Source organism: Brevibacterium daeguense, from assembly GCF_021729135.1.
Classification (GTDB): domain Bacteria; phylum Actinomycetota; class Actinomycetes; order Actinomycetales; family Brevibacteriaceae; genus Brevibacterium; species Brevibacterium daeguense.
This window is the reverse complement of record NZ_JAJTWW010000020.1, coordinates 1-57017: the sequence shown is the minus strand read 5'-3', so window position 1 is coordinate 57017 and position 57017 is coordinate 1. Positions and strand designations below refer to the sequence as shown.

Sequence of the window (57017 nt, the reverse complement as noted above, 5' to 3'; positions counted from 1 at the left end):
CGTGATGCCGGTGGGATTCTGGAACGTCGGGATCAGATAGACGGCCTTCGGGTGCCATTTCTCGATCGCGGACTCGAGCGCCTCGGGAATCACCCCCGCCTCATCGGTGTCCACCGGCTTGAACTCCGCCCCCTGCAGTCCGAACGCCTGGAGCGCGGACACGAAGGACGGGTTCTCCGCGAGCACGACGTCGCCGGGGTTGATGAGCGTCTGGCTCAGCAGGCCCAGACCCTGCTGGGAACCCGAGGTGATGATGAGCTGATCCGGGGAGGTGGGCACGCCCATCTCCGTGGTCCGCTTGGCCGCCGCCTCGCGCATCTCCGGTTCGCCGTCGGTCGAGGAGTACTGCATCGCACGCCCCCCTTCGGTCGCCATGACGGCCGAGAACGCCGCCGCGAGCCCGTCGACGTCGAAGAGCTCAGGCGCAGGATTCCCTCCGGCGAAGCTGATGAGGGCCGGATCGAGCGAGATCTCGAACAGGTCGCGCACCGGCGACCGCCCGAGCGCTGTCACATACTCATTGAGGTGAGAGCGAACAGAATCCATGTGCTCATGCTATCCGCCATCGAACCGAATGCCATCGTGCCGAAGGCCCGGCTGAACCCCCATCCGCGCCGCCTACGCTGGTCTCATGCGTCTGCTCACCTTCATCCAGCTGGGCGCCGGAGTGATGTTCCTCGTCTCCGGCGCCATCAACCTCGTCAATCGCTCCCCGGGGGTGGGGTGGCTCTTCACCGTTCTCGGACTGATCATGCTCGCAGTGGGAGCGGTGGGACTCGGACCCAAGCCGCACACGCCGTACTCCGATGAGCTGCTCACAGCCGGCAGGGGAGTCGTGTTCTGGAAGGAGGGCTGCACCGCCAGCCGGACGCTGATCCGACGCTTCCGGCGCGACCCTCGGATCTCCTGGGTGGATGTCCGGCGTGACCCGGCAGGGGAGGCGAAGCTCCGCGATCTCACCGGCGGCGCCCTGGCCACGCCCCTCCTCCTCACCGAGGATCGAGTGGTCCCGAATCCGAACTCCGAGCAGGTGGCTGCCGTGCTCTCCTGAGTGCACAGGGTCTCTCCTGAGTACACAAGGTTCCTTGAGACGAGAGTCGTAGAATCGGAATCGAGCATCATTCACGATCACGAGATGAGGAGTCCATGACTGAGTCTGCTTCCACACCACCCGAATCCACGCCGGTGCCTCCGCGCCCCGGCTTCGCCCCGCGCGAGGCGATCGCGCACTTCCAGGACTACGCCGCCGCGGAGGCGGCTGTCGACCTGCTGTCCGACAAGGGCTTCGACGTCAGCAGCGTGCGCATCGTCGGCCACAACCTGCGTTCGGTCGAGAACGTCACCGGACGCATGAACTACGGAAAGGCCGCGCTCTACGGCGCCGGCTCGGGTGCCTGGATCGGCCTGCTGCTCGGTCTGATCCTGGCCATCTTCGTTCCGCTGGTCGGCATGCTGTCAACGGTGCTCTGGACAGTCGTGCTCGGTGCGGTCTGGGGTCTGATCTTCGGCCTCATCGGCTTCGCCATCAGCGGCGGTCGTCGCAGCTTCCGGTCGGTCGGAGGACTGAAGGCGGAGAGCTACACCGTCGAGGTCGACCAGCCGCACGCAGCAGAGGCGATGCGCGTCCTGGCGCAGGGTCGCTGAGCAGCTGACACCGCGTCGGCAGGTGCCGGCGCGGGACCTGGCGCTGCCCGCGGTCCGTCCGGTGACAGCAGCACGGACCCGCCGGGCGACAGCGCGCGGACCCGCCGGGCCGGAATAGAACCGACCGGCCCACGGGTTGTCCTTGTCGAAGGAGCATTTCCGAAAACGTAAGGACATCGCGTTCATGCCTGTGCCGCTGAGCATTCTCGACCTCGCCTCCATCTCCGAAGGATCGTCCGCCCGGCAGGCGATCGCCGACTCGATGGCGGCCGCCCGGCTGGCCGACCGCCTCGGCTACCGGCGACTGTGGTTCGCCGAGCACCACAACACCATCAACCTCGCCGCCAGTGCCACATCCCTCCTCATCGGTCAGGCCGCCTCGGTCACCGAGCGGATCCGGGTCGGCTCCGGCGGCGTCATGCTGCCCAATCACGCGCCGCTGATGGTCGCCGAGCAGTACGGAACGCTGGCCAACATGCACCCCGACCGGATCGACCTGGGACTCGGCCGGGCGCCGGGCACCGACATGATGACTGCCCGGGCGCTCAGCCGCTCCTCCGCCGAGCCGCAGGAGTTCGCGCAGCACATCTACGATCTGCAGGGCTGGTTCGGCGCCGAGGGCACCGCCCGGAGCATCCCGATCCAGTCCGCGGTGTCCGCCGGGACCGAGGTGCCCATCTGGGTGCTCGGCTCGACCGTCAACGGCGCCTCGATCGCCGGGCAGCTCGGACTGCCGTTCTCCTTGGCCTCCCACTTCGCTCCCGAGCAGATCGATGACGCGCTGCAGGTGTACAGGGACACATTCAATCCCACCGCGATCACCGCTCAGATCAGCGAGCCCTACGCGATGGTCGGCATCAACGTCCTGGTCGCGGACACCGACGAGGAGGCGGAGCGCGAGTTCACGACCATCGAGCAGATGTTCCTCGACATCCGCACCGGCCAGCGGCGCCTGATCCAGCCGCCCGTCGACCCGGAGCAGCTGGCCGACCAGCGCGGCGGAGCGCTGTCGGCGCTGCGCGTCAAGGCCGTCGGCTCCCCGCAGACGGCGACGGCGCAGCTGCGGGAGTTCGCCGACCGCACCGGCGCCGACGAACTCATCACCGTCACCTACGCCTTCGATCCCGCGGTCCGCAAGCGGTCCCTGGAGCTGCTGGCCGAGAACTGGCTCTGAGCTTCCTCGCCGGCGGTCAGTCGAGGATTCCCGCACCCACTGCCGGCGTCCCGCAGGGTTTACCGCATCGGCCTGCCCGATGATGCTGTGCCTGCCTAGTGTCCTTGTCCATGAGGAAGTTCCCTTCGGCGGCGGTGCCCGCGGAAGCCACCGGCCCCACGGAGGCCACGGGGCCGGTGGATGCCGTCGTCGCCTCCCTGAGCGCTGGACCCCACTGTGGTGTGCTGGTGTCCGGGCCCTTCGCGACCGGCAGGACCACGGTGGTCTCGCAGGCCGCCGACCGCCTGGGCCGGAGCGCGCGGACGGTTCGCGTCCAGGGAGGGTGCTTCCCCCGGAACGTCGCCTACGGTGACCTCGCCGGCCTGCTCACCGAGCTGAACCCCTCGGATGTGCGAGTCCGCGCGCGAGTGTTCGAGGCTCTGACCGAGCGACTGAGCGACCTCGCGGGCGCGCTGGATCCGATCGTCTTCATCGACAACGGCGACGAGCTCGACGAGCTCTCCGCCTCCATGCTGGCCGAGGTCGCCGCCAGCCGTGCCGCGCGACTGGCGATCACCTGCGAGAGGCCCGCAGTCCTCCCGCCCGGTCTCGCAGAGCTCTGGGAGGACGGTTGGCTCGTGCATGTTCCGCTCAGACCGCTGACGACGCCCGAGAGCCGACTCCTGGCCGAGCATGTCCTCGGGGCTCGGATCTCCGCGGCGACGGCGCGGCGGCTGCACTCGATGAGCGGCGGGGTCCCCCGTTACCTGGAAGCGCTGGTCCGCGACCAGCGCGCCGGCGGCACCCTCGTCGAGGTCGACGGGGTGCTGCGGCTGGTGCGCGAGGAGGTCATCGGCCCGCACAGCATCGAGCTCGCGCACAAGCGGCTCCGGCGCCTGCCGCAGGACCAGCGCGAGGTGCTCGAGCTGCTCTCGCTGTCCCAGACGCTTCCCCTCGACCTGGTGCGGCGCTTCATCGGCGAGACCGCGGTTGACGACCTCACCGCGCTCGGCCTGCTCCACGTCGAGCACGGCACGGTGACCACCGTGAGCATCGGGGAGCCGTTCATCGCGAAGACGATCGGCGTCTCGCTTCCGAGTGCGCGCGCCTGCCACCACCGCACCCGCCTGCTCGAGAGCACCGTTCCGGACGGGGTGCTCTCGCACCGGACAGGACGCCCGTGAACCCCCCAGATCCGAGAACACAGCATTCGGTCATTCGGTCACAAGGAGACTCCGCTATGGCACAGACGATGGCTCCGCCGACATTTGTCGGACGGCGGGATTTGATCGAACGGCTCGTCAGAGATTTCTCGGATTCGCGGCCCAGCCGGAATCTGATCGTCGGAGGGCCGGGATACGGCAAGACCGCGTTGGCGGCCGCGCTCGTGGCAGTGCTGGGCGAGAGCATCCCGCGGGTGACGGTCCACGCCTCCGAGGCGCTGCGGGGAGTGCCGTTCGGCGCACTCGAGCGACTGGCGCCGCCGGGCACGGCCGCGGACGCGCGCAACGCGCCCACGGTGCTGCGCGCGCTCCAGCTGCGGCTGCGCGCCGAGGCTGCTGCCGGCGGCGCCACCCCGCTGGTGATCGTCGAGGACGCGAACGCCCTGGATGAGCACAGCGCGGCGGTGCTGGCGCAGGCGGCGATCACCGCGCCGTCGCATCTGCTGCTGCTGGCGCGGCCGACCCCGGACGTGCCGAGGCCGATCCTGACGCTGTGGAGCGACGGACTGCTCGAGCGCCATCAGCTTCCGCTGCTCACGCACGAGGAGGTGCATGAGCTATGTGTGAAGACGCTCGGCGGCGAGATCGTGAGCAGCGCCGCCCGCATCCTCGCCCGTGAATCCGGCGGTCATCCCTTCGCGCTGCTGGCCCTCCTCGACAGCGAGCGCCGGCTCGGTCGGCTGGCTCGCCGTCACGGCGTGTGGATCATGACCGCCGAGCCGACCGCTCCCGACCCCGTGCTCGTCAAGGTGGTGAGGTCGAAGATCGCCGCGGACAGCGTCGAGCGCCCGGCGCTGGAAGCGCTGTCCCTGGCGGGATCGCTCCCGCTTCCGGTGCTCATGGAGTTCGCGGACGCGCGGACGCTCGACGACTTGGAGGCCGGCGGCATCATCTCCGTCGAGCCGAACGACCGCCGGGAGGCGCACCTGGCGCACCCGCTGTACAGCAGAGTCATCCGGTGCTCGATCCCGGACAGCCGCCGGAAGAAGATCCGGACTCGGATCATCGAGCTGACCCGTCCCGCGCCCATCGCCCAGCGCGACCTCGCCTCGTGGGTGGTGTGCGCCCTGGACAGCTGTGCGGTCGTTCCCGACCGGTGGCTGCTGCGGGCGGCCGTGATCGCCAACAGCACCGCGGACCCGCACACTGCCGCCCGTGCGGCGGCAGCTGTCCGCGACGCCGACCTCATCCGTCCGGCCGCGGTGCAGTCGGCGCGCGCACACTGCGCCCTCGGCAGGCCGGACAGTGCGGAGTGGCTGCTGAGAACTGCCGAGAGCGGACCGACCGACCTGGCGATGCAGGCGGAGGCGGTGGTGCTCCGCGCGCAGATCCGGCTCCAGTCCGGCGCCGATGCAGACGAGATCCAGGCGATGGCGGACGCGTGGTCGGCAGATGTGGACAGGGTCGTCGCCGCCGCGAACGGATCCGGGGACCACGCCGTGCGCGGAGCGGAGCTGGCCCGGGTGGGAGCCGAGCTGCTGCGGCTGCACGCCCGCGCCCTGCAGGGTGATCTCGACGGAGGTGAGGACGCTCTCCGCGGGATCATCGCCAGCCCCGCAGCCAGCCAGGAGGCGCGGATGGTCGCGCTCGCCATGCTCGGGGACACGCTGACCGCCACCGGCCGCCCCGATTCGGCGGTGCCCCTGACCGCCGAGGCGATGCAGATTCTCCAGCGCCGCGGCCGCCGGTTCCTGCCGTACTCGGAGTTCGTGCTGTCCCGGCACCTGATCGCCGTGGCGAGCAGCAGCCGGTGGAGCGAGACCGACCAGCTGATCGCGGATTATCTGGAGAGCGCCCCGCCGGGACTGCTGCAGGCGGGCGGAATCATCCACCTGGCGGCCGGCTGGGTGCTCATCCGGCAGGATTCGATGCGGCAGGCGCACGCCGAGCTGCGGCTGGCGATCGAGGCGCTGCGTGACTCGGATGCGGACCAGCTGCTGCCGCTCGCGCTGGGGCTCGGCGCCTATGCCGCCGCGATGTCGGGGCAGGCCGAGGCGGCGACTGCCTACGCCGACGGCCTCCTGGAAGTGCCCTACCGCGCCGGTGCCGCTCGTCACCTCATCGGGGCCGCACATGCGGCCGCGGCGCGCGGGGCGATCAGCGGCACCCCCGTTCACGGCGCAGCCCTGCACCTGCTCGCGGTGGAGGCCGAGTCGAAGGGCCTGGTCGCCGCGCAGCAGATGATCCACGAGCTCATCTTCCGCCTCGGGACCATCCGGTGCGCGATCCGAGAGACGACAGCTGAACCTGCAGGGGCAGTGAACCTGCAGGGCAGTGAACCTGCAGGGACGACAAGCCTGCGACCATGAACCGGACGCCGTGATTCGCCTACACTCGACGAGGAAGTGAACGGGCGGCAGCGCAGTCATCGCTGAGTGCACTGCCCGGCCCGCAGCTGCGACGAGGATCGAGGGGTGGGCATGGCCGACAGTGATGAGCCGACTGAGCTCGTGTGGTTCGCGACGGGTTCGAGCAGCGGGCTCGGGCGGGAGATCGTCCGGCGGGCTGCTGAGGCGGGGGACCGGGTGGTCGCCACGGCGAGGCGACCGGAGGCCCTCGCAGACCTGGTCGCCGCCCACCCGGCGCTGGTGACGAGCGCGGCGCTCGACGTCACCGACCCCGAGCAGATCAGGGAGGCGGTCGACTCGGCTCTCCGGCAGTTCGGCCGCATCGACGTGCTCGTGAACAACGCCGGCTACGGCCTGCGCGGGGCTGTCGAGGCCTGGGAGATGGAGCAGCTGCGCCGACTCTTCGAGACGAACTTCTTCGGAGCGGTCGAGGTCACCCGCGCGGTGCTTCCGAGCATGCGCGCGGCCGGCCGCGGCTGGATCGTCCAGATGTCCTCCGTGGCCGGATTCCGGTCCGGACTCGGATCATCGGCGTACTCGGCGTCGAAGTTCGCGCTCGAGGGACTGTCCGAAGGACTGGGCCGTGAGGTCCACCCGTTCGGCATCGACGTGACGCTGGTCGAGCCGGGCCCGTTCCGGACCGACTTCTCCGGTCGGTCGCACGACTGGGCGGAGCACCCTGCCTACGTCGAGGTGTTCGCAGAGGAGTTCGAGGCGTACCAGGCCCGGTCGGGCAGGCAGCCCAACGATCCTGCGCGAGCGGCCGACATTCTTGTCAGCCTGGCGCACGGGAACCGTCAGCAGCGTCCGTGGCGGCTGCCGCTGGGTCCGGAGGCCTTCGACATCGCCCGCCGCACCTTCGACCGGCGGCGCCGCGAACTCGACGAGGTCGAGGCGCTCGGACGGGACACCGCGTTCGACGACGACTCGCCGGTCTGAGGATCGTCCCGGACGAGCCGAGCACCGTCAGAACGAGTGCTCGTCGGCCGGGAACTCGCCGGACTCCACCGCCGCGGCGTAGTCGCGGGCGGCCGTCCGCAGCGCCTCGCCGACCTCCGCGAAGCGGCGCACGAACCTGGGCTGCCGGCCCGGTGTCATGCCGACCATGTCCTGCCAGACGAGCACCTGGGCATCGCATTCGACGCCTGCCCCGATGCCGACCGTCGGGATCTGCAGCGTCTTCGTGAGCTCGGCGGCAAGCCCGGCAGGAACCATCTCGAGCACGACCGCGAAGGCTCCGGCCGCCTGGACGGCCGATGCGTCCGACTGCAGCTTCGCGGCGGCCCCCTCGTCCCGGCCCTGCACCCGGAAGCCCCCGAGTGCGTTGACGCTCTGCGGAGTGAATCCCAGGTGCGCCATGACGGGAATCCCCGCGTCGACGATCGCGCGGATCGCCTTCGCCCGTTCCGCGCCGCCTTCGAGCTTCACCGCGTGAGCTCCGGTCTCCTTCATGATCCGGATCGAGGTCAGCAGCGCCTGCTCCGGCGAGACCTCGTAGGAGCCGAACGGGAGGTCGACGACGATCAGCGAGTGCGGAGCGCCGCGCACCACGCCGCGGGCCAGCGGGACGAGCTCGTCGACGGTCACCGGCAGCGTCGTCGACTCCCCATGGACGACATTGCCGGCGGAGTCGCCCACCAGCAGCACCGGGATCTCGGCGTCGTCGAATGCCACGGCCGTGGAGTAGTCGTACGCGGTCAGCATCGGCCAGCGCCGCCCCTGCGCCTTCCACTCCGCCAGGTGGCGGATGCGGATCGGCGCCCGTGTGCGGGATGAGGCCGACTGCTCGCTCGGGTGGTAGCTCACAGCCGCCCCTCCTGCCCCGCCACCGGCTGTGCATCGGCGTCCAGCACGGGTGCTGTCCTGCCGACCACGTCGGTGTTCGCCTCGAGCACGAGCCCCACGGTGAGGATCGTCGATTCGGCGAAGGGCCGCCCGATGATCTGCACGCCGGTCGGCAGGCCGTCGGCGGTGAAGCTGTTGGGCACCTGGAGGACCGGCAGCCCCGTGAGATTGCCGGGGGCGCTGAGCCGGACGTAGGCGGGCGTGCCCTCCTCGGTCGATCCGTCTGCCCAGGTCACTCGCGGGTTGGACCGCTCGAACGCCGTCGCCGCCACGGTGGGCGCGACCAGCACGTCGATCGACTCGAACATCTCCCGCCAGGCATCCTGCATCAGCGTGCGCATCCGCTGCGCCGTGATGTAGTCGACCGCCGGGATCAGCTCGCCGGCCTCGTTGAAGGTGCGCACCTCCTCCGTGAACAGCTCGGGGCGCTCCCGCATGGTCTGCAGGTGATAGGCGCTGGCCTCGGCGATGAGGATCGCCCACTCGGTCGGGATGATCGCATCCGCGTAGGGGATCTCGACCTCGACGAGCTCGGCGCCCAGGCCGGCGAGGAGTTCGAGCGTGGCCTGATGCGCCTGCAGGACCTCCGGCTGCACGTTCTCCGTGAAGAAGTTGCGCGGCACGCCCACGCGGAGGCCGGCCACCGAGGCGCCGGCTCCTGCTCCCGAGGCGCCCGCCGCCTCGGCGAGGGACCCGGCCTCATGTCCGGCCCGGGCGAGATCGACCGACGCCGGGTCCCGGCGGTCGTAGCCGGTCATCGCGTCGAGCACGAGGGCGGAGTCGATGACGTTCCGGGTCAGCGGGCCGGCATGGTCGAGGGCCCAGGACAGCGGGGCGATCCCGAAGCGCGAGGTCCGACCGTAGGTGGGCTTGAGCCCGACGGTTCCGCACACCGCCGCGGGAATGCGGATCGACCCGCCGGTGTCGGTGCCGAGTGCCACGTGGACCGCACCCGCGGCCACCGCCGCTCCGGAGCCGCCGGAGGACCCTCCCGGAGTGCGGCTCGGATCCCAGGGATTTCCCGCCTGCGGGGTCAGCGCCCCGTAGGCGAACTCGTGGGTCTCGGTCTTGCCGACGAGGATCATCCCGGCCTCGCGCAGCTGAGAAACCGCGGCGGCGTCGGTGGCGGGGATGTGGTCGGCGCGCACCTGCGAGGAGCTGGTCGTGCGGATCCCTGCCGTGTCGTACAGGTCCTTCGCGGCGTAGGGGATGCCGTGCAGCGGTCCCCGGTAGCGGCCCGCGGCGATCTCGTCGGCTGCCTGTGCGGCCTGCTGCCGAGCGAGATCCGCTGTCACGGTGACGAAGGCGGTGACGTGCGGGTCGACTTCCGCGATCCGCGCGAGCGAGGCCTCGGTGACGTCGACCGGGGAGATCTCGCGGGCCTTGATCTGCGCTGCGAGCTCGGAGAGGGAGAGATCGAGAATCGACATCGGTCAGCTCCAGGAGGCTCGGAAGGGAGTGGCGGGGACGGTGTCGCCGTAGTCGTGGTCGCGGACCGCGGCGATGAGCGCCAGCAGCCCGGAGAAGGTCTCCGCGTTCTGCTCGATGCGCTCCTCGCTGATGGGCAGCTCGGTGGCGGTGAACAGCGTGCGCAGGCGGTCGGGATCAGTCATGGCAACTCCTCGTCGAGCGAATGATCCCCACCCTAGCCAGGGCCGGGACGCGTGACAATGGACCCGCACCGGTGCGGGACCTGCACGCCGCTGCGGGCAGATGATCCCCGTCCGCGCGACGCCTGGATCGCCGCCGCCCGAGGTGAGACGCTGGAGACATGGCGAACAGACTGGCAGACAGCACCAGCCCCTATCTCCGACAGCACGCCGACAACCCCGTCGACTGGTGGCAATGGGGTCCGGAGGCATTCGCATCCGCGCGCGAGCGCGACGTCCCGGTTCTGATCTCGATCGGCTACTCCACGTGCCACTGGTGCCATGTGATGGCGGCGGAGTCGTTCTCCGACGAGACCACAGCGGCGCAGCTGAACGGCGAGTTCGTCTGCATCAAGGTCGACCGGGAGGAGCTGCCCACGGTCGACAGCCACTACATGAACGCCCTGCAGGCCATGCGCGGCGCCGGCGGCTGGCCGATGACGATCTTCACCGACGCGGACGGCCGACCGTTCTTCACCGGCACCTACTTCCCGCCCACGCCCAGGCAGGGCATGCCGTCCTTCCGCCAGGTGCTCACCGCCATCACGAACACCTGGGACAACGAGCGCGACAGGGTCGCGGAGATCGCCGGCCACCTCACGGGTCAGCTGGCCGGGCTCGCCGATGCGATCACCGCCTCGCTGCCTGCCGGCGCCGCCGACACCCCGCTCACCGACGAGGAGCTCACCGCCGCGGTCGAACAGCTCGCCGGCAGCTTCGACAGCACCTGGGGCGGCTTCGGGACCGCTCCGAAGTTCCCGCCCCTGATGAACCTCATGCAGCTCATCCAGCATGCCGCCCGCGCCGGTGATCACGGAGCCCTCGACATGGTGCGCACGACCTTCGCCCGGATCGCCAGCGGCGGGATGCGCGATCAGGTGGAGGGCGGGATCGCCCGCTACAGCGTCGACGCCCGCTGGCATGTGCCCCACTTCGAGAAGATGCTCTACGACAACGCGCTCTACCTGCGGGCGGCCGCCGAATGGCACACCCTGGAGAGCGCGATCGTGTCCCGCACCGCGGCACGGGTGCCGGTGAAGCACCAGGCGCTCGCCGCCCGCGAGGCGCAGGAGACCGCCGAGTTCCTCCTTGACTCGCTGCGCACGCCGGAGGGGGCATTCGCCTCGGGGCTGGATGCCGACTCCGTCGACGAGCAGGGCGAGCACAGCGAAGGTGCCTACTACACGCTGCCGCTGACCCGCGGGTCCGAGCTCGTCCACTTCGCGCCGGCCGGGAACGTCGAGGACTCCGGTCGCGGCGTGCTCACCCGGCCCGACATCCACTCCTGGCTCACCGACGGCAGCGCCGACGTCGACATCCGGCCGTGGCAGGTCAGTGAGGCTCTGGAGGAGAAGAGAGTGCTGCTGGCCGAGCGCGGGACCCGCGCCCGGCCGCACCTCGACGACAAGGTGGTCACCGAGTGGAACGGACTGGCGATCACCGCGCTCGCCCGGGCCTCGGCAGTGTTCGACGAGCCCCGCTGGGCCGAGGCGGCCGGCGAGGCGATGACCGCGCTGCTGCGCACGTGCGACCTGCGGGCCATGACTCTGCCGCGCAGCTCTCGAGGCGCCCGCCCGGGTCCCGGCGCCGCCGGGCTCGTCGACTGGGCCGGACTGGCCCGGGCGGGCCTCGCGCTGCGGGAGGCCGGGTTCGCACCGCCCGCGGAGCTGAGCGAGCAGCTGGAGCCTGCGGCGCCGACAGCAGCGGGCGAGCAGGCCGACGTGAGTGGTGTCGGTGACGAGGACCCGTGGCTGGACCTGGCACTGCGGATCGGCAGACACCTGCTCGGCACCTTCATCGACGCGTCGGCAGACCCGGTGACCTGCTACGACGGTGAGGACGAGGTGATCGGGGCGCGCACCTCGGACCCCACCGACAACACCGCACCGGCCGGACGCTCCGCCGCCGCCGAGCTGTTCCTCCTGCTCGGTGAGCTCACCGCCGAGACCGCCGGTGAACACTCCTGGGCCGACCTCGGGCACCGGCTGCTCGGCGGCTACCGGGCGCTGGCGGCGCAGGCTCCGCGCGGCTGCGGCTGGGCGCTCTACCTCAGCGAGCACTGCGCCACCGGCCCGCTGCGCGTGGCGACCGCGGATCCCGAACTGGTGCGGGCAGCGCTGCGGCACCCGGCTGTCTTCGTCGTTGACTCCCGGGGACCGGAGCTGAAGGACCCGGACTCCGGGCAGGTGCGCGATGGCATCGCGGTCGTCTGCCGCGGCACCCTGTGCTCGCTGCCGCTGACCGGCGAGAACGCGCTCATCGCGGAGCTGGAGGCGACGACCTGACGCGCTGCGGCCCACCTCGGCTGTGACATATCGGACATGACACCTTGCCGGGCTGCCGATAGCCTTGAGCCAGGCTGACTCAGCCGCTCGGGCACCGTCTCCGGTGTCCGTCCCGTCTGGAAGGAGCGCAATGAAAGCCTGGCAATTCACAGGAACCGACAAGCCGCTGGAACTCAACGAGGTCCCGGAGCCGAAGGCCGGACCCGGACAGGTCGTCGTCGAAGTCAAGGCAGCGGGCATCTGCCACTCTGATGTCTCCGCCCTCGACGATCCGGGCTGGATGGCGCTGTTCCCGGTGCTGCCGCGCACCATGGGTCACGAGAACGCCGGCGTCATCACCGAGGTCGGGGACGGCCTCGAGGACAAGTGGAAGGTGGGCGACCGCGTCGGGCTGTCACCGGTCATGCCGGACGGCGACGCGCTGGGCTACGGCCAGTGGGACGGCGGATTCGGCCCGAAGCTCGTCGCCACGGACGCGAATCTCGTCGCGCTGCCCGACGAGGTGCCGTTCGACCTCGGCGCCATGGCCACCGACGCCGGCCTGACCGCGTATCACGCCATGATGTCGGCCGGCGGCGCGAAGGAGGGCATGAAGGTCGGCGTGATCGGGCTCGGCGGGCTCGGGTACATCGGCGCCCGCAGCGCGGCGATCGTCGGCGCTGAGGTCTACGGCGCGGAGATCAACCCCGAAACCCAGAAGCTCGCCGAGGAGATCGGGCTCACGGACGTCGCCGACTCGATCGACGCGTTCAAGGACAAGGAGCTCGACCTCATCGTCGACTACGCGGGCTTCGGCACCACGACCTCGGCCGCTGTGGAGACCCTGGCCGAATTCGGCACTCTCGTGCAGGTCGGCATGGGCCGCTTGGAATCCACGATCAACACCTATCCGCTCATCACCAAGCAGCTGACCATCAAGGGTTCGAAGTCCGGCACCCAGGAGGACCTGGCCGGGATCTACGAGCTGATGAAGTCCGGCCAGCTCAACCCGCCGATGAACCACATCCGGCACGAGGACATCCCCGAGGCGATCGACCGGCTGCGTGCCGGCGGCGTCATCGGGCGCTACATCGCGATGTACGAGTGATCCTCACCAACTGATCGTTCCGGGTCCTCACGCCCGCTTCCCTGCGAAGCTCACCTCCCTGCGAAGAAGGCGTGGGCGACCCGGAACAGATCCGCGACGTCGGAGGCCGCGCACATCTCGCGGGCCGAATGCATGCTCCACAGCGCGATCCCGACGTCGACCGTCGTCATGCCCAGCCGGGTCGCGGTGAGCGGGCCGATCGTCGAGCCGCAGGGCATCGCATTGTTGGAGACGAACTCCTGGTAGCGCACCCCCGCCGTCGCGCACGCCCGCGCCCATGCCGCCGTCCCCACCGCGTCGGTGGAGTAGCGCTGCTGGGCATTGATCTTCAGGAGCGGCCCGCCTCCCAGCCGCGGCCGGTTGACGGGATCGTGGCGTTCCGGATAATTCGGGTGCACGCCGTGACCGGCGTCGGAGGAGAAGCAGATCGACTTCGCCATCGACTGCAGGAAGGCCTCCCGGCTGCCCGCCGCGGGACGCGTCGAGGGACCGGCCGAGCGACCGGCCGAGGAGTCGGTGCCCAGGCTGCCGACGATCCGCTCCGTGACGTCTGCCAGGAACGGCCCGGCGGCACCCGAGCGGCTCTCGGAGCCGACCTCCTCGTGGTCGAAGGCGGCCAGCAGCGGGATCTCCCGGAGGCCGACCGGATCGATCAGCGCCAGCGCGGCCACTCCCGCATGCACCGAGGACAGATTGTCCAGCCGGGCCGAGGCGAGGAACTCGTCGTGGATGCCGAACAGATCGGGCGCCTGCGCCGCGATCGTCACGACATCGAAGCCGACGACGTCGGCGGCGTCGACCCCTGCCGAGGCGGCGAGCACCTCGAGCACAGCGGACGGGCCGGCGATGTTCTCCAGCCCGATCACCGGCTGCATGTGCCGCTGCCGATCGAGCGCGAGCTTCTCATTGACCTGCCGGTCCAGGTGGATGGCCAGCTGCGGGATCCGTCCGATCGCCGGCGTCTGCGCCAGGACCGTCCGGCCCTCGGACGTCACCAGCCGACCGGCGAAGCGCAGCTCCCGGTCGAGCCAGGAATTCAGCAGCGGACCGCCGTAGATCTCCACACCCACCTGGAGGCTGCCCTCAGCGGTGAATCCCGGATTGGGCTTGAGCTTGAACGCCGGCGAATCGGTGTGCGCACCGAGCACGCGGAAGCCGGGCGCGGCGGTCGGCTGCTCCGGCATCACCCACGCGAGGATCGCGCCGTCACGGATCACGAGGTATCTCCCGCCCGCCGCAAGCTCCCACGACTGACGCTCATCGAGCTCGCTGAAGCCGGCGGCCAGCAGCCGGGACCGGGCGGTGGCCGCGGCGTGGTACGAGGACGGCGATTCATGGACGAAGGCCGCCAGGTCGGCTGCGATGGCACCGGATCCGGATTCAGTCGTGATGCTCATAACGATGTAGCCTAGTCAATCGTGTTCGCCAACCTCAGCCGCGTGTTCGGGTGGGGCTTCCTCCCCATCGCACTCATCGCGAAACTGCCCTTCGCGATGTCGGTCGTCGCGGTCATGACCGCGGTCTCCTCGACCCGCGACAGCTTCACCCTCGCCGGGGCGACGGCGGCGCTGGTCGGGGTCGGCACCGCGCTCCTCGGGCCGCTCCTGGGCGCTGCCGCCGACCGCTGGGGACAGCAGCCGGTCCTCCTCACGACCGCTGTCGCCAACACCGCTGCCCTGTTCGGCCTCGCCTTCGCCCTGCGCGCCGAGGCGCCCGCCGCTGCCGTGCTCATCGCCGGATTCCTCATCGGGGCCAGTGCCCCACAGGCCTCCTCGATGGTCAGGACGCGGTGGCTGCACGCGATCCGGGCGGAGTTCTCCGCCGAGCGCGCCCGCCGCGCGACTACCACAGTGCTCTCCTACGAGTCGATGACCGATGAGCTCGTGTTCGTGTTCGGCCCCGTCCTCGTCGGATTCATCGCGGTCCTCCTCGGCGTGGTCGTGCCCCTCGACTTCGCGGCAGTCCTCACCGTCCTCGGCGTCATCACCTTCGCCCTCCATCCCTCGGTGCGGTACGTGCGCGGGCACGCGCGAACCGTCCTCGGCGCGGACGCTTCGGCACCCGGGAGCGGCTCGGCGGCCGGCGCGGTCTCGGAAGGCGCGGACGCCTCGGGAGCTGACAGGGCTGCGACCGGGGAGCAGCGTGAGGACGTCGCACCGGTCTCGCTGATCTTCCGGCCCGTGGTCCTCGTGCCAGTGGCGGGAATGACGGCCATCGGGCTCTTCTTCGGCTCATCGCTGACGGCGCTGACGAACTTCATGGGCCAGTTCGGGCAGGAGGACGCCACGGGCATCTTCTACGGCATCATGGGCGTGGGCTCGGCGCTGTGTGCGCTCGGAGTCGTCCTGCTGCCGGAGCGGTTCACGTTCGTCGCCCGCTGGCTCGTGTTCTCCGGCCTGGCAGTGGCAGGCTCGCTGCTGCTGATCCCGGCCGAGGGCCTGGGCCTGGTGGTTCCGTCCCTGCTCATCATGGGATGCGGGATCGGCCCCTGCCTGGTCACCCTGTACTCGATCGCCTCGGAGGTGGCGCCGCCCGGGCGGACCACTACGGTGATGGCGATGATGTCGACCGGTGTGGTCGTGGGCCAGTCGGCATCCTCGGCGGCGACCGGAGCGATCGTCGATCTCGCCGGCTACCGCGAGGGCTTCTTCGTGGCGATCGCCGCGCTGTCCCTGCTGCTGGTGCTGGCCCTGGTGCAGGTGATGGTCGACCGCGCCGCGGCAGGAGGCCGGCGAGGCGCCGCACGGGCGAACCCGGTGGGGTCGGAACCGCATCCTCCCGGCGCCTGAACCCGCGGTGCGCCTCCGTGTCCAGCGCCTGCTGCGATGTCCAGCGCCTGCTGCGGTGTACATGGCGCGCTCATCACCTACGATGAAACACGGACTCACCTTCGAGACGAGGACAACCGTGGACCAGTACACCGCAGAATGGCAGGCATGGCATGATGCGCGCGTCGCAGAGCTTGCCACTCCCTTCGGCTGGCTGAGCGTCACCGGACTGATCTGGCTGACGGACGGGGAGCCGGCGACCTGGGAGAACGGACCGGGCACCTTCGTCCGCAACGGCGACTGGGTGCACTTCACCGTGGCCGACGGCATCATGGCAGGACCCGGGAAGGACGCGCTGGAGACGATGAGCCGTCCCAGCGCCGTCGCGGAGGTGCGGATCGACTCGCCCACGCAGATGTCGGCGCGCGTGGCGCACGGGGCCTCCGTCGACTGGATCGTGGTCGAGAGCGTGATGTACGAGCTGTTCAACCGCGGCGGCTGGATCGGCGTGCGGCGGCACGACTCGAAGTCGCCTCTGCTGTCCCGGTTCATCGACATCCCGACCTTCACCCCGGACCTTCGGTGGGTGGTGCCGGCCACCTACATCGAATTCCCGGATCCGATGATCCGCACGGTCCCGACAGCGGCTCCCGGTCTGGAGTTCGATCGGAGCGTCACCGGCGAGGTCCGATTCGAGTTCGAAGGGCATGTGCACCGGCTCAAGACCGAGGGGTCCCGGCAGACCGGCCTGAGCATCCGCTTCCACGACTACACCAACGGCTTCACCACCGCGACGTGGCGCCGGCTCACCACCGGACTGCCCGATGCCGCGGGCACGGTGATCCTCGACTTCAACCGGACCGTCAACGACGGCTTCGCGTTCACCCCCTACGCCACGACCCCCGCACCGGTGCCGGAGAACATCCTGCCGCTGTCGGTCGAAGCCGGCGAGCGCAGGCCCACCCAGACGATGAGCGAGGCGGGCATCAACACCCCGGTCCTGCTCATCGAGACGAGCAGCAGCACCGAGCTCGGCTCGATCGCCGACGACCTCGACTCCCTCGTCGAGCACTTCGAGGACAACGGGCTCGACGTCACCCGGGTGCGGCCGACCGCAGGCGAGGAGCTGCCTCCGCTGGCCGGGTACGAGGCGGTCGTCCTGTTCGGGCTCGATCGCGGGGACCAGTTGACGGCAGAGCAGCGCGCCGAGATCACCGAGGTCCTCACCGACGTCATGGCCGTCCGGCTTCCGGTGGTGGCCGCCGGAGCGTCCGCCGAGCTGCTCGCGCAGGCGGCCAGCCACGAGAGCCTCACCGCCGGCCGGATGACCTTCGCGGGAATGCCCGCCGACCTCGGACGCGTGCCGTTGGCGGTCAGCGCCGAGGTCGCCGATGACTCGCTGTTCCGGAAGAACATCTCCAAGCTCGGCTCCGACGGGATCGGCTACATCGAGATCTCCAAGCTGGCGGGGGAGGCCGAGGCGGGCTCCCGGGCCGAGGCGTACACCGTCACCTGGCGGGACATGGTGGAGCGGTTCGCCCGCCTCGTGCACACGAAGCACTGACGCGGGCGCGCCGGATACCGCACAGCCGGTGAGCGAGGAGGATCCGCCCGGGGACGTCAGCCGAGCAGCTTGTCCGGGGTGATCGGCAGATCGCGCACGCGGATCCCCGTGGCATTGCAGGCGGCGTTGGCGATCGCAGCGGCCGTCCCGACGATCCCGATCTCCCCGATGCCCCGAGCGCCCAGCGGCCCGACATGCTCATCGAACTCGTCGAGCCACACCGCCTCCATGTCCCGCACGTCGGCGTTGGTCGGCACGTGGTATTCGGCGAGGTCGTGGTTGACGACGATGCCGAAGCGCGGATCCATCACGCTCTGCTCGTGCAGCGCCATGCCCAGCCCCATCGTCATCCCGCCCAGGAACTGGGAGCGAGCCGTGCGCGGGTTGATGATCCGCCCCGCCGAGAACACCCCGAGCAGCCGGTCGACCCGGATCTCCCCGGTGTCGGCGTCGACGGACACCTCGGCGAAGTGCGCGCCGAACGAATGCATGGACAGGCCCTCGGTCTCCAGCTGCCTGGGTGACCTGACTCGGACCTCGGCCCCCGCCTCGGGCGCGGTGCCGTGCTCCTCGCGGAACCTGCCCGCCGCGGCCAGGATCGCGCTGCCCCAGCTGGCGGTGCCCGATGACCCGCCGGCCACGGTCGCCATCGGCAGGCTTGAGTCGCCGATCTGCAGCCGGATCTGCTCGACGCCGACGTCGAGACATTCGGCCGCGATCTGGGTCAGGGTGGTCCAGGTGCCGGTGCCGAGGTCCGCTGCTCCGATGTGGACGGCGTACACCCCCTCGCCCTCGTAGCGGATGCGCGCCGAGCTGGCCCGCTGCCGCATGTACGGGTACGTCGCGGACGCCACTCCGATGCCGAGGCGCCGGCGCCCCTCCCAGCGGCTCCCGGGCCGGGAGTTCCGCCGGTCCCACCCGAACCGCTCCGCGCCCAGCCGGAAGCAGTCGAGCAGCCTGCGGTTGGCGAACGGCTTGCCGGTCTCCGGGTCGATCTCCGGCTCATTGCGCTCGCGCAGCTCGATCGGGTCGAGCCCCAGTTCCTCGGCGAGCTCGTCCATCGCGACCTCGAGGCCGAACATCCCGGGGCACTCGCCGGGCGCGCGCATCCATGACGGGATCGGGACATCGAGCGCGGCCACCCGGTGGGAGGTGCGCCGGTGCTCGGCGGCGTACATCATCCGCGCCGGCGAGGCCGCCTGCTCGACGAACTCCTTGATCCGGGAGGTCTGCACGACCACGTCGACGGCGAGTGCCGCCAGCCGACCGCTCGGGTCGGCGCCGAGCTGCACGCGCTGGATGGTCGGCGAACGGTACCCGGCCACGGAGAACATCTGCTGCCGGGTGAGCGCGAACTTCACTGCCCGGCCGCGCAGCCGCTGGGCGGCGAGTGCGGTGAGCACGAGGTTGGCGTGGGGGAGGCCTTTGGACCCGAAGCCGCCGCCGACGTGCGGGGCGATGACGTGGACGTCGTCCGGGGGCAGCCCGAACACCGGCGCGATCGCCATTCGGACGGGATGGACTCCCTGGGTCGACTCGTAGAGCGTCAGTCCCTCGTCGTTCCACAGCGCGATCGTGGTGTGGGGCTCCATCGGATTGTTGTTCTCCCACGGGGTCGAATACATCCGATCGAGCTTCACCGCCGCCTGTTCCAGCACCGCGTCCGCGTCACCGGTGGCGGTGTCGGTGGCCTTGCCCGCGTTGACCTGCTCCGGGGCGTAGAGCTCCGGATGGTCCCACCGCAGCTCCGCGTCGTGCTCCGAGACCTCGTAGTCGACGGTGACCAGGCCGGCCGCGTGCCGGGCGATCTCCGGCGTGTCAGCGACCACGGCCGCGAGGAACTGCCCGCGGAACCCGATCTCGGGACCCTGCAGGATCGCGTACTCGGCGTCGGAGGCGTCGGCCAGCCGGGGCGCGTTCTCGTGCGTCATGACATCGACGACGCCGGAGAGGGAGGAGGCGCGGGAGGTGTCGATGGAGCGCACGGACCCGCGCGCGATCGTCGCCTGCACGGGGTGGAGGTAGAGGGGGCTCTCGACGGGCTGCTCGAAGGCGTAGGCGGCGGTGCCGGTGACCTTCGCTGGGCCGTCGATCCGGGTCAGTCCCGCGTTCGTCGCTGACGGGGAGACGGTGATGCTCATCGCGCCGGCTCCTGATCGTGAGGTCCCGCGGTGAGCTCGCGGAGCACCGCCACGAGAGTGCTGCGGGCCATCGGGATCTTGAAGGCGTTGTCCCGCAGCGGCCGGGCGGCGGCGAGCTCCGCCTCGGCGGCCCGGCGGAACGCGTCCTCGGCGGCGGGTGCGCCGCGGAGGACGTCTTCGGCGCGCTCCGCCCGCCACGGGCGGTGGGCGACTCCGCCGAGCACGATGCGGCAGTCGGCGATGCGCGGTGCGGCGTCGGCTGCCCCGCTGTCCTCGGCCGCCAGCTCGACGACCGCCGCCACCGACACCAGCGCGAAGGCGTAGGAGGCGCGGTCGCGGACCTTGCGGTAGGTGGACCGGAGGCGTTCCTGGCCGGCCCCGATGTCTGCGGACCACCGCGCCGGCAGCTCGACGGCGGTGATGAGCTCGCCATGCTCGAGCACCGTGTCACGCGACGGCTCATCGCCCGGCAGGCGATGGAATTCGGCCAGCGGGATCCGGCGCTCACCGTTCCGACCGGTCGTCACCACGACGGCGTCATAGGCGAGCATCGCCACCGCCATGTCGGAGGGGTGCACGGCGACGCAGTGCTCCGAGGCGCCGAGGATCGCGTGGTAGCGGGTGTAGCCGTCGAGCGCGGAGCACCCGCTGCCCGGCTCGCGCTTGCTGCACGGGGTGGTGACGTCCTGGAAGTACACGCACCGGGTGCGCTGCAGCAGGTTGCCGCCGGTCGTGGCGAGGTTGCGCAGCTGACCCGAGGCACCCGACAGCAGCGCCTGGGACAGGGCGGGGAAGCGCTCCCGGATCAGCGGGTGGGCGGCCAGCTCGCTGTTGGTCACGGTGGCCCCGACGCGCACCCCGCCGTCGGGCAGCTCGGTGACCTCATCGAGCGGCAGCCGGCGGATGTCGATCAGCGCCTCCGGACTGGCGACGCCGAGCTTGAGGTGGTCGACGAGGTTGGTGCCGCCGGCGAGGAAGGCGGCGCCGGGGCGTGCAGCGACGGCGGTGACGGCGCCGTCGATGTCAGTGGCACGTGCGTAGTCGAAGGGATTCACGAGGCGCCCTCCTCGGCCGGCCGCGAGTGCGGGTGGGGTACGGCGCTCCGATCGGCGCCGGCTGCGTGGGCCGCGGCCTGGCTGATCGCGGCGCGGATGTTGACGTAGGCCCCGCAGCGGCAGATGTTGCCGCTCATCCGCTCGCGGATCTCGTCATCGGTGAGGAGGACCTCGCCGTCCTCGCCGTCCTCGCCGTCCTCGCCGTCCGACTCGAACGCGGACGCGGAAGCGGTGACGTGGCTGGGGTGGCCGGCGGCCGCCTCGGCGAGCATGCCGACGGCCGAGCAGATCTGGCCCGGCGTGCAGTAGCCGCACTGGAAACCGTCGTGCTCGATGAACGCCTGCTGCATCGGGTGCAGCGCGGCCCCGGCTCCCAGGCCGGCTGCGGTGGTGATCGCGCAGCCGTCGGCGGCCACGGCCAGCAGCAGGCAGGAGTTCACCCGGCTGCCGTCGAGGAGGACGGTGCATGCGCCGCACTGGCCGTGATCGCAGCCCTTCTTCGGGGAGGTGACTCCCAGCCGCTCGCGCAGGGCGTCCAGGACAGTGGTGCGGGTGTCGACCGAGAGCTCGCGCGGCTCACCGTCGACCTCCAGGGTGATCGGGATCTTCACGTGCGCTCCCTCGCTTCGTTGCGTCGGTGGGATCGGGGCGCCGGACCGGCGGAATCTGCTCCGGACGCAAGGCGCCCTGGCGCCAACCTAACGGAACCGCGGTGAGGGTCACAAGGCCTCGGGAGCGACTGGAACGTCTCCGGCGATGAGCTGCCCGGGACTGCAGCCGGCCAGCTGGGCGACCTCGCGGCAGAGATGGGCCTGGTCGGCGTAGCCGCAGGCGAGGGCCACTTCGGTCGGCGTCATCCCGGATCCGCGGCAGGCCGCGCGCAGCAGGCCGACCGCGCGCTCGAAGCGCACAAGAGATCCCACAGCTCGGCGGCCGGCAGGCGCAGCAGGGCCGCCGAACCCAGCGGGGACAGGCTGATCGCCACGCCTTCCTGGCTGCCGCTGTGGGCGATGAGCGCCGAGGAGGCCTGGAGTCCGCTGATCACCGTCCGGTAGCGCTCGGGCGGTTGGGCCGCGTTCGTCTGCCGGACCACGTCGATCGGGGTGCCGATGCTGATGATGAACGTCATGTGCCGGGACGGCAGGCCCCGGTGCACGGCCGGCGGCTGACCGAGCAGCCGGTATCCCACGTAGTCGTCGATCAGTCCTCGAAGCGCCGGAGCAGGCTCCCGCCGGACCCACTCCTCGACCGAGTCCATGTGTTCACGGTAGACCTGCGGCGAAGGGGCCGACAAGAGCCGAGGAGCCCGCCGGCGGAGCGAAGCTGTCGCGAATCTTCAAGGCAGCGGCGGACGGGCGATCGTAGTGTCGAAGCATGAATGCAGACACAACACCCCAGCGAGGGGTCACCGGAGAGCACACCACCAGGGGGATTCCGCACGGATCCACGAGCCTGACCCCGTTCCTGGCCGTCCCGAATGCCCGCGACGCGATCGAGTTCTACCGGTCGGTGTTCGGCGCCCGGATCGTGGACGTCTCCGAGCTGGGCGGCGTCGTGGTCCACGCGGAGCTCGACTTCGGCAGCGGCAGGCTGCAGCTCGGCGAGCCCAATCCGAGCTTCGGCCTCGTGCCGATGCCCGAGGGCGACGAGGACTGCCTTTCGATGGGTCTCTACTGCGAGGATGTCGATGACACCGTCGCGCGCGCCGAACAGGCAGGGGCGACGATCCGCGAACCCGTGGGCACCTTCGTGTCCGGGGACCGGTTCGCCTCCATCCGCGACCCGTTCGGCGTGCGGTGGTCGATCATGTCCCGCGTCGAGGACCTGTCCGAGGCGGAGAGCTCCCGTCGCGTGGCCGAATGGCTCGCGGCCCAGGAGGCCGCTGGCCAGCAGGAGGCTGCCGCCGGGCAGGAGGCTGCCGGCAGCTGATCGGGAGGGTCAGCTCCAGATGCTGACCCGCTCCTCCGGCTCCAGGTACATCGGATCGCCCGGCCGCACATCGAACACCTTGACGAAGGCGTCCATGTTCTTGACGATCTGGTTGCACCGGAACTCCTCGGGGGAGTGCGGGTCGACGCTCAGGCGCCGGAGGCGTTCCTCCTTGCGGAATTTCGAGCGCCAGGCGCCGGCCCATGCGTAGAAGAACTCGCGTCCTTCTGCCTCGGTGACCTCGCGGCCCTGCTCCTCGGCGAGGATGTGGAGTGCCTTCCAGGCGATCGACAGCCCGCCGAGGTCGCCGATGTTCTCGCCGACCGTCAGGGCTCCGTTGACGTGGTGCGCGTCGTCGATCCCCGCGGGGACGAGGGCGTCGAACTGATCGATGAGGTTCTCGGTGCGCTCCATGAACCGCTCCCGGTCCGCGGGGGTCCACCAGTCCACGAGGTTGCCGTCGCCGTCGTAGCGCGATCCCTGGTCGTCGAACCCGTGTCCGATCTCGTGCCCGATGACCGCGCCGATCGCGCCGTAGTTCGCGGCGTCGGACCCATGGGGATCGAAGAAGGGCGGCTGCAGGATCGCGGCCGGGAAGACGATCTCGTTCATCACCGGGTGGTAGTAGGCGTTGACGGTCTGCGGGGTCATGAGCCATTCGGTGCGATCGATCTGATTGCCGATCCGCTCGATGTGCCGCTGGTGCTCCGCCGCCCTGGCCCGCTTGACGTTGCCGATGAGGTCGTCGGCGATCATCTCTGCCGGATACTCGCGCCACTTGTCCGGGTAGCCGACCTTGGGGGTGAACTTCGCCAGCTTCTCCAGCGCCCGCCGCTTGGTGTCCTCGCCCATCCAGGCAAGGTTCGTGATCGAGACCTCGTAGGCACGGATGAGCTTGTCGACGAGGTCCCGAATGGCTGACTTCGACTCCGGCGGGAACTCCTGCTGCACATAGAGCTTGCCGACCGCCTCGCCCAGCATGCCCTCGACCAGCCCCACTCCGCGCTTCCAGCGCTCCCGCTGGGTCGGGGTGCCCGACAGGGTGCGGCCGTAGAAGTCGAAGCTCTCCTCGACGAACTCCTCCGGCAGCAGGCCTGCGAAGGACTCGATGACGCCGAACTGGAGCCACGCCTTGAGATCCGCCAGCGGAGTCGCGGACCATTCCAGCGCCATGCCGGTCATGAAGGACGGCTGGGAGACGACGAGCTGGCTGACATCGGTGGTCTCGGAGCCGCCGAACCACGCCTCGAAGTCGAAGCCCTCGGCGAGCTCGTCGAGTTCGAACCGGGCGAACTTGTTGTAGGTCGCCTCGGCATCGCGATTGGCCACCCGATCCCAGTGGTGCTTCGCCAGCCGGGTCTCGAAGTCCATCACGAGCTCGGCGAGCTCCTCGTGCGAGCGTCCGGAATGCTCCGGGAGGTCGGCCAGCTCGGAGACCTTCGCGACGTGGCGCTTGAACGCCTCGCGGATCTCCGCGTACTTGTCCTCCTTGTAGTACGTCTCGTCCGGCAGGTGCAGACCGGCCTGGGAGACATACAGGGCGTAGACGTCCGACTCCTTGGCATCCGGCGACACGAAGGCACCGACGAGGCCGGGGCCGCCGGTGCGCTCGAAGTTGCCGAGCAGGCTGGCCAGCTCCGAGTGGCTGGAGGCGTCGACGATGTTCTGCAGCTCGACGCGGATCGGATCGAGACCGCGCGCGGTGACGGTGTCGGTGTCCATGAAGGAGGTGTACAGGGCGGCGATCTTCTGCGCCTCGGATCCGGGTTCGTGCTCACCGTCGGCCAGCCCGGTGATGAGGTCGCGGACCTTGATCTCGGCCGCGTCGTAGAGGGTGCGCATGGTGCCGTCACCGGCGCGGTCCTCCGGGATCTCGAAGCTGTCGAGCCAGGCGCCGTTGACATGGCGGAACAGATCTGTCCGAGCGTCGACCGCCGGGTCACCGTAGGGCAGGGAATTTTCTCTCATACAGTCCAACCTATCCCGCACCGGCAGATCGTGACATCCCGGGCGCGCCGCGGGGCCGCATCGCCAAGGCGGCCGTCCATGGTCGATAATGGAGGCAATCCGCTTATCGATTGGAGTACTCCGTGACCGTTCGCAGCACACGATTCCCCCTCCTCGCCCTGGCTGCCTCATTCTTCGTCGCCCTCGGGCTGATGTTCGCCCCGGCGGCGCTTGCCCACGATCAGCTGATCGCCAGCAATCCTGAGGACGGCTCTGAGCTCGAGCAGCAGCCCGACTGGCTGGAGCTCGAGTTCAGCGGTGAGATCCAGGAGATGGGCGCTGAGATCCAGGTGATGGAGAACGGCGAGCGGGACGTGTCGGCCGGGGAGATCGCCGTCGAGGGCGCGACACTCACCTCCGCCCTGCCGGACGATCTGGCGCCGGCCGAATACTCCGTGATCTGGCGGGTCGTCTCCTCCGACGGCCATCCGATCAGCGGGGAGTTCACCTTCACCCTCAAGGACGACAGCGGCGCCGGCGGCGAGGTCGAGAGCAGTGACCCGGCCAAGAGCAGTGACCCGTCCGAGACCGGTCTCGGCCTGGGAGCGGGTGCGGTCGACGAGGAGCCGCAGCAGGGCAGCGAGGATCGCGGCGAGCTCGAATCGGGCGATGCGCAGAACACTGCCGGCGGCGTGTCCACGCCGATGATCGTGCTGCTGGGCGTGGGTGCCCTGGCGATCGTCGTCATGGTCGTCCTGCTGCTGGTCCGCAAGAACCGCGGACTCCCGGGCACCGAGGACGACGCCAAGTAGGACCTCAGCCGCTCAGCGACCCCACCAGCTCTCGAGCGACCGCCTCGAGGACCGGACCGGGGTCGCTGAGGCAGGTTGCGAGGTCCGCGTGATCGGTCATGGGGTGCAGCCCGGCCAGTCCGCGGACCTCCGCGCTGGCGGCCGTGAACTCGCTCGAGCCGCACACGACGCGGACCGGCACTGCCGCCTCGGCGGCGGCGGAGATGACGGCGCCGGGGCCCTTGCCGGACAGCGTCTGCGCGTCGAAGCGGCCCTCCCCGGTCACCACGAGCTCAGCCTGGCCCAGCGCCTGGTCGAAGCCGATCAGATCCATCACGTACTCGGCGCCGGGCACCGGTTCCGCGCCCAGCACCGCGAAGGCGGCGAAGCCCACCCCGCCGGCCGCACCGGCGCCCGGACGCACTGCGTGGGACTCATCGTCGGCCAGCAGTCCGGCGAATCCGGCGAGCGCCGCATCCAGCCGCGCCACGTCCTCCGGAACGGCGCCCTTCTGGGGGCCGTAGACCGCGGCGGCCCCCGCGTCGCCGAGGAGCGGGTTCTCCACGTCCGAGGCGAGGATCACCCGAGCGGTTCCGTCCCGCAGCCGCGGGTCGAGTCCCCTGAGATCGACGCGGGCGAGTCGCGTCAGGCCTGCGCCGCCGGGCGACACCGGAATCCCCCTGCGGTCGAGGAACTCCACCCCGAGCGCGCGGAGCATGCCGGCGCCGCCGTCGGTGGTCGCCGAACCGCCCACTGCCAGCACGATCCGGGTGCAGCCGGCGTCGAGCGCCGCGCGGATGAGCTCGCCGGTGCCGATCGACGTCGAGTGCAGGGCGGTTCCGCGAGTGGGCTGAATGAGCGCGAGGCCCGAGGCCTGCGCCATCTCGATGACTGCGGTGTCCCGGCGCCGTGCCCACACCGCGGTGACGCGCTCGCCCAGCGGACCGGTGACCTCCGCCTGCTGCTCGGAGAAGCCCGAGGAGACGGCGGCGGCGACGGTGCCGTCCCCGCCGTCGGCGATCGGTAGGGAGCGGACGTGGTGTCCGGCCTCGGCGAGGGGTGGTGTCAGGTGGGCGTGCACCTCGGCGGCGGTGAGCGTGCCCTTGAATTTGTCGCAGGCCAGGAGGATGTGCATAGCCATACCCTAGTGGGGTCTGCGGGGGAGGAGGCCGGGCGGCGGGTGTCGAAAGCCGTGACGGCCCGACACTTTCTCAGCCGGACCGCCACGGCTCGTCAAGTGTAACCGGTCAGTAACTCAGTGCGCTCTGTGATCCACAGCACTGCTCGGCCGCAGTTCTGCCGGTGCCGGCCGGTGGGCCGGGTCCTTCCCGGGTCACTGGTCCGAGGTGTCGATGACGGTGCGCCCGGCTCGGGCGGTGTGGCTGCTGACCTGCGGATCCATCGCGCGGATGAAGATCACCGCCACCAGGGCCGAGGCGGTCGAGGCGGCGACCATGACGATGACGGCCGCGCGGGCGCCCGCGGCATCGATGACGATGCCGGACAGTGCCGAGCCGATCGCGACTCCGAAGCCGAGCGAGGTGCTGATCCACGCGAGCGCCTCGGTGAGACGCTGCGGCGGGGCGAGCTCCTTGATCACCGAGGAGGCTGCGATGAGGGTGGGTGCGATCGTCAGGCCGACGAGGAACATCACGATCGCGAAGCTCACCATGTCGCGGCCGAGGAAGAGCAGCCAGGTGGAGGCCGCGAGCAGCACCAGGAGCACCGTGAAGCGATGGTGGACCCGCGACTTCCAGGTGCGCGCGCCGTAGATCGCCCCGGCGAGCAGCGAACCGGCTGCGAAGGCGCTCAGCAGCAGGCCGGCCAGCGCCTTCCGTCCCTGTTCCTCCGCGAAGGCGACGGCGATGACGTCGAGGGCGCCGAAGTTGATGCCGAGCAGCACCTGGGCGACGACGACGATGAAGATCCCGAGGTTGGTGAGGACCTTCCCGCGGTCGGAGCCCGTGCTCCGGTGCGGGACGGGCTCGGTCGACCTCTGCGAGTAGAACAGGACCGAGCCGATGGTCGTCGTCGCCATCGAGAAGAGGATGCCGGCCGGCGGGAACACCGCGGTCGCCAGTGCGGTGACGAGCACCGGTCCGGACACGAAGAGGATCTCGTCGGCCACCGCCTCCCAGCTGAACGCGGTGTCGAGCTGGCGCGTCGTGGTGGTCACTGCGTTCCACCGGGCCCGCACGAGCGAGCCCAGCGAGCCGACGGTCGCGCCGGCCAGGGCGGCGAAGGCGAACACCAGGCCGAACCACCAGTCGGCGTAGACGGTGACGAGCAGTCCCGTCAGCGCCAGGAGGTGGACGATGACCACCGGGATCATGACTCGGGCCTGGCCGAACCGATCGACGAGGCGGGCGATGAAGGGATTGGTGACCGCCTGCGCGACCATGAAGGTGGCGGTGACGATGCCGGCGATGCCGTAGGAGCCGGAGACGCCCTGGATGAAGAGCACGATGCCCAGGCCGAGGACGGCGATCGGGAAGCGCGCGATCAGCCCGGCGAGGGAGAATCTCAGCGCCCCGGGCAGCGCGAAGATCTCCTGGTAGTTGCGCAGCACCAGTGAAGTCTAGCCCTGTGCCCGGACCGCCGGAGCCGAGGGCATCGCGGCGTCAGCTGATCACGGAGTCGACGACGGCCTTGGCCTCCTGCTGCACCTGCGCGAGGTGGTCCGGACCTCTGAATGACTCGGCGTAGATCTTGTAGACGTCCTCGGTGCCGGACGGGCGGGCGGCGAACCAGGCGCTGTCCGTGGTCACCTTGAGGCCGCCGATCGCCGCCGAGTTGCCCGGCGCCTCGGTGAGCTTGGCGGTGATCGGCTCGCCGGCCAGGGTATCGGCGGTGACCTGCTCGGGGCTGAGCTTCTTGAGGGCGGACTTCTGCTCCCGGGTGGCGGGTGCATCGACGCGGGCGTAGGCGCTGGAGCCGAACTCCCGCTCGAGGCCGGCGAACCGCTGAGAGGGGGTGTCGCCGGTGACGGCGGTGATCTCCGCGGCGAGCAGCGCGAGCAGGATGCCGTCCTTGTCGGTGGTCCACACCTTGCCATCGAAGGTGAGGAACGAAGCCCCCGCCGACTCCTCGCCGCCGAAGCCGACCGAGCCGTCCAGCAGCCCCTGGACGAACCACTTGAATCCGACCGGCACCTCGTAGAGCCTCCGGCCCCGGGCGGCGGCGACCTTGTCGATGAGCGAGGAGGACACGAGCGTCTTGCCGACAGCCGCCTGAGCGGACCACCGGGGGCGATGGCTGAACAGGTAGTCGATCGCGACCGCGAGGTAGTGATTGGGATTCATCAGGCCGGCGTCGGGGGTGACGATGCCGTGGCGATCGGCGTCGGCATCATTGCCGGTGGCGATGTCGTAGTCGTCGCGGCCGGCGATCAGGGAGGCCATTGCGCTGGGGGAGGAGCAGTCCATCCGGATCTTCTCGTCCCAGTCGAGCGTCATGAACGACCAGGTCGGATCCACATCCGGGTTGACCACTTCGAGGTTGAGGTCGAGCGCCTCCGCGATGGCGGCCCAGTAGTCGACACTGGCCCCGCCCATCGGGTCGGCGCCGATGTGCAGCCCGGACTGCCGGATGGCCGGGATGTCGATGGCGAGCCCGAGGTCCTCGACGTAGCTCGAGGTGTAGTCGAAGTTCGTGGTGTTGTCGAGGTGGAAGGCGCGTTGGAAGGGAGTTCGGGGAACGGACCGCCACCCGGTCTCCAGCAGCTCATTGGCGCGGTTCTCGATCCACCCGGTGGCGTCGGAGTCGGCGGGTCCGCCGTGCGGCGGGTTGTACTTGAACCCGCCGTCCGACGGCGGGTTGTGGCTCGGCGTGATGACGATGCCGTCGGCCTGGCCCTGCGCGGCGCCCCGGGCGGCATTGTGCTTGAGGATCGCCCGGGAGAGGACCGGGGTCGGGGTGTAGCCGTCGCGGTCGTCGATCATCGTGGGCACCTCGGCGGCGGCGAGGACCTCCAGTGCGGTCAGCAGCGCCGGTTCGCTCAGTGCATGGGTGTCGCGGCCGATGTACAGCGGGCCGGTGTAGCCCTGGCGAGAGCGGTACTCGACGATGGCGGCGGTGATGGCCGCGATATGGGCCTCGTTGAACGATCCCCTGAGGCTCGAACCCCGGTGACCCGAGGTGCCGAACGCCACCCGCTGGCCCGGGTCCGAAGGGTCCGGGACGATGTCGTGATACGCGTCGAGCAGGTGGGGGATGTCGACGAGATCGGATTCTTCAGCGGGGAGGCCGGCACGTGAGGTCATGAGCTCCACTGTGCCAAACCGGGGTGGGCGAGAGTAGCCGGGACGCGAAATGTCTCGCCATGTGGTCCGCTGCCGGGATCGCCGGCCGGGGCGGCTGAATCCTGCGGGAAGTGCCCCAGGCTACTTCACCCAGGGCTCCGCGCCGGTCTCTGAGACGATCGGCTTGCCGTGATCGAGGTTCCAGGCGCCCATTCCGCCCTTGACGTCGATCGCGTCGAAGCCGTTCTGGTTCAGCCAGGAGACCGCCATCCGGGACCGGCCGCCGGTGCGGCAGATGACGTAGACGTCCTCGTCCATCGGCACCTCGCCGTAGCGGGCCGGCAGATCACCGAGCGGGATGTGCTGCGCGCCTTCGATGTGTCCGGCCGCGTACTCGTCGTCCTCGCGGACGTCGAGGATGTTCGCATCCTCCGGAATGTCTGTCACCTTGGCGCTGGGTTCACTCATGATTCCAGTGTAGACCGCGCGGAGTCGGTCGGTTCAACCTTCTGAAGGCGGGTGAGCTGGGTGACGTGGGAGGGTGCGAGCTCCTCGATCGAGGACACCTGGAGCAGCTTCATGGTGCGCTCGACCTGGTCGGCGAGGATCTCGATGACCCGGTCGACGCCTTCCCGGCCGCCGGCCATCAGGCCGTAGAGGTAGGCCCGGCCGATGAGGGTGAACCTCGCGCCCAGGGCGATCGAGGCGACTATGTCGGCCCCGGACATGATGCCGGTGTCGACCATCACCTCGGTGTCGCGGCCGACCTCGCGGGCCACTCCGGGCAGCAGGCGGAACGGGACCGGAGCGCGGTCGAGCTGGCGGCCGCCGTGGTTGGACAGCACGATCCCGTCGACGCCGAGGTCAGCGAGCTTCTTGGCGTCCTCGAGGGTCTGGACGCCCTTGACCACGAACCTGCCCGGCCACATGCTGCGGATCTCGGCCAGGTCCTCGTAGTCGATGGTCGGATCCATTGCGGAGTCGATGAGCTCGCCGACGGTGCCGCCGGTCTCCTTGAGGGAGGCGAATTCGAGCTTGGCGGTGGTGAGGAAGTCCCACCACCACCAGGGGCGCGGAATCGCGTTGAGCACGGTGTTGATGCTCAGCTGCGGCGGGATCGAGAAGCCGTTGCGGGTGTCGCGCAGGCGGGCGCCGGCGACGGGGGTGTCCACGGTGAAGAAGAGGGTGTCGAATCCGGCAGCCGCGGCGCGCTCGACCAGCCCGAAGGAGATCTCGCGGTCGCGCATGACGTAGAGCTGGAACCAGTTGCGGCCGAGCGGATTGGCGGCGGCGACGTCCTCGATCGAGGTGGTGCCCAGTGTGGACAGGGTGAAGGGAATGCCGGCTGCTCCGGCTGCGCCGGCGCCTGCGGTCTCGCCCTCGGTCTGCATGAGTCGGGTGAATCCGGTGGGGGCGATGCCGAAGGGCAGGGCGGAGCTGCCGCCGAGGATCTGGGTGGAGGTGTCGACGCGGGAGACGTCGGTGAGGATGCCGGGATGGAATTCGACGTCCTCGAACGCCTGCCGCGCGCGGGTCAGGGAGAGCTCCTCCTCTGCGGCGCCGTCGGTGTAGTCGAACGCGGCCGCAGGCGTGCGGCGCTGGGCGATCCGGCGCAGATCTGCCACTGTCAGCGCCGAGGCCAGGCGGCGCTTCTTGGGGTTGGGCTCGAACTTCCGGAACTGCATGAGCTCGAGGATCTCGGCCGGACGGGGCAGCTGTCTCTTCACCATGGATGGGGTCTCCGTTGACGACTGGCGGTGGGCACTGCCCACTACTGTAATCCAGGCCTCCACGCCGCCGCGTGGCCGCGGGCGGGTGACGGAACCCTTCGGGAGGTGAGCGCGGGAAGAGGGCCGTTCCGATGCGTTGTCCGTGTCAGCGGGCTGTTGTGTGTCAGCGGGCTGTTGTAATGTCGGCCTCCACGCGGGAGGTCTTATGACGCACTTCATCGTTCCACCCCATCTGCTCAGGCGGATCGCCGCACTCGACGAGGAGTCGGCCGGCCCCGCCCCGACGGCCGCGCGGCGGGCACTGCGGGAGATCGACGATCTCCACCGCTTCCGCGTCGCGGCTGCGAAGGAGCCCACCGTCCGTCCCAGATCCGCCGTCGCCGCGCGCTCGCCCGGCCTGCTCGCGCCCTCCAGGCGGATCTCCGATGCGCAGTGCACCGAGTCGCTGCCGGGTGTGCTCGTCCGCGCGGAGGGTCAGGACCCGACAGGCGACCCCGCTGTCGACGAGGCCTACGAACACCTCGGCGACACCTATCGCTACTTCGCCGAGGTGCACGGCCGCGATTCCATGGACGGGCTGGGAATGCCGCTGCCGGCCACCGTCCACTACGGGGTGCGCTACGAGAACGCGTTCTGGGACGGCACCCGGATGGTGTTCGGGGACGGGGACGGGGTGATCTTCAACCGCTTCACCGCCTCGCTGTCCGTCGTCGCTCACGAACTGGTGCACGGGATGACCCAGTTCGTCACCCAGCTGTCCTATCACGGCCAGGCCGGAGCGATCCACGAGTCCGTGTCCGACGTGTTCGGGGCGCTGGTCGAGCAGTACAGCCGCAGCCAGACCGCGGGGCAGGCGCATTGGCTGATCGGTGCGGAGCTGTTCACCCCTCGGGTCAGCGGCGCGGCGATCCGTTCGATGGCCGCGCCCGGCACCGCTTACGACGACGAGCGGCTGGGCCGGGATCCGCAGCCGGCGACGATGGACGGCTATCTCGACACCGAGGAGGACAGCGGCGGAGTCCACCTGAACTCCGGGATTCCCAACCACGCCTTCTATCGGGCCGCGGTTGCGCTGGGCGGCTACGTGTGGGAGCACGTCGGACGCGTCTGGTACGACACCGTGACGGTCGCGGACCTGCCGTCCGACTGCAGCTTCTCCCTGTTCGCGGAGGCGACCCGCACCGCGGCCGAACGGCGCTTCGGTTCGGGCTCTGCCGTCACCAGCGCCGTTGAGCAGGCCTGGGACGAGGTGGGTGTCCGGCTGCCCGGCCGGAGTCAGGTGCTGTCATGAGGATCGAGGTGACGCGCAGCGGCGGCTTCGCGGGAATGCGGCGGAGTTGGAGCGTGCAGCCGAAAGGGCCCGACGAGCACCGCTGGTGCCGGCTGCTCGACGCCTGTCCGTGGGATGAGGCTGAGGAGAGCCGGCCAGGTGCCGTCGGCTCGCCGGGGGCGGATCGCTTCGTCTACGCGATCGAGACTCCCGAGCACAGCATCACGCTGCCGGAGTCCTCGCTGGTGGGCCCCTGGCGCGAGCTGGTCGAGTGGGTGCAGGCATCGGACGGGGGATAGCGGGGATCGTGCAGATCGACGCCGGACAGTCGCGGCAGGACAGCGACGACGGCCTCTGATACCGGGTCATCTCTGCGCTCCGTGCCGGGTCAGTCCTGGTCGGAGCCCCAGTCGTGCTGGTGACTGCCCGGCGGTTCGTCCGCGGCCTGCTTCTTCGTGACGATGCTGAAGCTGCCGTTGGGCTCGATGTAGGCCCGCTGCACCTCGGACGGATCCTCCAGGCCCTGGAGCCGCAGCTGGGACATGACCTCCTCGTAGGTGATGAATTCCCGACGCATCGTCCTGCGGACCAGCTTTCCGTCGACGATGAGCGGCTGCGGGCCGGACTTCAGCAGCCGTGCGAACCGCGGGAACCGATAGCCGAGCGCATCGATGACGATGCTCCAGAACAGGATGACGACGACGAGGATGAAGCCGTCAGCGATCGTCTGGCTGTCACCGGTCATGCCGGTGCTCGCCGCGTCCGCGATGAGCACGACGACGAGGAGGTCGGTGACTCCGACGCCCCCGGATTCCCGACGACCGACGATCCGGATGAGGATGTACAGCAGCAGAAAGGTGATCGTTCCGCGAGCGACGAGTTCGAGCACCGACATGCTCGGCGTCAGCCAATCCGACCAGTTCATGTTCCATGCTCCCAGCTCGGGCTGCGCAGCAGCAGACTGCCCACTGCCGGCTGCAGCGGGTACACCTGTCATTATCGTGCGAGAGCGCGTGAACCGGGGCGGCGAAGCACGTCATGGTGGAGTGGAAGAACCGCCGGCGCGAGAATGCCGGCCGGGAAAGCTCAGAGAGGGCTGGGGATGGGCCCGTCCCAGTCCGGCGGTGCCAGCGGGATCTCTCCTGCGCGATGCTTGTCCTCCACCCGCCGGGCCAGTGCCAGGACCTGGGCGTTGCGCGTGTGCTGCCGGTGGTTCGAGGCCACCTTGCTCCCGAAGGCTAGGGCAGTCGCCGCCCCGACGAGCAGGAACCAGAACAGGCCGGCGGCCAGGCGCCCGGGCTTGAAGATCTCCTCGACCAGAGCCAGCATCACGATCCAGCCGAAGAAGGCGATCACGCCGCGGATCCCGAGAGCGGGAATGTAGGAGGGGGTGGTGATCTGGGCGGTGCGGTACAGGCGGTGGGCGCCGCGGCGGAACTCGGCCACGGACGTCTGCGGCAGGGCATCCACCTCGGGGTAGAACGGCTCCTCCGCCGGCCGATCACGGGTGCTGCGGATCAGCTCGACGACGGCCGCAGTCAGCGATCCGAGGCCGATCAGGCCGCCGATCGCCAGTACCGCGGGCAGCAGGCCGGTGCCATACAGGACGAAGCCGGCGACCACGGACAGGGCGCAGACGGCGTGCAGGGCGAGCCGACCCGCCTCGATCTCCCGCACCATGGACTGCGCGCTCATGCTGCCACCTCCGACTGTGCCCGCTGCTCAGAGCAGACTGCGCAGCTCGGTCTTGAGAATCTTGCCGGCCGCCGAGGTCGGCAGTGCGCCCACCAGGTGCACCTCGCGGAGCTTCTGGTACGGCAGCACCCGCTGCGCTACCCAGTCCATGAGCGACTCCGGCGTCACCGAGCTGTCCGGACGAGCGACGACGAACGCCACGGGGATCTCCCCGGCCTCTCCCGCCGGCCTGCCGATGACGGCGACCTGCGCCACCTCGGGATGGCCCGCGGCAATGTCCTCCAGCTCGCGCGGATAGACGTTGTAGCCCTTGTAGATCAGCATGTCCTTGGCGCGGTCGTGGATCCGGACGAACCCCTCCTCGTCCCGTGACGCGATGTCACCCGTGCGCAGCCAGCCGTCGACGTACTGCGCTGCGGTCTGCTCAGGCGCGTTGCTGTAGCCGTCGGTGACCTGCGGTCCGCGCACCCAGAGCTCGCCCTCCTCGCCGTCGGGCAGGACACGGGTGCCCGTGGTGTCCCGGATCTCGATCTCGGTGTCGCACACCGGGATGCCCACCGACCCGACCTTCTGCACGGTGCCCGGCTGGACCGGCGTGGAGGTCACCATGCAGGTCGCCTCGGTCAGGCCGTAGCCTTCGCCGACCACGGCGTTGGGCATCGCCACCCCGATCCGGGCGATCGACGTCGAGTCGAGCGGTGCCGCCCCGGAGATCGCGAGCTTCATGCTCGGCATGGTCTGGCCCGTCTTGGCGCAGTGGGCTGACACTGCCAGGTACATGGGCGGGTTGCCGGAGGCGTAGGCCGCCTCCCAGGTGTTCGTCAGCTCGACGAAGGTCTGCGGGTCGAACCGGCCGGCCAGCACGATGGTGACGCCGCCGAGCATGAACATTCCGCCGCTCGTCAGGCCCTGCGCGTGGAACAGCGGCGGCACCTGGATGGTGGCCGACTGCCCGGGCACCACGTACGGGGTGCCGAGATCGGGGATCGGTGCCAGGCGGAGCAGGCCGTCCGCGGCGCGCTCCACGGTCGAGTGCAGGCGCCACGCGGCCATCTGGGTGATGTTGGCGATGACATTGCGATGAAGGACGCGCACACCCTTCGACTTGCCCGTGGTCCCGCCGGTGTAGGCGTAGTGGGCGACGTCATCGGGGCCGGCGATCACCGGTTCGAAGTCGGGGGCCGAGGCAGCGATCACCTCGGCGAGAGACCGGTAGGGGCCGGAGCCCATGACCTCGGCGGCCCGCTGCAGCTGGGCGTCGTCGGCCCCGGCCGCCCAGGAGGACGGGGAGATAAGCACGCGAGACAGACGGAGCTCCTGCTCCGCCTCCAGCAGAGGAGCGAGGTGGGCAGGGTGGGTGACGACCGCCTCGGCGCCGGCGTCGGCCAGCTGACGCGCCAGCGCGGCAGCCGGCTGCAGCGGATTGACCAGGGTGACGGCTGCGCCGGTCAGCAGTGCGCCGTAGTAGGCGGTGAAGTAGTGCAGGACATTGGGCAGGTGCAGGCCGACGACGCTGCCGGGGCCGATCCCCGCGTCGTGCAGCTCAGCGGCGACGGACAGCGCATGGGCATGGAGCTGCGCATAGCTGAGCTGCTCGGGACCATCGACGACGGCGGCGCGCTCACCGTAGCTGCCGGCAGCGGCGATCAGGACCTCGGGTACCGCGGCGGGCTGGTAGGAGAGGTGCTCCGGCATCCCCGGCGGGAAGTAGTGCGTCAATGTATGCCCTTCCTTGCGCATGCTGTGCAGTCCGGATCAATCCTAACTTAACGATTGTTCAGGACCGGCTCGGGTGCGGTTGACGGGTACTTATCGAACGTTCATACTGTAGTCCACCCAGGGATGTTCGGCGGAGGTCTCGCCGGGCCCGAGCTCGCAGAAGAGCCGGGACCGCGCCCTGGAGCAGGCGACTGCGCCGGACGCAGAGTTCGGGGCAAGACTCGAGGGGTTCTCATGACAACATTCAAACGACGTTCGCGCGCCGCTGCGGTGGTCGCAGGCGCGGCCGCCGCAGCGCTCGCAGTCACCGGCTGTGCCGGTTCGGCCGGCGGCGGTGGCACGGGAGCCGAGGGCGGCAGCGGCGAGGGCTACGAATACGGAGCCTCTGCCGAGGAGATCAAGGCCGCGTTCGCCGACGTGGATCCGGTCACCATCAAGTACCAGCCCTCAGCGCAGTCGGCGAAGGGACCCGAGGCGTACCGCGCGCAGGCCTTCATCGAGAACCTGGAAACCCTCTCCGACGGCAAGATCACCGTGGACACCACCTACGCGCAGGGCATCGCGGGCTACACGGAGCTTCCCGACGCCCTGGTCGACGGCCGCGTCGACGTGGCCTACATGCTGCCGATCTACCAGCCCGACCAGTTCCCGATCTTCCAGGCCTGGGTCACCGGCACCACCCTGACCGGCACCTCGCCGCTCGTGGACGAGCTGGCCGCGAACGCCGCGATCGGTGAACTCACCTGGAACGACGAGAACCTCGTGAATGAGTTCCGCGACCAGGGGATCGAGCCGCTGAACCTGTTCAACGCCGCCGGTGCCGTGTTGACGCTGTGCTCCGAGGAGCACTCGACCGCGGAGGACTGGGACGGCAACCAGGTACGCGCCTCGTCGGTGGCCCAGACCGAGCAGCTCAACGCCCTCGATGCCTCGCCGGTGTCCCTGCAGTACACGGAGACCTTCGAGGCGCTCCAGCGGGGCACGGTCGACTGCACCCTGTCGACCACCCTGGCCGCTGACTCGGGCGGGTTCATCGAGGTCGCGCCGAACATCGGCTACACCACCGATGTGACCTTCGCCCGCGGGCCGGGCGGCGTGTACGCGGGAAGCGCCTGGAACTCGTGGCCCCTGGCAGTGCAGCAGCTGGTCTTCGACTCGATGCAGGATGAGTTCATCCAGTCGCGCCGCGGAGACCTCGGCGGCAACTATGTCGCCGCCCAGACGGTGCGCGAGCAGGGCGGATCCTTCAAGGAGATGGACCAGGAGCTGCAGGACCGGCTCAAGGAGTCGTCGGTGGGACTCGTCGACGGTGAGGTCGAGGAGGGCCGTCTTCCGGAGGGCGCGACTCAGGACATCCCGGCGTCGATGGAGGAATGGCGCGGAGTGGCCCAGGAGCTCGGCTACAAGGACGAGGGCACCTTCGCCGACTACGACGAGTGGTACGACATGGAGGACGAGGACTTCATCGACCCGTTCGGCGAGCGGTACTTCGAAGAGGTCATGCTCCCGCACCGCCCGAGCTGATCGCGTACGGCACCGGACGGTAACGCCGGAAGCCGGGCTGTAACGCCAAGAGTCGGGCTGTGACGCCGAAGGGCTGGAGTGACGCGATGGATTGCGTCACTCCAGCCCTTCGTGCTGCGGTCACATCTGGCCGCTGTCGAGGAAGTTGGTGTGCCAGCTCAGAGCCTCGGACAGGATGTGCGGCGAGTGGCCGGCTCCCTTCGATGCGGCGATCGCGCGGTCGAGGTAGTCGTGCAGCCGATCCCGGTAGTCGGGGTGTGCGCAGTTGTCGATGACGCGGCGGGCCCGCTTGATCGGCGACGTGCCGCGCAGATCGGCGATCCCCTGCTCGGTGACCAGAACGTGCACGTCGTGCTCGGTGTGGTCGACGTGGGAGGCCATGGGCACGATCGTGGAGATCACCCCGTTCTTGGCGGTCGACGGCGACACGAAGAAGTTGAGGAAGGCATTGCGGGCGAAGTCGCCGGAGCCGCCGATCCCGTTGAGCATCCGCGAGCCGGAGACGTGGGTGGAATTCACGTGCCCGTAGATGTCGGCCTCGACCATGCCGTTGATCGCGATGAGCCCCAGCCGGCGGACGATCTCCGGGTGGTTCGACATCTCCTGGGGGCGCAGCAGGATGCGGCCCTTGTACGACTCGATATTCGCGTTGAAGTTCTCCGCTGCCTCGCGCGAGAGGCTGAAGGCGGTGGCCGAGATCGAGTCGAGAGTGCCCGTGTCGAGCAGCCCCAGCAGGTTGTCCTGGATCACCTCGGTGTAGGAGGTGAGGTGCTCGAACTCCGAGGTCTTCAGCCCGTCGAGCACGGCGTTGGCGACATTGCCGCTGCCGGACTGGATGGGCAGCAGGGTGTCGGGCATGCGTCCGGCTCGCACCTCGTGGCGGAGGAAGTCGATGAGGTATCCCGCCATCGCCTCCGACTTCTCGTCCACGGGCGCGAAGGCGTTGTCCCTGTCCGGCGCGTTGGTCTCCACGATGGCGACGACCTTCTTGGGGTCGACGCGCAGATAGGGGTCCCCGATGCGCTGGTCGGGTCGCAGGATCTCGATCGGGTTCCGGCGCGGAGGGAGCTGGGTGCCGTAGTAGACGTCGTGGAAGCCCTCGTACTCGCGAGGGTGCCACTCGTTGACCTCGAGGATGACTTTGTCCGCCTGGTCGAGCCAGGTCTTGTTGTTGCCCACGGAGGAGCCGGGGACGAGCAGCCCGTTGGGCAGGACTGCGGCGACCTCGATGACGGCCACATCGAGCTTCCCGTAGTAGCCGAACCACACCTGCTGGGCGAGGTGGCTCAGGTGGGTGTCGATGAACTCGACGTCGCCCGCGTTGATGGCTCGACGCATGTCCGGGTCGGTGTTGAAGGGAGCTCGCAGGTGCACGCCCTTGGCCTTGGCGAGCACGCCGTCGAGCTCCTGCGAAGTGGAGGCACCGGTGAGCAGTCCGATGGTGAACTCGTCGCCCGCCGCGTGTGCGGCGGTCATGCGCTGGGCGAGTTCGCCCGGAACCGCCTTCGGATAACCGCTGCCGGTGAAGCCGCTCATGCCCACGTTGTCTCCGTGGCTGATGAACTTCGCCGCCTCAGCCGCGGTGGTGACCTTTTCGGACAGGACTGGGCATGTGATTCTCGACATGGCTGAATGGTCTCAACTCGTTCTGGTTCTCACCAAACGCGAAGCGGTGCGGGAGCGTCCGCGGTGCGAAACATCACACCCCCGGCCGGACTCCTGCAGGAAGTCGGGCCGGGGGTGCGGTGTGGTCGGCTGGGGCTGTCAGCCCGCGGTCGAGCGAGCGTCAGGTCACTTGCCGGTCCAGCGCGGTGCGCGCTTCTCGGCGAAGGCGGTTGCGCCTTCCTTGGCGTCGGCGGATGTGAACACCGGGTCGACGATGGCGGACTGCTTGGCGAACTTCTCCTCGGTGGACCAGTCGGCCGATTCGACGATGACCTGCTTGGAGGCCTTGACCGCCAGCGGACCATTGGCGGCGATCGTCTGCGCGAGCTCGATGGCGGCGTCGAGGGCCTGGCCGTCGCCGACGATGCGGTTGACGAATCCGTTGGTCTTGCCGAATTCCGCGGAGTAGATGTCGCCGGTCAGGGCCATCTCCATGGCCACGGCGCGGTGGGTGCGCTGCGGCAGTGTCACCAGTCCGCCGGCGGCCGCGGCCAGGCCGCGCTTGACCTCGGGGATGCCGAACTTCGCGGTGTCGGCTGCGACGACGAGGTCGCAGGCGAGCATCGTCTCGAAGCCGCCGGCCAGGGCGTAGCCCTCGACCGCTGCGATGATCGGCTTCTTCGGCGGCTGCTCGGTCAGTGAGAGGAAGCCGCGGCCCTCGACCGAGGGACGCTCTCCGCGGACGAAGCCCTTGAGGTCCATGCCGGAGCAGAAGGTGTTGCCGGCGCCGGTGATGACGGCGACGAACAGCTCGTCGCTGCTCTCGAAGTCGTCGAGGATCTCGGCCATCTTCTTGGCCATGTTCTCGGTGGCGGCGTTCTTGGCCTTGGGTCGGTTGAGGGTGATGATGAGGACCTGGCCGCGGACCTCGGTCAGCACCTCGTCCTGCACGGTGGTCGTCTCAGTGGTCTCGGTCATGAGAGTGTCTCCTTCGGTTTCTTCGACATTGAAGCGGGATCGCCTGGGTCAGCGCGGAGCCATCCGGATTGCGCCGTCCATCCGGATGGTCTCACCGTTGATCATCGCATTCTCGATGATCGACAGCGCCAGGTGGGCGTACTCGTCGGGGCGGGCCAGGCGCGAGGGGTGCGGCACCATCGCGGCCAGCGAGTCGCGGACCTCCTGCGACGCCTTGGCCAGCAGCGGGGTGTCCACCGTGCCCGGCGCGATGGTGACGACGCGGATCTTCTTGGAGGCGTAGTCGCGTGCTGCGCAGAGGGTGAGGCCGACGACTCCGCCCTTGGACGCCGAGTAGGCGGCCTGACCGATCTGGCCCTCGAAGGCCGCGGCCGAGGCGGTGAAGATGACGACGCCGCGCTCCCCGTCGATCTCCTCGTTCTTGGCCATCCGCACGCCGGCCTGGCTGGCCACGATCATCGTGCCGATGAGGTTGACGTTGATGATCTTCTTGAAGTGGTTGAGGTCCCCGGCCGTGCCGTCCTTCTGGACCAGGCGCATCGGACCGCCGATGCCGGCGCAGTGGACGACGGCGCGCAGGTCGCCGAGCTCGGTGGCGGCGTCCATCGCCGCCGAGACCTGATCCTCATCGGTGACGTCGGTTGTGACGAAGCGGACGTTGTCGCCGAGCTCGGCTGCGACGTCGTCGGCCGGCGGGTTGACGTCGGCGATGACGACCTTGGCTCCCTCGCCCACCAGCCGCTGCACCGTGGCCAGGCCCAGGCCCGAGGCGCCACCGGTGACGAGTGCTGCGTGTCCGGAAATCTGCATAGGGTTTCTCCTTCGTGTGCGTTCCGGACCGTCGTGGTCCGGGCCGAAGCCGCCCGGACTGCTGACCGGGCGGCGGAAATCAGTGGGGGATCAGCCGCGCCGCTCGGACAGGCCCATGTCCTTGGCGATGATGGTCTTCATCACCTCGGATGTGCCGCCGTAGATGCGGGTGACACGGGCGTCGGCGTAGAGACGGGCGATCGGGTATTCGAGGATGTAGCCGTAGCCGCCGTGGATCTGCAGGCACTTGTCGACCACGCGCGCCTGCACCTCGGTGGTGAACAGCTTGACCCGGGCCGCGTCGGCCGGGGTGAGCTCGTTCGCGTCGAGGGCCTCGATGGCGCGGTCGAGCATGACCTGAGCCGCCTCGACCTCGGTCGAGCACTCGGCGAGCACGAACTTGGTGTTCTGGAAGCTCTTGAGCGGGTTGCCGAAGACCTTGCGCTCGTGCGCGTACTGGGTGGCGAAGTTGATCGCGGCCTGGGAGCTGGCCACCGCGTTGACGGCGATCGTCATCCGCTCCTGGGCGAGGTTGTGGGAGAGGTACTCGAAGGCCTTGCCCTCTTCGCCCAGCAGGTCCTCAAAGGGCACCTTGACGCTGTTGAACGCCAGTTCGGCGGTGTCCTGCGTCTTGATGCCGATCTTGTCGAGGTTGCGGCCCTTCTCGAAGCCCTCGGCATGGGCATCGACGACGAGGATCGACAGGCCGCCTCGGCGGTTGTTCTCGTCGTAGGGGGAGGTGCGGGCGACGACGAGCACCCGGTCGGCATTGATTCCTCCGGAGATGAAGGTTTTGGCCCCGTTGAGCAGGTAGTAGCCGTCCTTCTTCTCCGCCTTGGTGCGGATGCCGGTGAGGTCCGAGCCGGTGCCCGGTTCGGTCATGGCGATCGCCGTCATCGTGGTGCCGGCGGCCATCCCGGGCAGCCAGCGCTGCTTCTGCTCCTCGTTCGCGTACTCGAGGATGTAGGGGATCACCAGATCCTGGTGCACTCGCAGAGTGCCGAGGGTGGTTGCCGCGTAGGCGGTCTCCTCGTTGAGGATGGTGTTGAACTTGAAGGTGTGGGTCTGCCCGCCGCCGCCGTACTCCTCCGGCACCTGCAGACCGGTCAGGCCCAGCTCGCCCATCTTGGCGAAGAACTCCTTGGCGACCTTGCCGTCCTTCTCGAACTGGTCGTAGGCCGGGACGAGCTCCTTGGTGACGAAGTCGCGGCACATCGCCCGGAAGGCGTCGTGCTCCTCGGTGAAAATTGCTCTGCGCATGAGTCCTCTTCCGGTCCGGAGGGGTTCGACCACGCAAAGAGCGCGATCGAACAATCGTTAAGTTAGGGCAAGGCTAGCGGTCGCCGTTCGAACCGGCAAGGCGATTGTCTGGGCGGCGCCGCCCGTTCTTGGCCATCAACCGTTCACGGCGGCCGTCTCGCTCTCGATGAATGTCGCCGTGCCGTCCTCGTTGAGGGGCAGGTTCAGCAGCCGGTCGAACTCCCCGGCGAGCTCCTGGTAGCCCAGCAGGCGCAGGCAGTAGGCGGTGTAGGAGCGCTCAAGCGCAGGGATGTCGAGCGGCCCGCCCTCCCGATACCACAGGGGAATCGAGTTCAGGATCGACAGGATCGCACGTCCTGCGAGATCCGGGTTCTCGATCCGGAATACTCCGGTCTCCATGCCCTTGGCCAGGACATCGGTGAGGATCGCCCGCGAGACGCGCTGGAGCTCTCGGATCTTCTCGTACTTCTCCGGGTCCAGGCGTTCGGTGTCGCGCAGCGTCACGCGACTGATCAGACCGTTCTGCGCCCGGTAGCGCACGACGAAGCGGATCAGGCTCGCGACTCTGTCGACTTCGCTGTCGCCGGCGTCCTCGATCACTCCGTTGGCGTGCTCGATGTACCACTCGAAGGCCTTGGTGATCAGCTCGTAGAGCGCGTCCTGCTTGGACGGGAAGTAGTAGTAGAGAGCGGAAAGGCTCAGTCCGGCCTCCTGCGCGATGTCGCGGATCGAGGCGCCGTCATACCCTTTGCGGGCGAAGGTGTTGCGGGCGGCGCGCAGGATATCTGCCCGCCCGTTGGTGGCTCGCATGGTGTCTCTCCAGAAATGAGGGGTTCGGCAGCTCGGCTCCCGGGGGACATCCTTGTCCGGAAGGTATCCGATTCTACCTAACGATCAATCAATAAGTTATACCACGAGAGTACACCGGAAACGCGGTCGGAAGGTGAATGCGATGAGGGGCGCACATTCCGAACCTCTGCGGCTCGGACTGTGCGCCCCTCATCGGCGGTGCACGCCTGGTCGGGCCCCGTCACGACCGCCAGGGTCACCGGCCCCGATCGGATCAGACGTCGTCGTGCCGGTGACCCTGGCGGTCCGACGCTCCCGGGTGGACGTCGGCCCGGTCGTCGTCCGAAAGCACGGTCGCGTCGTTCGCGTCGAGATCGACGGCCAGCCCCCGGGTGGCGGTCGGGCCCATGACACCGTCGGACGCCTCGGGCGCGGCACCCACCATGGCCGGCTCGCGCTTGCCGTGCTCGGCCTCGGCGGCTGCCACAGCGGCGGCATCCTCGGCCTCGAGCTTGCGGATCCGCTCCCGCTCGATCGCTGCAGCCTCTTCGGGCCCGCCCGCGTTCCAGAATCGGGTGATGACCATGACGGCGATTCCCACGGCCAGACCGATGATGCTGGAGGTGAGCTCCGGTGCCAGGGTCGCCAGGCCTGCGGCGATCAGCACGATGCGCATCGGCCAGTTGAGCTTCCGGTTCGTGCCGATCATCCAGCCCTCGAACGCGCATCCGAGGAAGAACACGCCGATGATGGCGAACACCGCGGTGTAGGCGATCTCGACGATGCCCGAGTCCTGGGCCACCAGTGCCGGGTTGAGGACGAACGCGAACGGGATGATGTACTTCACCGATCCCAGGCGCATGGCTGTCAGCGACGTCGACATCGCCGGTGTGCCCGCGATATTGGCCGCGGCGAACGAGGCCAGCGCCACCGGCGGGGTGATGTAGGAGACGGTCGCCCAGTAGATCACGAACAGATGGGCGGCGATCGGGTTGATGCCCATCGCGGTCAGCGCCGGAGCGAGCACGACAGCCAGGAACACGTAGACGGCGGAGACGGTCATGCCCATGCCCAGCACGAACGAGGTCACGGCGCCGGCGATGAGGATGAGGAACAGGTTGTCGCCCACGAGGTTGATGAGCTCGCGCGCCAGCGACAGCGACACGCCGGTCATCGACAGGCCGCCGACGATCAGGCCGACGCCGGCGATGATGCCGATGATCTCAGCGATCGTCTTGCCCGAGGCGAACAGGAAGTCGATGAAGGACTTCGGGGTCAGACGGTGCTCCTTGGAGAACAGGGCGACGACGAGCAGGAATCCGATCACCCAGTAGGGTGCCTGCTCCTCGTTCCGCTGGACGACCAGCAGCAGGACGAGCCCGACGAGGGCCACGATGTACGGCCAGCCCTTGAGTGCGGTCTGGCCGGCCTTGGGGAGCAGGTCCTTGGAGATGCCCTTGAGTCCGGTCTTCGCCGAGTAGGCATCGATCTGCACGTAGATGCCGAGGTAGTACAGCAGGGCCGGAATGGCGGCCGCGAGCGCGATCTCACCATAGGGGACGCCCACGAAGGAGACCATGAGGAAGGCGGCCGCGCCCATGATGGGCGGGGTGATGGTGCCGCCGGTCGAGGCGGTCGCCTCGACACCGGCTGCGTAGCGGCCGGGGAATCCGGACTTCTTCATCGCGGGGATCGTCATCGGGCCGGTGGTGAGCACGTTCGACACGGCCGAACCCGACATCATGCCCATGAATCCGGAGGAGATGACCGAGACCTTCGCCGAGCCGCCGCGGAAGCGGCCGAACAGCGACTGTGCGAGGTCGTAGAAGAAGGTCGCGCCCCCGGTGTGCTGGAGCGCTACACCGAACATCAGGAAGCCGATGAGGATGGAGGCGGCGGTCTGCAGCGGCAGCCCGAGGATCGAGTCGACGCCCATCGCGTGAATACGGGCGGTGTCGTCGAGCTCGTAGGGGATTCCCTGCAGGAACGGCACCGGGACACCGAGCGCGAACATCGGGTAGATCGAGAACGCGAGCGCGATCCCCGTCACCACGAGGCCGGCGGAACGGCGCAGCGCCTCGAGGACGAGCGCCCACAGGACGAACGAGAAGATCAGGGTGATCGTGGGGTAGGTCAGGGACTTGTCCCAGCCGAAATTGACGATGTTCTCGCCGTTGACGCCGAAGTACAGGCAGACCACGAAGGTCAGTGCCGCCAGGATGACGTCGTAGAAGGGCATGGGCTTGCCCTTCTGCGACTTCACGATGGGGAATACGAGGAACACGATCGGCAGGAAGCATGCCAACGTGAGGTAGAGATAGGAGTTGGTCAGCAGGACGATCCCGCCGAGGTTCCAGAAGAAGGCCTGGTTCATCGCCAGCAGCACACCGAGCACGGTGAGCACGACGATGACCCCCTTCCACAGTGGGGTGATTCGAGAATTCATATCTGTTCCTGTCAATCAGCCGGACGGTGCACGGTCCGGAACGTCAGTCGTTCGAGTTGCGGTCCGGTCAGTCGACCGGCTCGATGTGCTGGTCCTTCCACGCGATCCACTGCTCGTGGATGTCCCCGTCGAGATCGGCCTGCTCATAGAACTTCGGCCATTCCTCGCGCATCCGCTCCCCGTAGGCGATCAGGGCCTGATTGCGCTCTTCGGCCTCGTCGGTCCAAGCGCCCATCTCTTCGAGGTACTGGACAGTGCCGTCGTGGAACGGCACCTCCACCGGCATCTTGACGATGTGCTCGATGTCCCAGTCCTCGGTGGTCGCGGTGGCGTCCTTGTACTGGGGGTAGTGCTCCTGCAGCGCCTTGGCCGTGTGGTAGACCTGCGAGTCGGCCACGGAATCGTAGGACATCAGGGGAATCGCGTAGATGTAGCCGTTGGCCTCCTCGCCCTCCTCCTGTCCGGCGGCTCCGGTGAAGGAGCCGATCTCGACGGCCGGGGCGACCTCCTGCAGCGCCGCCACGCGTTCGGTGTCCTCGGGGTCGAGCTCGAGCCACTGGGTGTCGACCGCGCTCTCGAGCTCGAACAGGGAGGAGCCGTAGACCTGCTGGAACAGGACATCGATCTGCCCGGCCTGCAGCGCGCCCGGCTGCTCGCTGTACGCGACGTTGACCGGGATGACGTCATCCCAGGTCAGCCCCGCGTAGGCGAGGACGGCGTCGAACTTGTTCTGCACCGATGGATTGGCGGTGATCACGGGGACCTTCTTGCCCTTGAGGTCCATCGGGGTCTCGATACCCGTGTTGGTCCGGGTCATGAGCGAGTGAGGGGCCGGCGGGGCCCACACCACGCGCACGTTCTGCGGACCCCAGTCGGGATGGGCGAAGTCATGCTCGCCGTTGAACGCGAACATGTACTCGTCGCCCGTGCGCGCCATCGTCGCCTGCTTGTTGCGCAGGGGACTCAGGCGGCCCACCGCTGTGTCCGAGGTGAGGATCCGGACTTGCGAGTCGGTCGCATTCGAGATCGTGTTCGACGCCGCGGCGAGGTCTGCATATGTCGCCGTGCCGGTGCCATAGGTGGTCCACGCATTGAACTCGGGGAAGGCGGAGACCTCCTCGTTGAGCTCCAGGGTGGCGCAGCCTGAAAGCAGCATCACGCCGGCAGAGAGTGAGGCAAGCAATCTGGTGAGCTTGGTCATCGGCGCTGATTCCTTCTGTCGTCTGTGGTCGGGGGATCCCGTCCGGCTGGTGCCGGTGGCGGGAACGGTTTGGCCAGATCAGAGTCGGCAGGCCTCCAGCGAGGTCGCCTACGGACGTTCGCCTTCGAAATCCTGGTCAGCAGCACCGGCCGTGCCGTGACAGAAGCCACTCCTGATGGCATTGCCTGAGAATTCTTGCACAGAGGACATCAAAATCCAAAAATCCTTTGAGGATTCGGCATCAATCGTGATCTTGGTTACGACCGTCCGCCGGAGGCGGAACGAAAGCGCTGGTCAGCGTGCCAGGGGCTCACTGCTCCTCGCCCTTGGGGAGGGGTCGGAGTGTGACGAGGGTGACGCCTCTTGCTACTGTGAATGGCAGTCACTTAACGATCGTTCGGGCCGGGCGATCGCAGGGACCGCCTGGAGGAACAGCGCATGCTGCTCATCGCGCGGCCCCGAACACCGCCGTTCGAAAGGGAAGACCGATGCCGGAAGCAGTCATTGTCGACGCAGCCCGCACTGCGACAGGAAAGCGCAACGGAGCGCTGAGGGACATCCATCCGGTGACCCTGGGGGGCCACGTTCTCAAGGGATTGGCGGAGCGGAACTCGCTCGATCCCCAGATCGTCGACGACGTGATCTTCGGCTGCGTCGTGCAGGCCGGCGAGCAGGCCTCCAATGTCGCCCGCTGGTCGGCGCTGGCCGCCGGCTGGCCCGAGACCACCCCGGGCACCACGGTCGACCGGGCCTGCGGATCCTCGCAGCAGGCGCTGACCTTCGCGATCGCCTCGGTGATGGCCGGTCACTACGACGTCGCCGTCGCCGGCGGAGTCGAGACCATGACCCGCGTGCCGATGGGCTCCAACCGCACCAACGGCCCCGGCAAGCCCTTCGGCCCGTCGATCTTCGAGCGCTACGGCCAGGAGGAGTTCAGCCAGGGCGTGGGCGCGGAGATGGTCGCCGAGCAGTGGGGCTTCGACCGCACGCAGATGGACCAGCTGGCGCTGGATTCCCACGCCCGGGCGCAGGCCGCCACCGAGCGCGGCGACTTCGCCGACCAGATCCTCCCGATCACCGGACTGACGAAGGAGGGCGAGGAGTTCGAGTTCAAGCAGGACCAGGGCATCCGCCCCGGCGGCACTCTGGAGACCCTGGGCGGACTCAAGACCGTCTTCAAGGATGACGGCGTGATCACCGCCGGCAACTCGTCGCAGATCTCCGACGGCGCGGCCGCGCTGCTCGTGATGACGGATGTGAAGGCCCGCGAGCTCGGGCTCAAGCCGATTGCCAAGGTCCACACGGCAGCCCTCGCCGGAGCGAACCCGATCATCATGCTCACCGCTCCGATCCCGGCCACCCAGAAGGCGCTGAAGAAGTCGGGGCTGAGCGCCTCCGACATCGGCGTGTTCGAGGTCAACGAGGCCTTCGCCTCGGTGCCGGCGGCGTGGATGAAGGAGATCGGCGTCGACTGGGACAAGGTCAACCCCAACGGCGGCGCGATCGCGCTCGGTCACCCGCTGGGCGCCTCGGGAGCGCGGATCATGACCGATCTCATCCACCACATGCGCCGCACCGGAACCCGGTACGGGCTGCAGACCATGTGCGAGGCCGGTGGCCAGGCCAACGCGACGATCCTCGAGCTCGTCGACTGACAATCCCCGAAGGCGGGGAGTCCGAGCGGACTCCCCGCCTTATCCATGCTCCGGCACCCGTGCCGGACGAATCCCTGAGGAGCTGACGATGAAGCCGATCCGACGCCGCGCAAGCGTGATCGTCGCCGGACTGACGGCGGGCGTGCTCACGCTTTCCGGGTGCGGTGAGATCACCGACACCGGCGAACCGGTCACGGAGAGCCCCGCCGGGCACCACGCCAGCGGTCTGCCGAAGACGACCGTGTGGACCGGGTACGGCGTCGGCACCTCCAACTACTCCGAGCAGGCTGCCGTCGCCGAGGCGCTGATCTCCGAATACGACACGCAGGTCCGGATCCTCGGTTCGGACACCGGCATCGGTCGACTGACCCCGCTGCGCACCGGTCAGGCGCAGACCGCGCGGCTGTCCGATGAGGCGTTCTACGCGTTCGAGGGCAAGCACGAGTTCGTGTCGGCGGACTGGGGTCCGCAGGACCTGCGGACGTTCTGGACCCCGCCGACGACGGTTGCGGTCGGCGTGGCGGCGAACTCCGGGATCGAGACGCTGCAGGATCTCAAGGGCAAGCGGGTGCCGTGGATGGCCGCGAACCCGTCCTCGCAGGAGAAGATCATGGGCATTCTCGCATACGCCGGCCTGACCCCGGAGGACGTCGTGAAAGTGCCGGTGGAGTACGGCGCGCAGCCGGACATGTTCGCCAACGGCGGGCTCGACATGGTCTACTTCGGAGCGCAGTCGTCGGCGATCATCGAGGTCGCCACCCAGATGGACTTCAGGTGGATCGACTTCGACGGTGACGAGGAGGCGGAGAAGCGGCTCCAGGAGTACGCGCCCTCGGTGGTCATCGAGGAGTTCGAATCCTCGATCGGCATGGAGGGGAAGGCCAAGCGCGGACCGACCTACGCGATCCAGATGACGACGTACGCCGATTTCAGCGCTGACGAGGTCTACGCGATGGCCAAGGCCTTCCACGAGTCCTTCCCGAGCTACCGGGACGCCACGGCGACCACCAAGGACTGGGAGTTCGAGGAGATCGAATGGATGCCGATGGTGCTGCCTCACCATGACGGCGTGGTCCGCTACCTCGAGGAGCAGGGGCTGTGGACGCCGGAGATGGAGGAGCGCAATCAGCTGCTCATCGAGCGCGGTGAGAAGCTGCGCGCGGGCTGGCCCGAGGTGCTGGCGAACACTCCCTCCGACGAGCTCGCCGAGACCTGGGAGCAGTGGAAGGACGACAACGCCCCGCATATTCCGCTTCAGCGGTGAGGCCTTGCTGCTGAGGCGCTGACCTCTCGTGCGAGGCGCAGTGCCCGAGGCGAGATCAGCCGGCTGACCGCAACGGTCAGCCGGCTGATGCATGCGTGCCGTGCTCGGGGCGCTAGCGCTTGGCCTCCGTCGCAACTTGCGCCAGCCAGGCGCGCACCGCCTCGGAGTCCTCGCCGAGCTCCGGCGGCTCCTTGCGGTATGTCGCCGGCGTGCCCGACATGCTCAGCGAGTTGCGGACGGTGGGCATCGACTCCGGGTCCTCGGTGTGCCACAGCGGATCGAGTCCGAGCTCCTGGGCGGAGACGAGGCCTTCGTCGACGCTCTGCACCGGCGAGCACGGGATTCCCGCGTCCCGCATCAGCTGGAACCATTCGTCCTTGCTCCTGGCCGACAGCGCCTGCTCCAGCAGCGGGCGGAGCTCATCGCGGTTGACGTTGCGCTTCTCGGGGTCGTCGAAGCGCTCGTCGGCGGCGAGCTCGGAGGTGCCGAGGACCTGGCAGAGGCGTGCGAACTGCCCGTTGTTGCCGGCGACCACGATGAGCTCGCCGTCTCCCGTGGGGAAGGCGTTGTAGGGGTAGATCGTCGGATGCTCGGCGCCGTTGCGCCGCGGCGCCTTCCCCGTCGTCGCACCCACCTGGTACTGGTTGGCCATCGTGAAGATCGCGTTGGCCATGAGGTTGTTCTCGATGAGCTGCCCCTCACCCGTGCGCTCCTTGTGACGCAGCGCCGAGGCGATGCCGACAGCGGTCATCATCCCGGTGGTGAGGTCGAAGATGGAGACGCCGGAGCGGACCGGCTCGCCGTCGGGTTCGCCATTCATGTCCATCAGACCTGCCATGCCCTGCACCAGCACGTCATAGCCGGGCAGTGCTCGGCCGGCGCCGGTCGTGCCGAAGCCGCTGATGTGGGCGTAGATGATCTCCGGGTTGAGCTCCTTGACGCCCTCGTAGCCGAGCCCGAACTTGTCGATCGAGCCGGGCTTGAAGTTGTGGACGAAGACATCGGCCCGGGCGGCGATCTCCTTGGCGACCATGAGGTCGTCCTGGTCGGTGAAGTCGAGGGTGATCGAGTGCTTGTTGCGGTTGACCGCCTGGTAGTAGCAGGCGCCGCCGCGGTAGGCCGGCGGCTTCCAGGCGCGGGTGTCGTCGCCGCCGGGGCTCTCGACCTTGATCACCGTCGCGCCGAGGTCGGCGAGGATCATCGTGCAGTAGGGTCCGGCCAGCACGCGCGAGAAGTCGGCGACGATGACGCCGGACAGCGGGCCGGGAGTGGATGTCGAGATATCGAGGGTCACGAAGATTCTTCCTTGAACGAGCGCGGTCAGGACATTCAACGATTGTTCCACAGCCGTTCCCGAGGCGGCCGCCGGGCCGGCGAGAGCCTGCCGGGCCTCGGCGGGCTTGACACTCGCGCCCGGTTTACCTACGGTTCAAAGGTATCGAACGATTGTTCAATCAGGAGGTCAAAGGTGACCGAGGTGTTGGCACCTGCCGGGATCGACCCGCAGAAGGTGGGCCGGTGGATCGAGAACCGCTTCGGAGTCTCCGAGGTGACGTACTCGGTGCTGTCGATCGGCAGATCGAATCTGACATTCACCGTCGAGGTCGACGGGCAGAAGCGCTGGGTGCTGCGGCGTCCGCCGCTGGGGCACAAGGGCGGCAGTGCGCACAATGTGGCGCGCGAGGGTCGGATCATGGCGGCGCTGGGGCCGACGGATGTGCCGGTGACGAACGTGCTCGAGATCGTCGATGATCCGGAGGTGATGGAAGTCCCCTTCGTGTTCATGGAGCACTGCCCGGGATTTCCGATCAATACGCCTGAGGACTGGGCGCGGATCCCGGAGGACCGGCGGCGTGGCACCGCGTTCGGGATGGTCGACACGCTGGCCGCGATCCACCGGGTGGACGTCGAGGCGGTCGGTCTGGGTGACCTGCGCCGGCCCGGCGGTCTGATCGAGCGGCAGCTGCGGCGCTGGCTGGGCCAGTTCGAGGACATCACCCAGCGGGACATCCCCGAGATCCGGGAAGTCCACGACGTGCTCAAGCGGGAGATGCCGGAGTTCAGCGATTCGGCGATCGGGATCGCGCACGGCGACTACAAGCCGAACAACATGATCTTCGCCCCCGACGGCACGATCAACGCGGTGGTCGACTGGGAGCTCACCGCGATCGGCGAGGTGCTCACCGACCTGGGTTACTTCATCGCGATGCTCACCACCCCGGACGAGCTGACGAGCATCTGGGTGCCCAGGCCGGCCGATGGGTTCCCGACCACCGAGGAGCTCATCGCCCGCTATGAGGATCGGTCCGGGATCCGGGCCGAGAACGTCGACTACTACGCCGCCTTCGCGATGTGGAAGCTCGCGTGCATCCGCGAAGGCGTGTACACCCGCCTGATCACCGGGCAGATGGGCGATCTGGATTTCGATCCCGAAACCGCCGGCGCCGGCGTGGAGAGCCTGGCGCGGCAGGCACTTGCGATTCTCAAGGAGGAGAACTGATATGAGCTGGAATTTTTCGACTGAGCCGGAGTTCGAGAAGAAGCTGGAGTGGATGCGGAGGTTCGTCCGCGAGGAGATCATCCCACTTGAGGTCGCCGACCTTCCGGAGGCGGCATTCAAGCAGCACACGGACAAGCTCAAGCAGCAGGTCAAGGACCAGGGACTGTGGGCGGCGCACCTGGAGCCGGAGCTGGGCGGCGGCGGGTTCGGCCAGCTCAAGCTGGGGCTGATGCACGAGATCCTCGGCCAGTCGGTGTTCGCACCCCCGATCTTCGGCAACAACGCCCCGGACTCGGGCAATGCGGAGCTGCTGGCGATCGGCGGCGACGAGTGGCAGAAGGAGCGGTGGATGAAGCCGCTGCTGAACGGGGAGATCCGGTCGTGCTTCTCGATGACCGAGCCCGGTGCCGGCGCGGATCCGACGCAGCTGTCCACCCGTGCGGTGCGCGAGGGTGATGAGTACGTCATCAACGGCCACAAGTGGTTCTCCTCCAACGGCTCGCATGCCGACTTCTTCATCGTCATGGTCGTCACCGACCCGGACGCCGAGCCCCACCGCCGGGCGTCGATGATCCTGGTCGACCGCGACACCCCCGGCGTGAACATCCTGCGTGACATCCCGGTGATGGGTCATTCGGCGGCTGCCGGTGACAAGGGACATGCGGAGATCCTGTACGAGGACGTCCGGGTGCCGGTCTCCCACCTGGTCGGCGAGGAGGGCGACGGGTTCATGCTGGCCCAGCAGCGCCTCGGGCCCGGCCGGATCCACCACGCGATGCGCTGGCTGGGGCAGGGGCAGCGGGCCTTCGACATCATGTGCGAACGGGTGGTGTCGCGGAAGGTGTCCGGCGGGCTGCTCAAGGACAAGCAGATGATCCAGGACATGGTCGCCACCTCGAAGGCGGAGCTGGAGGCGGCGCGGCTGCTGACGCTGCAGGCGGCGTGGAAGATGGATCAGGGCGGGACCAAGGCTGCGCTGACCGATATCGCGATCATCAAGTTCTGGGGCGCGCAGGTGCTCTACAACGTCATCGACCGCGCGATCCAGGTGCACGGCTCGCTGGGCATCACCGGGGATCTGCCGCTGGAGGAGATGTACCGCAACGCCCGTGCCGCCCGCATCTACGACGGCCCGGACGAGGTGCACAAGGTCACCGTGTCCCGCCGGGTGCTGCGGGATTACGAGCCCACCGAGGTGCCCTCGGAGCACATCCCGACCCGCGCCGAGGAGGCGAAGAAGAAGTTCGCCGAGTACCTCGAGGCGGTCTCCTGATGAGTGCGGCCAACGAGGCGGCGGTCGCGGCCGAGCATGCCCGGCAGGCCGGCATCGACTTTGCGCGGCTGGAGGAGTGGCTGCGGGAGCGGCTGGGTGAGGGGCAGCTGGCGGACCCGGACTTCCTGACCGGGGGCACGCAGAATGTGCTGCTGGGGTTCACCTGGAACGATGACCGGCTGATCTATCGCGGTCCGCCGGTGAACAAGCGGAAGAACTCTGACACGATCATGCTGCGCGAGGCTCGCGTCCTGGAGGCGCTGGCCGGCAGCCGGGTGCCGCACCCGGAGTTCATCGCCGTGTGCGAGGACCTGGACGTGCTGGGCAACGCGTTCTTCATCATGCGCGCCGTCGACGGGTTCAACGGCGTCTCCGAGGTGCCCGAGCATGTCCGCAACGACACCGACTGGCAGCACGCGATGGGCCTGTCCCATGCGCGTGCCGTCGCCGAACTGGGCAATGTCGACTACGCGGCGGTCGGGCTGACCGGGTTCGGGAAGCCGGACGGCTGGCTGGCTCGCCAGCCTGGCCGCTGGGTCGGGCAGCTGGAGAGCTACCGGGAGTTCGACACCTGGGAAGGGTTGGACCATCCCGGGGTCGAGGCGATCCCGGCCTGGCTGAACGAGTGGACGCCGGCCGAGCAGAACACCGGGATCATCCACGGTGACTGCCATGCCGGCAATGTGATGTTCAAGCACGAGGCGCCGGAGGTCGCGGCGATCGTGGACTGGGAGCTGTGCACGCTGGGCGATCCGCTGCTGGACCTGGGCCACCTGCTGGCGTCGGCGCACGGTCTGCAGCCGCCCGGCGCGCCGGGCAAGTCCGAGATCGTGGCCGCCTACGGGGAGGTCAGCCGCTGGGACGTCGACGATGTCGACTTCTACCACGTGCTGGCCTGCTTCCGGTTCGGGTCGATCCTGGAGGGCTCGACCGCCCGCGCCTCGGCGGGGCTGGCCCCGGAGTCCGTGGGCAGGCGTCTGCACGAGCGGACCCTGTCCCTGTTCGATCAGGCCATGGAGATCATCGAGTCATGAAGACAGAGACAACGGTAGGGGCAGAGTCATGAGCGACTGGGCATTCGATTTCACCGACCGGAAGGTCGTCATCACCGGCGGCTCGCGGGGGCTGGGCTTCGAGATGGCGTGTGCCTTCTCGACGCTGGGTGCTCACGTGGCGATCGCCTCGCGGAAGCTGGAGGCCTGCCAGGACGCCGCTGAGAGGATTACCGCGCAGACCGGCGGAAAGGTCAGTCCGTACGCGCTGCAGGTGGCGGACTGGGACCAGTGCACCGAGTTCGCGGAGACGGTGTGGGAGGAACTGGGCGGCGTGGACGTGCTCGTCAACAACGCCGGCTCCTCGCCGCTGTACGACTCCATCAGCGGGATCAGCGAGGCGCTCTACGACAAGGTGATCGGGCTCAACCTCAAGGGCCCGTTCCGGCTGTCGGCGCTGCTGGGCGAGAAGATGACCGGAAACGGCGGGGGAGCGATCGTCAACATCTCCTCGATCGCCTCGCTGCATCCGAAGCCCAATGTCGTGCCCTACGCGGCGGCCAAAGCCGGCCTGAACGCCACGACGATGGCGCTCGCTCACGCCTACGGTCCGGATGTGCGCGTCAACACGGTGGTGCCCGGCACCTTCCTCACCGACGTGTCCAAGCACTGGGACCAGGAGGCATTCCAGGAGCGGGCTCAGGAATTCGCCGCCAAGCGCGGCGGCCAGCCCGAGGAGATCGTCGGTGCGGTGCTCTACCTGTCCTCGTCAATGGCGTCCTACACCACTGGTGCAATGCTCACCGTCGACGGGGGTGCGCCGAATTGAGCAACTTCCTGGGGCGCGCTCTGGGTGCGGCACTGCTCACGCGTGCCACTGATGGTGCAGAGGTCTATCTGGTCCGGCACGGCCAGCAGGTGCGGGCCGGGCAGGATTCCCCGGAGTCGATGGCCTACGACGCCCACCTGTCGGAGATCGGTTGGAAGCAGGCCGAGGCGGTGAGTCGGGCGCTGGCCGGTGTCGGTATCGATGCGGTCTACTCCTCGGACCTGGCTCGCGCCAACGACACCGGCAAGGCGATCGCGGCGCACTACGGCCACGAGGTGATCGTGGACGCTCGGATTCGGGAAGTCGGGATCTTCCGCGATGTCCCCGGCGAGCAGAGCTTCGAACAGGCGGTGGGCACCGAGCGGGCCCTCGAGGCGAGCAGGCGGATGGTCGAGACGCTGACCTGGGATTCCATCCCCCTGGGGGAGGGCTCGGCTGAGTTCCGCACGCGAGTCCACAGTGCGATCTGGGAGATCTCCAGCCGGCACTCCGGTCAGAAGGTGGCGATTGCCTGCCACGGTGGCGTGATCAACGCGTTTCTGGCTGAGGAGTACGGCCTGGAGCGCGACTTCCTCTTCCGCCCGGCTCATGCGGGAATCACCCGCGTGCGGTTCGGCGAGGACCGCGCTGTCATGCTCACCGGCAACGAGATCACGCACCTCGAAGAAGAGGATCTGCTGACGTTCTGACGGTGCGGGAGCTGCGGCTGATGAGCTGGGCGTGCGAGAGCTCCGGCTGGCAAGCGAGCAGTGTTGCTGAGCAGCAGGAGCCCCAAGCGCCAGGCCGTTACGGTTGGCGAAGCATTGCAGTGGTACATGCAAAGGTCGGACTTGAAGGTCCGGCACCTGCACAGGGTCGGACCTGAGGGTCCGACCCTGTGCTGTTGTTGTGCGTCGTGACTACTCCTGCAGTGTCGAGTAGGTCCGCGCACCCGCTCTCGCCGTAGTGAGGTCTCCGGTCTCGCGGTGGACTGCACCTGGTCAAACTTCGAATAATGTTATCGAACGTTAACATTTTACTGATCGATTTAGTCTTGTTTCGGGTGGTTCGTGTCCGTGGCTCCTCGTAGGGTGGGTCCAACAGGTCAGGGAATTCCGGTTCCCGCCGGGCCTGAGGGGTCGGGACCACTGCGATGAGGCAGGAACGGGGGTGAACGCAGGTGACGGGCACGGACGAGCGGACCCGCCGCCATGGGAGGTCGGAGAACGGGCCGGCCGTGACCGCGTTGGCCGCGTTCTTGCCGGAGCATGATGTGGTGGCGGTGCAGCGGCTGCGGTTCCTGGCCGAGGCGGTGATCGAGGAATGCTTCGCCCGCCACTTCGAAGAACTCACCCCACCCAAAGATGAGGCGCTCTCCGACTGGGTGGCCGACCGGCTCGATGGCACTCACGTCACCGTGCTCGCAGCCGTCCTCGACACCACTATCGTCAAGGCCTACGGGCACGCCCGGGTGGCGACCGTCGCCTGCTTCGGCCTGCCGAAGCTCTTCGCGCTGGCGCTGAAGGGCGAGGTCACGTATGTCCGGTTGGAGTACGCGGCCCGGCGGGCACTCGATCTTTCCGCCAAGCAGCTCAAGGAGCTCGACGACGTCCTGGTGAAGCTGCGGGCGGGGATGCAGTGGCAGGGATTCTGCCGCAAGGTCAACGACACCCTCCGCCTCCTCGACCCACCGGTGGCTCGGGAAGCCGACACCCACAAGCGGCGGCGGGTGGAGATGTGGGCCACCGACGACTGCGAAGGCCGACTCCTGCTCACCGGACCGCTCATGCCGCTCAAGGCGCTGCACGCCCGGCTGGAGGCCACCGCC

General features: G+C 68.8%; 50 protein-coding genes (1 of these 50 running past the window's edge). 23 read left to right on the top strand and 27 right to left on the bottom strand.

From position 1 onward, the window contains the following. A protein-coding gene (locus LXN01_RS13990; RefSeq protein ID WP_236866027.1) for an aminotransferase-like domain-containing protein crosses the window boundary here: on the bottom strand, window positions 1–546 show its beginning. It extends 642 nt beyond the left edge of the window; the window shows 546 of its 1188 coding nt (coding positions 1–546); the start codon lies at window positions 544–546; its stop codon lies off the left edge, out of view. An 85-nt stretch (window positions 547–631) separates the two neighbouring features. On the opposite strand from LXN01_RS13990, the gene LXN01_RS13985 reads away from it, so the two are divergent. The 6 genes from LXN01_RS13985 (at window position 632) to LXN01_RS13960 (ending at window position 7307) form a co-directional block, all read left to right on the top strand. After that, complete coding sequence (locus LXN01_RS13985) at window positions 632–1051, top strand: hypothetical protein (RefSeq protein ID WP_236866026.1); 420 nt, start codon at window positions 632–634, stop codon at window positions 1049–1051. A 95-nt stretch (window positions 1052–1146) separates the two neighbouring features. Continuing rightward, on the top strand, window positions 1147–1644 hold the full coding sequence (locus LXN01_RS13980) for a YflT domain-containing protein (RefSeq protein ID WP_236866025.1): 498 nt from the start codon (window positions 1147–1149) through the stop codon (window positions 1642–1644). A gap of 184 nt (window positions 1645–1828) precedes the next feature. After that, window positions 1829–2818, top strand: coding sequence for an LLM class flavin-dependent oxidoreductase (locus LXN01_RS13975; RefSeq protein ID WP_236866024.1), 990 nt, complete (start codon window positions 1829–1831; stop codon window positions 2816–2818). Between the two features lie 110 nt (window positions 2819–2928). Further along, on the top strand, window positions 2929–3981 hold the full coding sequence (locus tag LXN01_RS13970; RefSeq protein WP_236866023.1) for a hypothetical protein: 1053 nt from the start codon (window positions 2929–2931) through the stop codon (window positions 3979–3981). 56 nt (window positions 3982–4037) lie between these two features. Further along, on the top strand, window positions 4038–6329 hold the full coding sequence (locus LXN01_RS13965; protein ID WP_236866022.1) for an ATP-binding protein: 2292 nt from the start codon (window positions 4038–4040) through the stop codon (window positions 6327–6329). Between the two features lie 111 nt (window positions 6330–6440). After that, window positions 6441–7307, top strand: a complete 867-nt coding sequence (locus tag LXN01_RS13960; protein ID WP_236866021.1) for an SDR family NAD(P)-dependent oxidoreductase — start codon at window positions 6441–6443, stop codon at window positions 7305–7307. Window positions 7308–7334: 27 nt separating this feature from the next. On the opposite strand, the gene panB is transcribed toward LXN01_RS13960, so the two are convergent. Genes panB through LXN01_RS13945 form a run of 3 tightly spaced genes read right to left on the bottom strand, consistent with a single transcriptional unit; the run spans window position 7335 to window position 9826 of the window. Further along, window positions 7335–8174 carry a 3-methyl-2-oxobutanoate hydroxymethyltransferase gene (panB, locus tag LXN01_RS13955; protein ID WP_236866020.1) on the bottom strand — a complete coding sequence of 280 codons (840 nt, stop codon included), beginning with the start codon at window positions 8172–8174 and terminating at the stop codon, window positions 7335–7337. Then, window positions 8171–9643, bottom strand: coding sequence for an amidase (locus LXN01_RS13950; protein ID WP_236866019.1), 1473 nt, complete (start codon window positions 9641–9643; stop codon window positions 8171–8173). The genes panB and LXN01_RS13950 overlap by 4 nt, the downstream gene beginning before the upstream one ends. 3 nt (window positions 9644–9646) lie before the next feature. Further along, window positions 9647–9826, bottom strand: a complete 180-nt coding sequence (locus tag LXN01_RS13945) for a hypothetical protein (protein WP_236866018.1) — start codon at window positions 9824–9826, stop codon at window positions 9647–9649. A 158-nt stretch (window positions 9827–9984) separates the two neighbouring features. Here LXN01_RS13945 and LXN01_RS13940 point away from each other — a divergent pair, with 158 nt between their 5' ends. Together LXN01_RS13940 and LXN01_RS13935 are read left to right on the top strand one after the other, a co-directional pair. Then, complete coding sequence (locus LXN01_RS13940) at window positions 9985–12147, top strand: thioredoxin domain-containing protein (protein ID WP_236866017.1); 2163 nt, start codon at window positions 9985–9987, stop codon at window positions 12145–12147. Window positions 12148–12277: 130 nt separating this feature from the next. Next, window positions 12278–13234, top strand: coding sequence for a zinc-binding dehydrogenase (locus LXN01_RS13935; protein ID WP_236866016.1), 957 nt, complete (start codon window positions 12278–12280; stop codon window positions 13232–13234). A gap of 50 nt (window positions 13235–13284) precedes the next feature. Here the strand turns inward: LXN01_RS13935 and LXN01_RS13930 are convergent, their stop codons facing one another. Beyond that, window positions 13285–14631, bottom strand: a complete 1347-nt coding sequence (locus LXN01_RS13930) for a M18 family aminopeptidase (RefSeq protein WP_236866015.1) — start codon at window positions 14629–14631, stop codon at window positions 13285–13287. Between the two features lie 21 nt (window positions 14632–14652). Between LXN01_RS13930 and LXN01_RS13925 the strand changes: the two genes are divergently transcribed. Both LXN01_RS13925 and LXN01_RS13920 read left to right on the top strand, forming a co-directional pair. After that, complete coding sequence (locus LXN01_RS13925; RefSeq protein WP_236866014.1) at window positions 14653–16023, top strand: MFS transporter; 1371 nt, start codon at window positions 14653–14655, stop codon at window positions 16021–16023. A gap of 118 nt (window positions 16024–16141) precedes the next feature. Then, window positions 16142–17566 carry a DUF1684 domain-containing protein gene (locus LXN01_RS13920; protein WP_236866013.1) on the top strand — a complete coding sequence of 475 codons (1425 nt, stop codon included), beginning with the start codon at window positions 16142–16144 and terminating at the stop codon, window positions 17564–17566. A 56-nt stretch (window positions 17567–17622) separates the two neighbouring features. Here the strand turns inward: LXN01_RS13920 and LXN01_RS13915 are convergent, their stop codons facing one another. The 5 genes from LXN01_RS13915 to LXN01_RS13895 form a co-directional block, all read right to left on the bottom strand. After that, the gene (locus tag LXN01_RS13915; protein ID WP_236866012.1) at window positions 17623–19707 is read right to left on the bottom strand and encodes a xanthine dehydrogenase family protein molybdopterin-binding subunit; all 2085 of its coding nucleotides are present in this window, start codon (window positions 19705–19707) and stop codon (window positions 17623–17625) included. Then, window positions 19704–20762, bottom strand: coding sequence for an FAD binding domain-containing protein (locus tag LXN01_RS13910; RefSeq protein WP_236866011.1), 1059 nt, complete (start codon window positions 20760–20762; stop codon window positions 19704–19706). Before LXN01_RS13910 ends, LXN01_RS13915 begins: the two co-directional genes overlap by 4 nt. Further along, entirely contained in the window at window positions 20759–21373 is a 615-nt protein-coding gene (locus LXN01_RS13905; protein WP_236866010.1) for a 2Fe-2S iron-sulfur cluster-binding protein, read from the bottom strand. The genes LXN01_RS13910 and LXN01_RS13905 overlap by 4 nt, the downstream gene beginning before the upstream one ends. A gap of 108 nt (window positions 21374–21481) precedes the next feature. Further along, the gene (locus LXN01_RS13900) at window positions 21482–21619 is read right to left on the bottom strand and encodes a hypothetical protein (RefSeq protein ID WP_236866009.1); all 138 of its coding nucleotides are present in this window, start codon (window positions 21617–21619) and stop codon (window positions 21482–21484) included. Further along, window positions 21616–22020, bottom strand: coding sequence for a DUF6597 domain-containing transcriptional factor (locus LXN01_RS13895; RefSeq protein ID WP_236866008.1), 405 nt, complete (start codon window positions 22018–22020; stop codon window positions 21616–21618). Before LXN01_RS13895 ends, LXN01_RS13900 begins: the two co-directional genes overlap by 4 nt. 116 nt (window positions 22021–22136) lie before the next feature. Here LXN01_RS13895 and LXN01_RS13890 point away from each other — a divergent pair, with 116 nt between their 5' ends. After that, on the top strand, window positions 22137–22691 hold the full coding sequence (locus tag LXN01_RS13890) for a VOC family protein (protein ID WP_236866007.1): 555 nt from the start codon (window positions 22137–22139) through the stop codon (window positions 22689–22691). Between the two features lie 9 nt (window positions 22692–22700). On the opposite strand, the gene LXN01_RS13885 is transcribed toward LXN01_RS13890, so the two are convergent. Then, the gene (locus tag LXN01_RS13885; protein ID WP_236866006.1) at window positions 22701–24659 is read right to left on the bottom strand and encodes a M13 family metallopeptidase; all 1959 of its coding nucleotides are present in this window, start codon (window positions 24657–24659) and stop codon (window positions 22701–22703) included. A gap of 122 nt (window positions 24660–24781) precedes the next feature. Here LXN01_RS13885 and LXN01_RS13880 point away from each other — a divergent pair, with 122 nt between their 5' ends. Continuing rightward, window positions 24782–25450, top strand: coding sequence for a copper resistance CopC family protein (locus tag LXN01_RS13880; protein ID WP_236866005.1), 669 nt, complete (start codon window positions 24782–24784; stop codon window positions 25448–25450). Window positions 25451–25454: 4 nt separating this feature from the next. Here LXN01_RS13880 and LXN01_RS13875 read toward each other — a convergent pair whose 3' ends face one another. The 5 genes from LXN01_RS13875 to LXN01_RS13855 all read right to left on the bottom strand — a co-directional run bounded on the left by LXN01_RS13875 (window position 25455) and on the right by LXN01_RS13855 (window position 31400). Continuing rightward, window positions 25455–26564, bottom strand: coding sequence for a glycerate kinase (locus LXN01_RS13875; protein WP_236866004.1), 1110 nt, complete (start codon window positions 26562–26564; stop codon window positions 25455–25457). A 198-nt stretch (window positions 26565–26762) separates the two neighbouring features. Then, complete coding sequence (locus LXN01_RS13870) at window positions 26763–27998, bottom strand: MFS transporter (protein ID WP_236866003.1); 1236 nt, start codon at window positions 27996–27998, stop codon at window positions 26763–26765. A gap of 52 nt (window positions 27999–28050) precedes the next feature. Then, complete coding sequence (pgm, locus tag LXN01_RS13865; protein ID WP_236866002.1) at window positions 28051–29691, bottom strand: phosphoglucomutase (alpha-D-glucose-1,6-bisphosphate-dependent); 1641 nt, start codon at window positions 29689–29691, stop codon at window positions 28051–28053. Window positions 29692–29811: 120 nt separating this feature from the next. After that, window positions 29812–30138: a rhodanese-like domain-containing protein gene (locus LXN01_RS13860; protein WP_236866001.1), complete on the bottom strand. Its 327-nt coding sequence runs from the start codon at window positions 30136–30138 to the stop codon at window positions 29812–29814. Then, window positions 30135–31400: an alpha-hydroxy acid oxidase gene (locus tag LXN01_RS13855; protein WP_236866000.1), complete on the bottom strand. Its 1266-nt coding sequence runs from the start codon at window positions 31398–31400 to the stop codon at window positions 30135–30137. The genes LXN01_RS13860 and LXN01_RS13855 overlap by 4 nt, the downstream gene beginning before the upstream one ends. A gap of 205 nt (window positions 31401–31605) precedes the next feature. Here LXN01_RS13855 and LXN01_RS13850 point away from each other — a divergent pair, with 205 nt between their 5' ends. Together LXN01_RS13850 and LXN01_RS13845 are read left to right on the top strand one after the other, a co-directional pair. Next, on the top strand, window positions 31606–32691 hold the full coding sequence (locus LXN01_RS13850; RefSeq protein WP_236865999.1) for a M4 family metallopeptidase: 1086 nt from the start codon (window positions 31606–31608) through the stop codon (window positions 32689–32691). Then, window positions 32688–32969 (top strand): protealysin inhibitor emfourin, encoded by a 282-nt coding sequence (locus tag LXN01_RS13845; RefSeq protein ID WP_236865998.1) that lies wholly within the window; start codon window positions 32688–32690, stop codon window positions 32967–32969. Before LXN01_RS13850 ends, LXN01_RS13845 begins: the two co-directional genes overlap by 4 nt. A gap of 89 nt (window positions 32970–33058) precedes the next feature. Here the strand turns inward: LXN01_RS13845 and LXN01_RS13840 are convergent, their stop codons facing one another. From LXN01_RS13840 to LXN01_RS13830, 3 genes are all read right to left on the bottom strand, one after another. After that, the gene (locus LXN01_RS13840) at window positions 33059–33595 is read right to left on the bottom strand and encodes a DUF421 domain-containing protein (protein WP_236865997.1); all 537 of its coding nucleotides are present in this window, start codon (window positions 33593–33595) and stop codon (window positions 33059–33061) included. Between the two features lie 161 nt (window positions 33596–33756). Beyond that, the gene (locus LXN01_RS13835) at window positions 33757–34365 is read right to left on the bottom strand and encodes a hypothetical protein (RefSeq protein WP_236865996.1); all 609 of its coding nucleotides are present in this window, start codon (window positions 34363–34365) and stop codon (window positions 33757–33759) included. A 27-nt stretch (window positions 34366–34392) separates the two neighbouring features. Continuing rightward, on the bottom strand, window positions 34393–36084 hold the full coding sequence (locus LXN01_RS13830; RefSeq protein ID WP_236865995.1) for a class I adenylate-forming enzyme family protein: 1692 nt from the start codon (window positions 36082–36084) through the stop codon (window positions 34393–34395). Between the two features lie 234 nt (window positions 36085–36318). On the opposite strand from LXN01_RS13830, the gene LXN01_RS13825 reads away from it, so the two are divergent. Beyond that, window positions 36319–37608, top strand: coding sequence for a type 2 periplasmic-binding domain-containing protein (locus LXN01_RS13825; protein ID WP_236865994.1), 1290 nt, complete (start codon window positions 36319–36321; stop codon window positions 37606–37608). 120 nt (window positions 37609–37728) lie between these two features. On the opposite strand, the gene scpC is transcribed toward LXN01_RS13825, so the two are convergent. The 7 genes from scpC to LXN01_RS13790 all read right to left on the bottom strand — a co-directional run bounded on the left by scpC (window position 37729) and on the right by LXN01_RS13790 (window position 46697). Beyond that, window positions 37729–39234 carry a succinyl-CoA:acetate CoA-transferase ScpC gene (gene scpC, locus LXN01_RS13820; RefSeq protein ID WP_236865993.1) on the bottom strand — a complete coding sequence of 502 codons (1506 nt, stop codon included), beginning with the start codon at window positions 39232–39234 and terminating at the stop codon, window positions 37729–37731. A 165-nt stretch (window positions 39235–39399) separates the two neighbouring features. Then, window positions 39400–40191 (bottom strand): crotonase/enoyl-CoA hydratase family protein, encoded by a 792-nt coding sequence (locus tag LXN01_RS13815; RefSeq protein ID WP_236865992.1) that lies wholly within the window; start codon window positions 40189–40191, stop codon window positions 39400–39402. Window positions 40192–40239: 48 nt separating this feature from the next. Beyond that, on the bottom strand, window positions 40240–41001 hold the full coding sequence (locus LXN01_RS13810) for an SDR family NAD(P)-dependent oxidoreductase (protein WP_236865991.1): 762 nt from the start codon (window positions 40999–41001) through the stop codon (window positions 40240–40242). A gap of 90 nt (window positions 41002–41091) precedes the next feature. Then, window positions 41092–42261: an acyl-CoA dehydrogenase family protein gene (locus tag LXN01_RS13805; RefSeq protein ID WP_236865990.1), complete on the bottom strand. Its 1170-nt coding sequence runs from the start codon at window positions 42259–42261 to the stop codon at window positions 41092–41094. Window positions 42262–42396: 135 nt separating this feature from the next. Continuing rightward, window positions 42397–43071, bottom strand: coding sequence for a TetR/AcrR family transcriptional regulator (locus LXN01_RS13800; protein WP_236865989.1), 675 nt, complete (start codon window positions 43069–43071; stop codon window positions 42397–42399). A 253-nt stretch (window positions 43072–43324) separates the two neighbouring features. Continuing rightward, complete coding sequence (locus LXN01_RS13795) at window positions 43325–45496, bottom strand: TRAP transporter permease (protein ID WP_236865988.1); 2172 nt, start codon at window positions 45494–45496, stop codon at window positions 43325–43327. Window positions 45497–45563: 67 nt separating this feature from the next. After that, a complete protein-coding gene (locus tag LXN01_RS13790) occupies window positions 45564–46697 on the bottom strand; it encodes a TAXI family TRAP transporter solute-binding subunit (RefSeq protein WP_272902503.1) in 1134 nt (377 codons plus the stop codon). Between the two features lie 488 nt (window positions 46698–47185). Between LXN01_RS13790 and LXN01_RS13785 the strand changes: the two genes are divergently transcribed. Both LXN01_RS13785 and LXN01_RS13780 read left to right on the top strand, forming a co-directional pair. Further along, window positions 47186–48352, top strand: coding sequence for a thiolase family protein (locus LXN01_RS13785; protein ID WP_236865987.1), 1167 nt, complete (start codon window positions 47186–47188; stop codon window positions 48350–48352). An 88-nt stretch (window positions 48353–48440) separates the two neighbouring features. Then, complete coding sequence (locus tag LXN01_RS13780; protein WP_236865986.1) at window positions 48441–49616, top strand: TAXI family TRAP transporter solute-binding subunit; 1176 nt, start codon at window positions 48441–48443, stop codon at window positions 49614–49616. A gap of 112 nt (window positions 49617–49728) precedes the next feature. Here LXN01_RS13780 and LXN01_RS13775 read toward each other — a convergent pair whose 3' ends face one another. Continuing rightward, on the bottom strand, window positions 49729–50910 hold the full coding sequence (locus LXN01_RS13775; RefSeq protein WP_236865985.1) for a CaiB/BaiF CoA transferase family protein: 1182 nt from the start codon (window positions 50908–50910) through the stop codon (window positions 49729–49731). Between the two features lie 174 nt (window positions 50911–51084). On the opposite strand from LXN01_RS13775, the gene LXN01_RS13770 reads away from it, so the two are divergent. From LXN01_RS13770 to LXN01_RS13745, 6 genes are all read left to right on the top strand, one after another. Beyond that, entirely contained in the window at window positions 51085–52116 is a 1032-nt protein-coding gene (locus LXN01_RS13770; protein ID WP_236865984.1) for a phosphotransferase family protein, read from the top strand. Window position 52117: 1 nt separating this feature from the next. After that, on the top strand, window positions 52118–53389 hold the full coding sequence (locus LXN01_RS13765; protein ID WP_236865983.1) for an acyl-CoA dehydrogenase family protein: 1272 nt from the start codon (window positions 52118–52120) through the stop codon (window positions 53387–53389). Further along, window positions 53389–54423, top strand: a complete 1035-nt coding sequence (locus tag LXN01_RS13760; protein WP_236865982.1) for a phosphotransferase family protein — start codon at window positions 53389–53391, stop codon at window positions 54421–54423. Before LXN01_RS13765 ends, LXN01_RS13760 begins: the two co-directional genes overlap by 1 nt. A 28-nt stretch (window positions 54424–54451) precedes the next feature. Continuing rightward, the gene (locus LXN01_RS13755) at window positions 54452–55210 is read left to right on the top strand and encodes an SDR family NAD(P)-dependent oxidoreductase (protein WP_236865981.1); all 759 of its coding nucleotides are present in this window, start codon (window positions 54452–54454) and stop codon (window positions 55208–55210) included. Further along, on the top strand, window positions 55207–55899 hold the full coding sequence (locus tag LXN01_RS13750; protein WP_236865980.1) for a histidine phosphatase family protein: 693 nt from the start codon (window positions 55207–55209) through the stop codon (window positions 55897–55899). Before LXN01_RS13755 ends, LXN01_RS13750 begins: the two co-directional genes overlap by 4 nt. Window positions 55900–56369: 470 nt before the next feature. Continuing rightward, window positions 56370–57017, top strand: a 648-nt coding sequence (locus tag LXN01_RS13745; RefSeq protein ID WP_236865979.1) for a hypothetical protein, incomplete at its 3' end; no start/stop codon positions are given.

Bases quoted from the DNA above. Each gene is read 5' to 3' on its own strand.
- LXN01_RS13845 (WP_236865998.1), top strand. From the start codon at position 32,688: ATGAGGATCGAGGTGACGCGCAGCGGCGGCTTCGCGGGAATGCGGCGG.
- LXN01_RS13940 (WP_236866017.1), top strand. From the start codon at position 9,985: ATGGCGAACAGACTGGCAGACAGCACCAGCCCCTATCTCCGACAGCAC.
- LXN01_RS13965 (WP_236866022.1), top strand. From the start codon at position 4,038: ATGGCACAGACGATGGCTCCGCCGACATTTGTCGGACGGCGGGATTTG.
- LXN01_RS13790 (WP_272902503.1), bottom strand. From the start codon at position 46,697: ATGACCAAGCTCACCAGATTGCTTGCCTCACTCTCTGCCGGCGTGATG.
- LXN01_RS13850 (WP_236865999.1), top strand. From the start codon at position 31,606: ATGACGCACTTCATCGTTCCACCCCATCTGCTCAGGCGGATCGCCGCA.
- LXN01_RS13760 (WP_236865982.1), top strand. From the start codon at position 53,389: ATGAGTGCGGCCAACGAGGCGGCGGTCGCGGCCGAGCATGCCCGGCAG.
- LXN01_RS13930 (WP_236866015.1), bottom strand. From the start codon at position 14,631: ATGAGCATCACGACTGAATCCGGATCCGGTGCCATCGCAGCCGACCTG.
- LXN01_RS13915 (WP_236866012.1), bottom strand. From the start codon at position 19,707: ATGAGCATCACCGTCTCCCCGTCAGCGACGAACGCGGGACTGACCCGG.
- LXN01_RS13805 (WP_236865990.1), bottom strand. From the start codon at position 42,261: ATGCGCAGAGCAATTTTCACCGAGGAGCACGACGCCTTCCGGGCGATG.
- LXN01_RS13785 (WP_236865987.1), top strand. From the start codon at position 47,186: ATGCCGGAAGCAGTCATTGTCGACGCAGCCCGCACTGCGACAGGAAAG.
- LXN01_RS13935 (WP_236866016.1), top strand. From the start codon at position 12,278: ATGAAAGCCTGGCAATTCACAGGAACCGACAAGCCGCTGGAACTCAAC.
- LXN01_RS13835 (WP_236865996.1), bottom strand. From the start codon at position 34,365: ATGAGCGCGCAGTCCATGGTGCGGGAGATCGAGGCGGGTCGGCTCGCC.
- LXN01_RS13980 (WP_236866025.1), top strand. From the start codon at position 1,147: ATGACTGAGTCTGCTTCCACACCACCCGAATCCACGCCGGTGCCTCCG.
- LXN01_RS13855 (WP_236866000.1), bottom strand. From the start codon at position 31,400: ATGGTGAAGAGACAGCTGCCCCGTCCGGCCGAGATCCTCGAGCTCATG.
- LXN01_RS13765 (WP_236865983.1), top strand. From the start codon at position 52,118: ATGAGCTGGAATTTTTCGACTGAGCCGGAGTTCGAGAAGAAGCTGGAG.
- LXN01_RS13975 (WP_236866024.1), top strand. From the start codon at position 1,829: ATGCCTGTGCCGCTGAGCATTCTCGACCTCGCCTCCATCTCCGAAGGA.
- LXN01_RS13815 (WP_236865992.1), bottom strand. From the start codon at position 40,191: ATGACCGAGACCACTGAGACGACCACCGTGCAGGACGAGGTGCTGACC.
- LXN01_RS13780 (WP_236865986.1), top strand. From the start codon at position 48,441: ATGAAGCCGATCCGACGCCGCGCAAGCGTGATCGTCGCCGGACTGACG.
- LXN01_RS13985 (WP_236866026.1), top strand. From the start codon at position 632: ATGCGTCTGCTCACCTTCATCCAGCTGGGCGCCGGAGTGATGTTCCTC.
- LXN01_RS13810 (WP_236865991.1), bottom strand. From the start codon at position 41,001: ATGCAGATTTCCGGACACGCAGCACTCGTCACCGGTGGCGCCTCGGGC.
- LXN01_RS13895 (WP_236866008.1), bottom strand. From the start codon at position 22,020: ATGGACTCGGTCGAGGAGTGGGTCCGGCGGGAGCCTGCTCCGGCGCTT.
- LXN01_RS13840 (WP_236865997.1), bottom strand. From the start codon at position 33,595: ATGAACTGGTCGGATTGGCTGACGCCGAGCATGTCGGTGCTCGAACTC.
- LXN01_RS13795 (WP_236865988.1), bottom strand. From the start codon at position 45,496: ATGAATTCTCGAATCACCCCACTGTGGAAGGGGGTCATCGTCGTGCTC.
- LXN01_RS13890 (WP_236866007.1), top strand. From the start codon at position 22,137: ATGAATGCAGACACAACACCCCAGCGAGGGGTCACCGGAGAGCACACC.
- LXN01_RS13950 (WP_236866019.1), bottom strand. From the start codon at position 9,643: ATGTCGATTCTCGATCTCTCCCTCTCCGAGCTCGCAGCGCAGATCAAG.
- LXN01_RS13755 (WP_236865981.1), top strand. From the start codon at position 54,452: ATGAGCGACTGGGCATTCGATTTCACCGACCGGAAGGTCGTCATCACC.
- scpC (WP_236865993.1), bottom strand. From the start codon at position 39,234: ATGTCGAGAATCACATGCCCAGTCCTGTCCGAAAAGGTCACCACCGCG.
- LXN01_RS13860 (WP_236866001.1), bottom strand. From the start codon at position 30,138: ATGAGTGAACCCAGCGCCAAGGTGACAGACATTCCGGAGGATGCGAAC.
- LXN01_RS13825 (WP_236865994.1), top strand. From the start codon at position 36,319: ATGACAACATTCAAACGACGTTCGCGCGCCGCTGCGGTGGTCGCAGGC.
- LXN01_RS13885 (WP_236866006.1), bottom strand. From the start codon at position 24,659: ATGAGAGAAAATTCCCTGCCCTACGGTGACCCGGCGGTCGACGCTCGG.
- LXN01_RS13875 (WP_236866004.1), bottom strand. From the start codon at position 26,564: ATGCACATCCTCCTGGCCTGCGACAAATTCAAGGGCACGCTCACCGCC.
- pgm (WP_236866002.1), bottom strand. From the start codon at position 29,691: ATGACCTCACGTGCCGGCCTCCCCGCTGAAGAATCCGATCTCGTCGAC.
- LXN01_RS13900 (WP_236866009.1), bottom strand. From the start codon at position 21,619: ATGACGCCGACCGAAGTGGCCCTCGCCTGCGGCTACGCCGACCAGGCC.
- LXN01_RS13970 (WP_236866023.1), top strand. From the start codon at position 2,929: ATGAGGAAGTTCCCTTCGGCGGCGGTGCCCGCGGAAGCCACCGGCCCC.
- LXN01_RS13960 (WP_236866021.1), top strand. From the start codon at position 6,441: ATGGCCGACAGTGATGAGCCGACTGAGCTCGTGTGGTTCGCGACGGGT.
- LXN01_RS13800 (WP_236865989.1), bottom strand. From the start codon at position 43,071: ATGCGAGCCACCAACGGGCGGGCAGATATCCTGCGCGCCGCCCGCAAC.
- LXN01_RS13945 (WP_236866018.1), bottom strand. From the start codon at position 9,826: ATGACTGATCCCGACCGCCTGCGCACGCTGTTCACCGCCACCGAGCTG.